Origin of the sequence: Rhodococcus sp. PSBB066 (assembly GCF_017068255.1) — a bacterium.
Lineage (GTDB): Bacteria > Actinomycetota > Actinomycetes > Mycobacteriales > Mycobacteriaceae > Rhodococcus > Rhodococcus aetherivorans.
In genome coordinates this window covers 2,509,910-2,566,676 of record NZ_CP070859.1, presented here as the reverse complement: position 1 = coordinate 2,566,676, position 56,767 = coordinate 2,509,910, and the positions used below count along the sequence as shown (strand labels likewise).

General features: G+C 72.0%; 56 protein-coding genes and 2 riboswitches (1 of these 58 only partly in view). Of the genes, 28 read left to right on the top strand and 28 right to left on the bottom strand.

All coding sequences use genetic code 11. The features are described 5' to 3' along the window. The 4 genes in view from hutU to JYA75_RS11800 are tightly spaced (at most 37 nt apart) and all read left to right on the top strand, a layout consistent with a single transcriptional unit that may run on beyond the window. Nucleotides 1–1,256: the 3' portion of a urocanate hydratase gene (gene hutU, locus JYA75_RS11815; protein ID WP_161995925.1), read on the top strand. 427 nt of this gene lie to the left of the window's left edge; 1,256 of the gene's 1,683 nt are visible here — the last part of the coding sequence; the start codon falls outside the window, past its left edge; the stop codon is at nt 1,254–1,256. Nucleotides 1,257–1,260: 4 nt separating this feature from the next. After that, on the top strand, nt 1,261–2,445 hold the full coding sequence (gene hutI / locus JYA75_RS11810) for an imidazolonepropionase (RefSeq protein ID WP_006932408.1): 1,185 nt from the start codon (nt 1,261–1,263) through the stop codon (nt 2,443–2,445). Beyond that, nucleotides 2,442–3,437, top strand: coding sequence for a formimidoylglutamase (hutG, locus tag JYA75_RS11805; protein WP_161995923.1), 996 nt, complete (start codon nt 2,442–2,444; stop codon nt 3,435–3,437). Before hutI ends, hutG begins: the two co-directional genes overlap by 4 nt. Nucleotides 3,438–3,474: 37 nt before the next feature. Next, on the top strand, nt 3,475–4,713 hold the full coding sequence (locus tag JYA75_RS11800) for an FAD-dependent oxidoreductase (RefSeq protein WP_203330066.1): 1,239 nt from the start codon (nt 3,475–3,477) through the stop codon (nt 4,711–4,713). Between the two features lie 3 nt (nt 4,714–4,716). On the opposite strand, the gene hutH is transcribed toward JYA75_RS11800, so the two are convergent. Further along, nucleotides 4,717–6,264, bottom strand: a complete 1,548-nt coding sequence (gene hutH / locus JYA75_RS11795; protein ID WP_029545310.1) for a histidine ammonia-lyase — start codon at nt 6,262–6,264, stop codon at nt 4,717–4,719. A 165-nt stretch (nt 6,265–6,429) separates the two neighbouring features. Then, complete coding sequence (locus tag JYA75_RS11790) at nt 6,430–7,002, bottom strand: PadR family transcriptional regulator (RefSeq protein ID WP_006932412.1); 573 nt, start codon at nt 7,000–7,002, stop codon at nt 6,430–6,432. A 111-nt stretch (nt 7,003–7,113) separates the two neighbouring features. Here JYA75_RS11790 and JYA75_RS11785 point away from each other — a divergent pair, with 111 nt between their 5' ends. The 6 genes from JYA75_RS11785 to JYA75_RS11760 all read left to right on the top strand — a co-directional run bounded on the left by JYA75_RS11785 (nt 7,114) and on the right by JYA75_RS11760 (nt 13,222). Further along, nucleotides 7,114–7,626, top strand: coding sequence for a DUF1707 domain-containing protein (locus JYA75_RS11785; protein WP_029545317.1), 513 nt, complete (start codon nt 7,114–7,116; stop codon nt 7,624–7,626). Nucleotides 7,627–7,678: 52 nt separating this feature from the next. Beyond that, nucleotides 7,679–8,146, top strand: a complete 468-nt coding sequence (locus JYA75_RS11780; RefSeq protein ID WP_006932414.1) for an SRPBCC family protein — start codon at nt 7,679–7,681, stop codon at nt 8,144–8,146. 74 nt (nt 8,147–8,220) lie between these two features. Beyond that, on the top strand, nt 8,221–8,934 hold the full coding sequence (locus JYA75_RS11775; RefSeq protein ID WP_006932415.1) for a phosphatidylserine decarboxylase: 714 nt from the start codon (nt 8,221–8,223) through the stop codon (nt 8,932–8,934). Nucleotides 8,935–8,993: 59 nt separating this feature from the next. Further along, the gene (locus JYA75_RS11770) at nt 8,994–9,845 is read left to right on the top strand and encodes a phosphatidylcholine/phosphatidylserine synthase (RefSeq protein ID WP_080688673.1); all 852 of its coding nucleotides are present in this window, start codon (nt 8,994–8,996) and stop codon (nt 9,843–9,845) included. Between the two features lie 21 nt (nt 9,846–9,866). Next, the gene (locus JYA75_RS11765) at nt 9,867–12,047 is read left to right on the top strand and encodes an AAA family ATPase (protein ID WP_006932419.1); all 2,181 of its coding nucleotides are present in this window, start codon (nt 9,867–9,869) and stop codon (nt 12,045–12,047) included. Between the two features lie 2 nt (nt 12,048–12,049). Then, nucleotides 12,050–13,222 carry a hypothetical protein gene (locus tag JYA75_RS11760; RefSeq protein WP_203330065.1) on the top strand — a complete coding sequence of 391 codons (1,173 nt, stop codon included), beginning with the start codon at nt 12,050–12,052 and terminating at the stop codon, nt 13,220–13,222. Between the two features lie 11 nt (nt 13,223–13,233). Here the strand turns inward: JYA75_RS11760 and JYA75_RS11755 are convergent, their stop codons facing one another. Then, the gene (locus JYA75_RS11755; protein ID WP_006932425.1) at nt 13,234–13,656 is read right to left on the bottom strand and encodes an NUDIX domain-containing protein; all 423 of its coding nucleotides are present in this window, start codon (nt 13,654–13,656) and stop codon (nt 13,234–13,236) included. Between the two features lie 229 nt (nt 13,657–13,885). Between JYA75_RS11755 and JYA75_RS11750 the strand changes: the two genes are divergently transcribed. Genes JYA75_RS11750 through mnhG form a run of 6 tightly spaced genes read left to right on the top strand, consistent with a single transcriptional unit; the run spans nt 13,886 to nt 20,045 of the window. Beyond that, a complete protein-coding gene (locus JYA75_RS11750) occupies nt 13,886–16,723 on the top strand; it encodes a Na+/H+ antiporter subunit A (RefSeq protein ID WP_203330064.1) in 2,838 nt (945 codons plus the stop codon). Continuing rightward, nucleotides 16,720–17,328 (top strand): Na(+)/H(+) antiporter subunit C, encoded by a 609-nt coding sequence (locus JYA75_RS11745; RefSeq protein WP_006932433.1) that lies wholly within the window; start codon nt 16,720–16,722, stop codon nt 17,326–17,328. The genes JYA75_RS11750 and JYA75_RS11745 overlap by 4 nt, the downstream gene beginning before the upstream one ends. Then, on the top strand, nt 17,325–18,911 hold the full coding sequence (locus JYA75_RS11740; protein WP_006932434.1) for a Na+/H+ antiporter subunit D: 1,587 nt from the start codon (nt 17,325–17,327) through the stop codon (nt 18,909–18,911). The genes JYA75_RS11745 and JYA75_RS11740 overlap by 4 nt, the downstream gene beginning before the upstream one ends. A gap of 41 nt (nt 18,912–18,952) precedes the next feature. Next, nucleotides 18,953–19,453, top strand: coding sequence for a Na+/H+ antiporter subunit E (locus tag JYA75_RS11735; protein WP_044475672.1), 501 nt, complete (start codon nt 18,953–18,955; stop codon nt 19,451–19,453). Further along, nucleotides 19,453–19,713 carry a monovalent cation/H+ antiporter complex subunit F gene (locus JYA75_RS11730; RefSeq protein WP_006932436.1) on the top strand — a complete coding sequence of 87 codons (261 nt, stop codon included), beginning with the start codon at nt 19,453–19,455 and terminating at the stop codon, nt 19,711–19,713. The genes JYA75_RS11735 and JYA75_RS11730 overlap by 1 nt, the downstream gene beginning before the upstream one ends. Beyond that, nucleotides 19,710–20,045: a monovalent cation/H(+) antiporter subunit G gene (gene mnhG, locus JYA75_RS11725; RefSeq protein ID WP_006932437.1), complete on the top strand. Its 336-nt coding sequence runs from the start codon at nt 19,710–19,712 to the stop codon at nt 20,043–20,045. Before JYA75_RS11730 ends, mnhG begins: the two co-directional genes overlap by 4 nt. Here the strand turns inward: mnhG and JYA75_RS11720 are convergent. The 5 genes from JYA75_RS11720 to JYA75_RS11700 form a co-directional block, all read right to left on the bottom strand. After that, a complete protein-coding gene (locus JYA75_RS11720; protein ID WP_221776378.1) occupies nt 20,011–21,288 on the bottom strand; it encodes a phosphatase PAP2 family protein in 1,278 nt (425 codons plus the stop codon). The genes mnhG and JYA75_RS11720 overlap by 35 nt on opposite strands. A gap of 103 nt (nt 21,289–21,391) precedes the next feature. Then, nucleotides 21,392–22,513, bottom strand: coding sequence for a glutamate--cysteine ligase (locus tag JYA75_RS11715; protein WP_102799057.1), 1,122 nt, complete (start codon nt 22,511–22,513; stop codon nt 21,392–21,394). Nucleotides 22,514–22,591: 78 nt separating this feature from the next. Next, nucleotides 22,592–23,239, bottom strand: coding sequence for a superoxide dismutase family protein (locus tag JYA75_RS11710; RefSeq protein ID WP_029545328.1), 648 nt, complete (start codon nt 23,237–23,239; stop codon nt 22,592–22,594). A 59-nt stretch (nt 23,240–23,298) separates the two neighbouring features. Beyond that, a complete protein-coding gene (locus JYA75_RS11705; protein WP_006938242.1) occupies nt 23,299–23,847 on the bottom strand; it encodes a LytR C-terminal domain-containing protein in 549 nt (182 codons plus the stop codon). A gap of 48 nt (nt 23,848–23,895) precedes the next feature. Then, nucleotides 23,896–24,276, bottom strand: coding sequence for a DUF3263 domain-containing protein (locus JYA75_RS11700; RefSeq protein WP_006938240.1), 381 nt, complete (start codon nt 24,274–24,276; stop codon nt 23,896–23,898). Nucleotides 24,277–24,410: 134 nt separating this feature from the next. Here JYA75_RS11700 and JYA75_RS11695 point away from each other — a divergent pair, with 134 nt between their 5' ends. The 3 genes from JYA75_RS11695 to JYA75_RS11685 are packed head-to-tail and all read left to right on the top strand — an operon-like array spanning nt 24,411 to nt 26,796. Further along, nucleotides 24,411–25,007, top strand: a complete 597-nt coding sequence (locus JYA75_RS11695) for a peptide deformylase (protein ID WP_050035669.1) — start codon at nt 24,411–24,413, stop codon at nt 25,005–25,007. 7 nt (nt 25,008–25,014) lie between these two features. Continuing rightward, nucleotides 25,015–25,983, top strand: coding sequence for a GNAT family N-acetyltransferase (locus JYA75_RS11690; RefSeq protein WP_029545334.1), 969 nt, complete (start codon nt 25,015–25,017; stop codon nt 25,981–25,983). Nucleotides 25,984–25,992: 9 nt separating this feature from the next. Then, the gene (locus JYA75_RS11685; protein ID WP_029545336.1) at nt 25,993–26,796 is read left to right on the top strand and encodes an exodeoxyribonuclease III; all 804 of its coding nucleotides are present in this window, start codon (nt 25,993–25,995) and stop codon (nt 26,794–26,796) included. Between the two features lie 34 nt (nt 26,797–26,830). Here JYA75_RS11685 and JYA75_RS11680 read toward each other — a convergent pair whose 3' ends face one another. Further along, the gene (locus JYA75_RS11680) at nt 26,831–27,181 is read right to left on the bottom strand and encodes a GNAT family N-acetyltransferase (RefSeq protein ID WP_029545338.1); all 351 of its coding nucleotides are present in this window, start codon (nt 27,179–27,181) and stop codon (nt 26,831–26,833) included. Nucleotides 27,182–27,362: 181 nt separating this feature from the next. After that, a riboswitch (TPP riboswitch) is annotated at nt 27,363–27,472 on the top strand. Here JYA75_RS11680 and thiC point away from each other — a divergent pair. Together thiC and thiD are read left to right on the top strand one after the other, a co-directional pair. Then, entirely contained in the window at nt 27,464–29,080 is a 1,617-nt protein-coding gene (gene thiC, locus JYA75_RS11675; protein WP_006938227.1) for a phosphomethylpyrimidine synthase ThiC, read from the top strand. (Overlaps the previous riboswitch by 9 nt.) After that, a complete protein-coding gene (gene thiD, locus JYA75_RS11670; protein WP_006938226.1) occupies nt 29,077–29,919 on the top strand; it encodes a bifunctional hydroxymethylpyrimidine kinase/phosphomethylpyrimidine kinase in 843 nt (280 codons plus the stop codon). The genes thiC and thiD overlap by 4 nt, the downstream gene beginning before the upstream one ends. Here thiD and JYA75_RS11665 read toward each other — a convergent pair. From JYA75_RS11665 to JYA75_RS11645, 5 genes are all read right to left on the bottom strand, one after another. Continuing rightward, nucleotides 29,891–30,721, bottom strand: a complete 831-nt coding sequence (locus JYA75_RS11665) for an adenylate/guanylate cyclase domain-containing protein (protein WP_168579940.1) — start codon at nt 30,719–30,721, stop codon at nt 29,891–29,893. The genes thiD and JYA75_RS11665 overlap by 29 nt on opposite strands. Continuing rightward, complete coding sequence (locus JYA75_RS11660; RefSeq protein WP_203330063.1) at nt 30,714–32,174, bottom strand: M28 family peptidase; 1,461 nt, start codon at nt 32,172–32,174, stop codon at nt 30,714–30,716. The genes JYA75_RS11665 and JYA75_RS11660 overlap by 8 nt, the downstream gene beginning before the upstream one ends. A gap of 13 nt (nt 32,175–32,187) precedes the next feature. Next, complete coding sequence (locus JYA75_RS11655) at nt 32,188–32,997, bottom strand: ABC transporter permease (protein WP_050035671.1); 810 nt, start codon at nt 32,995–32,997, stop codon at nt 32,188–32,190. After that, nucleotides 32,994–33,938 carry an ABC transporter ATP-binding protein gene (locus tag JYA75_RS11650; RefSeq protein ID WP_006938220.1) on the bottom strand — a complete coding sequence of 315 codons (945 nt, stop codon included), beginning with the start codon at nt 33,936–33,938 and terminating at the stop codon, nt 32,994–32,996. The genes JYA75_RS11655 and JYA75_RS11650 overlap by 4 nt, the downstream gene beginning before the upstream one ends. Before the next feature lie 71 nt (nt 33,939–34,009). Further along, entirely contained in the window at nt 34,010–34,531 is a 522-nt protein-coding gene (locus JYA75_RS11645; protein WP_203330062.1) for an XRE family transcriptional regulator, read from the bottom strand. Nucleotides 34,532–34,679: 148 nt separating this feature from the next. Here JYA75_RS11645 and JYA75_RS11640 point away from each other — a divergent pair, with 148 nt between their 5' ends. Together JYA75_RS11640 and JYA75_RS11635 are read left to right on the top strand one after the other, a co-directional pair. Next, entirely contained in the window at nt 34,680–35,465 is a 786-nt protein-coding gene (locus JYA75_RS11640) for an aldolase (RefSeq protein WP_006938218.1), read from the top strand. Between the two features lie 79 nt (nt 35,466–35,544). After that, complete coding sequence (locus JYA75_RS11635) at nt 35,545–36,426, top strand: dihydrodipicolinate synthase family protein (RefSeq protein WP_006938217.1); 882 nt, start codon at nt 35,545–35,547, stop codon at nt 36,424–36,426. A gap of 79 nt (nt 36,427–36,505) precedes the next feature. Here JYA75_RS11635 and JYA75_RS11630 read toward each other — a convergent pair whose 3' ends face one another. From JYA75_RS11630 to thiO, 3 genes are all read right to left on the bottom strand, one after another. Further along, nucleotides 36,506–37,300, bottom strand: a complete 795-nt coding sequence (locus JYA75_RS11630; RefSeq protein WP_006938216.1) for a thiazole synthase — start codon at nt 37,298–37,300, stop codon at nt 36,506–36,508. Further along, nucleotides 37,293–37,508: a sulfur carrier protein ThiS gene (thiS, locus tag JYA75_RS11625; protein ID WP_029545344.1), complete on the bottom strand. Its 216-nt coding sequence runs from the start codon at nt 37,506–37,508 to the stop codon at nt 37,293–37,295. Before thiS ends, JYA75_RS11630 begins: the two co-directional genes overlap by 8 nt. After that, nucleotides 37,505–38,569, bottom strand: a complete 1,065-nt coding sequence (thiO, locus tag JYA75_RS11620; RefSeq protein WP_006938214.1) for a glycine oxidase ThiO — start codon at nt 38,567–38,569, stop codon at nt 37,505–37,507. The genes thiS and thiO overlap by 4 nt, the downstream gene beginning before the upstream one ends. Then, nucleotides 38,569–38,681: riboswitch (TPP riboswitch) on the bottom strand. Its footprint overlaps the gene before it by 1 nt. 26 nt (nt 38,682–38,707) lie before the next feature. Here thiO and thiE point away from each other — a divergent pair. Beyond that, on the top strand, nt 38,708–39,397 hold the full coding sequence (thiE, locus tag JYA75_RS11615) for a thiamine phosphate synthase (protein WP_006938213.1): 690 nt from the start codon (nt 38,708–38,710) through the stop codon (nt 39,395–39,397). A 65-nt stretch (nt 39,398–39,462) separates the two neighbouring features. On the opposite strand, the gene JYA75_RS11610 is transcribed toward thiE, so the two are convergent. Next, a complete protein-coding gene (locus tag JYA75_RS11610; RefSeq protein ID WP_006938212.1) occupies nt 39,463–40,314 on the bottom strand; it encodes an NUDIX hydrolase in 852 nt (283 codons plus the stop codon). 128 nt (nt 40,315–40,442) lie between these two features. Between JYA75_RS11610 and JYA75_RS11605 the strand changes: the two genes are divergently transcribed. Genes JYA75_RS11605 through JYA75_RS11595 form a run of 3 tightly spaced genes read left to right on the top strand, consistent with a single transcriptional unit; the run spans nt 40,443 to nt 45,102 of the window. Further along, entirely contained in the window at nt 40,443–41,804 is a 1,362-nt protein-coding gene (locus JYA75_RS11605; RefSeq protein WP_006938198.1) for a hypothetical protein, read from the top strand. Beyond that, on the top strand, nt 41,801–42,766 hold the full coding sequence (locus JYA75_RS11600) for a glutamate ABC transporter substrate-binding protein (RefSeq protein ID WP_029545345.1): 966 nt from the start codon (nt 41,801–41,803) through the stop codon (nt 42,764–42,766). The genes JYA75_RS11605 and JYA75_RS11600 overlap by 4 nt, the downstream gene beginning before the upstream one ends. 8 nt (nt 42,767–42,774) lie before the next feature. Further along, entirely contained in the window at nt 42,775–45,102 is a 2,328-nt protein-coding gene (locus tag JYA75_RS11595; protein ID WP_029545346.1) for a serine/threonine-protein kinase, read from the top strand. A gap of 81 nt (nt 45,103–45,183) precedes the next feature. Here the strand turns inward: JYA75_RS11595 and JYA75_RS11590 are convergent, their stop codons facing one another. The 6 genes from JYA75_RS11590 to JYA75_RS11565 form a co-directional block, all read right to left on the bottom strand. Continuing rightward, the gene (locus JYA75_RS11590) at nt 45,184–46,053 is read right to left on the bottom strand and encodes a DUF559 domain-containing protein (protein ID WP_043803359.1); all 870 of its coding nucleotides are present in this window, start codon (nt 46,051–46,053) and stop codon (nt 45,184–45,186) included. Between the two features lie 146 nt (nt 46,054–46,199). Continuing rightward, nucleotides 46,200–47,399, bottom strand: coding sequence for an acetate kinase (locus JYA75_RS11585; RefSeq protein WP_006938194.1), 1,200 nt, complete (start codon nt 47,397–47,399; stop codon nt 46,200–46,202). Continuing rightward, entirely contained in the window at nt 47,396–49,480 is a 2,085-nt protein-coding gene (gene pta, locus JYA75_RS11580) for a phosphate acetyltransferase (protein ID WP_203330061.1), read from the bottom strand. Before pta ends, JYA75_RS11585 begins: the two co-directional genes overlap by 4 nt. Before the next feature lie 80 nt (nt 49,481–49,560). After that, a complete protein-coding gene (gene catA / locus JYA75_RS11575) occupies nt 49,561–50,409 on the bottom strand; it encodes a catechol 1,2-dioxygenase (protein ID WP_203330060.1) in 849 nt (282 codons plus the stop codon). 19 nt (nt 50,410–50,428) lie between these two features. Next, nucleotides 50,429–52,048, bottom strand: a complete 1,620-nt coding sequence (locus JYA75_RS11570; RefSeq protein WP_029545350.1) for a 4-hydroxyphenylacetate 3-hydroxylase N-terminal domain-containing protein — start codon at nt 52,046–52,048, stop codon at nt 50,429–50,431. A gap of 31 nt (nt 52,049–52,079) precedes the next feature. Then, a complete protein-coding gene (locus tag JYA75_RS11565; protein WP_043802378.1) occupies nt 52,080–52,652 on the bottom strand; it encodes a flavin reductase family protein in 573 nt (190 codons plus the stop codon). A 237-nt stretch (nt 52,653–52,889) separates the two neighbouring features. Between JYA75_RS11565 and JYA75_RS11560 the strand changes: the two genes are divergently transcribed. Then, nucleotides 52,890–53,834, top strand: a complete 945-nt coding sequence (locus JYA75_RS11560) for an AraC family transcriptional regulator (RefSeq protein WP_043802313.1) — start codon at nt 52,890–52,892, stop codon at nt 53,832–53,834. A 78-nt stretch (nt 53,835–53,912) separates the two neighbouring features. On the opposite strand, the gene fgd is transcribed toward JYA75_RS11560, so the two are convergent. The 4 genes from fgd to JYA75_RS11540 all read right to left on the bottom strand — a co-directional run bounded on the left by fgd (nt 53,913) and on the right by JYA75_RS11540 (nt 56,756). Continuing rightward, a complete protein-coding gene (gene fgd, locus JYA75_RS11555) occupies nt 53,913–54,926 on the bottom strand; it encodes a glucose-6-phosphate dehydrogenase (coenzyme-F420) (protein ID WP_203330059.1) in 1,014 nt (337 codons plus the stop codon). A 70-nt stretch (nt 54,927–54,996) separates the two neighbouring features. Beyond that, a complete protein-coding gene (locus tag JYA75_RS11550) occupies nt 54,997–55,464 on the bottom strand; it encodes an RDD family protein (protein WP_168579945.1) in 468 nt (155 codons plus the stop codon). Further along, nucleotides 55,461–56,198: a hypothetical protein gene (locus JYA75_RS11545; protein WP_029545357.1), complete on the bottom strand. Its 738-nt coding sequence runs from the start codon at nt 56,196–56,198 to the stop codon at nt 55,461–55,463. Before JYA75_RS11545 ends, JYA75_RS11550 begins: the two co-directional genes overlap by 4 nt. A 75-nt stretch (nt 56,199–56,273) precedes the next feature. After that, entirely contained in the window at nt 56,274–56,756 is a 483-nt protein-coding gene (locus JYA75_RS11540; protein ID WP_185712941.1) for a hypothetical protein, read from the bottom strand. Between the last annotated feature and the right edge of the window lie 11 nt (nt 56,757–56,767).

Below are 56,767 nucleotides of genomic sequence, written 5' to 3'. Positions count from 1 at the left end.
ACATCGGCTCGCAGGGCATCCTGCAGGGCACCTACGAGACGTTCGGGGCCGTCGCCCGCAAGCGGTTCGGCGGCAGCCTCGCCGGCACCGTCACCCTGACCGCGGGCCTCGGCGGCATGGGCGGGGCGCAGCCCCTGGCGATCACGATGAACGAGGGCGTCGCAATCTGCGTCGAGGTCGACGAGGCCCGGGTCGACCGCCGGCTCGCGCAGGGTTTCCTCGACGCCAAGGCCGACAGCGTCGAGGCGGCGCTGGCCTCGGCGCTCGCGGCACGGGATGCGCGCGAGCCCCGCTCGATCGGGGTGGTCGGCAACGCCGCCGACGTCGTGCCGGCGCTGCTCGCGCTGCAGGCCCCCATCGACATCGTCACCGACCAGACCTCCGCCCACGACCCGCTGTCCTACCTGCCGCTCGGGGTGACGGTCGAGGAGTGGCACACCCTCGCGGCGAAGGACCCCGTGTGGTTCACCGAGCAGGCCCGCCGGTCGATGGCCCGGCACGTGGAGGCCATGGTCGGGTTCCTCGATCGCGGCGCCGAGGTGTTCGACTACGGCAACTCCATCCGCGACGAGGCCCGCAAGGGCGGCTTCGACCGGGCGTTCGCGTTCCCCGGCTTCGTACCCGCCTACATCCGTCCGCTGTTCGAGGAGGGCCGCGGGCCGTTCCGCTGGGTCGCGCTGTCGGGAGATCCCGCGGACATCGCGGCCACCGACCGTGCCGTCCTCGAGCTGTTCCCCGAGAACGAGCATCTCGCCCGATGGCTCACCCTGGCCGGGCGCGCGGTGCCGTTCCAGGGGCTGCCGGCCCGCATCTGCTGGCTCGGCTACGGCGAACGGGACCGGGCCGGGCTGAGGTTCAACGAGATGGTCGCCGCCGGAGAGGTCGCCGCTCCGATCGCCATCGGCCGCGACCACCTCGACGCCGGGTCGGTGGCCTCGCCGTACCGCGAGACCGAGGCGATGGCCGACGGTTCGGACGCGATCGCCGACTGGCCGCTGCTCAACGCCCTGGTCAACACGGCGTCCGGCGCGTCGTGGGTGTCGATCCACCACGGTGGCGGGGTCGGCATCGGCCGGTCGCTGCACGCCGGGCAGGTGTGCATCGCCGACGGCACCGACCTCGCCGCGCGCAAGCTCGAGCGGGTGCTGACGAACGACCCCGGCACCGGCGTCCTCCGGCACGTCGACGCCGGCTACCCCCGTGCCGCCGAGGTCGCCGCGCGCCGCGGACTGCGCATCCCGATGCGGGAGGGCTGACGCCGTGTCGCCCGGGCGGAACTGGACACTGCTCGACAACATCGGCTGCCTCGTCACGAACGACCCGGAACTCGACCGGGGCCCGCTGGGGGTGCTCGTGGACGCCGCGGTGGTCGTCGGCGAGGGTCTGATCCGGTGGGTGGGGCCGCGCGACCGGGTCCCCGAGGGGGCCGCCGCGGACCGGCACGACCTGCAGGGCCGCGCCGTGCTGCCCGGATTCGTCGACAGTCATACGCATCTCGTGTTCGCCGGGGAGCGCGCCGAGGAATTCGCCGCCCGCATGGCCGGTGCCCCCTACACCGCCGGCGGCATCGCCACGACGATCGCGGCGACCCGCGCGGCGACCGATCGCGCGCTGGGGGCGACGGTGTCGCGGCTCGTCGCCGAGGGGTGGCAGTCCGGGACGACCACGGTCGAGTGCAAGTCCGGGTACGGCCAGTCCGTCGCCGACGAGCTGCGTTGCCTGCGGGTGGCCGAGGTGTTCACGCCGGAGACGACGCTGCTCGCCGCGCACGCCGTGCCGCCGGAGTTCGCGGACCGCCCCGACGACTACGTCCGGCTGGTGTGCGAGGAGATGGTCCCCGTGTGCGCGCCGCACGCGAAGTGGATCGACGTGTTCTGTGAGCGGGGCGCGTTCGACGCCGACCAGTGCCGGGCCGTGCTGCAGGCAGGGATGGCGCACGGCCTCACCCCGCGGGTGCACGGCAATCAGCTCGGTCCCGGGCCGGGCGTGCAGCTGGCGGTGGAGGTCGGTGCGGCATCGGTGGACCACGTCACCTACACGACGGCGGCGGACGTGGCGGCGCTCGCCGGCTCGGGCACGGTGGCGACGCTGCTGCCGGGCGCCGACTTCTGCACGCGCAACCGGTATCCGGACGCGCGGGCACTGCTGGACGCGGATGTCACCGTCGCGCTGGCCACCGACTGCAACCCCGGCACCTCTTACACCACGAGCATGCCGTTCTGCATCGCGCTGGCGGTGCGCGAGATGCACATGAGCCCGGAGGAGGCGGTCCACGCGGCGACCGCCGGGGGCGCCGCGGCGTTGCGCCGGGACGACGTCGGCGTCGTCCGGGAGGGCGCACGGGCAGATCTGATCGCGTTGGACGCGCCGTCGTACCTGCACCTGGCGTACCGGCCGGGAGTGCAGCTGGTCCGGGAGGTCTGGCAGGAAGGACTGCGGATGTGAGGATTCCGGTCGACGTGCCGCCGGCGCCGTGGACAGGCCGCGACGACGGCCCCGGTCCCGAGCACCTGCGCTGGCACGACGTGGTGGCGCCGCTGCCCGCGGACGCCGCGCGGGCGCAGGTCCTGATCGGATTCCGCAGCGACGAGGGCGTGCGCCGCAACCAGGGGCGGCCCGGCGCGGCGGACGGGCCGGTCGCGTTGCGGCGCGCCCTGGCGTCGCTGGCGCTGCCGGCGCCGGCGACGATCCACGACGCGGGCGACGTCGCGGTGCGCGGCGGCGCCCTCGAGGACGGGCAGCGCCGCCTCGGCGCGGCGGTTACCGCGCTGCTCGACGCGGGGCATGCGGTGGTGGTGCTCGGCGGCGGGCACGAGGTGGCCTTCGGCAGCTACCTGGGCTGGGCCGGGTCCGCGGCCGCGCGGGCCGGGACCCGCTGGGGCGTGCTGAACCTGGACGCGCACTTCGACCTGCGGGCGGCGCCCGTCGCCACGTCGGGCACCCCGTTCCGGCAGATGGCCGAACGCGAACGCGAACAGGGCAGGTCGCTGCGCTACGCGGTGCTGGGCATCGCGCAGCCGAGCAACACGGCCGCGCTGTTCGCTGCCGCGGACGAGTTCGGGGTGCGGTACCTGCTGGACGACGAGTGCCGCGCGACGAACCTGCCCGTCGTGGAGACGTTCGTCGAGGAGTTCGTCCGCGCGGTGGACGCGGTGCACCTGACGATCGACCTCGATGTGCTGCCCGGCTGGGTGGCGCCCGGGGTGAGCGCCCCGGCGGCCTGCGGGGTCGCGTTCGAGGTGGTGCAGCACGTGTGCGACGTCGTGGCGCGCAGCGGCAGGCTCGCGCTCGTCGACGTCGCCGAGCTGGCGCCGGCCGTCGACGACGACGGGCGCACGGCCCGGGCGGCGGCCCGGCTGATCCACCGGATCGTCACGGGGCGGCCGGCGGGCGACCACCCCCGGTTCGCGGGCACCGAGCCCGGCGACGGTCCATGATGGAGGTGATGGGGTACCTCGAGATCGGGAGTGCGTCATGGCGATTCGTCGGGTGGTCGTCGTCGGGGCGGGCTTCGTCGGGTTGTCGGCGGCCTGGTTCCTGCAGGAGCGCGGCGTCGAGGTCACGGTGCTCGACCGCACCGGGGTGGCCGCCGATGCGTCGTGGGGCAATGCGGGCTGGCTGGCCCCCGCGCTGACCCTGCCACTGCCGGAACCGGCGGTGCTGCGGTACGGGATCCGTTCGATGCTCACGCCGTCGTCCCCGGTGTACGTGCCGCCCGCGGTCGACCTGCGGTTGTGGCGGTTCCTGGCGGGATTCGCGCGGCACTGCACCGCCCGCCGGTGGCGCGCGGCGATGGCGGTGTTCGCCGAGGTGAACCGGATGGCGCTGGGCGCCTACGACGATCTGGCCCGCGGCGGTGTCGTCGAACAGACCCGCCCGGCGGATCCGTTCCTGGCAGCGTTCGCGTCCGAGGACGACCGTCGCGTGCTCGTCGAGGAGTTCCGGCAGGTGGTCGCGGCGGGCGGCGAGGTGGATTTCGACCTGCTCGACGGCGACACGATCCGCACCCTGGAGCCGCTGCTCGGCGACGGGGTGCGGGCCGGGATCCGGCTGCGGGGGCAGCGGTTCGCCGACCCGCCGCGGTTCGTCGCCGCGCTGGCGGAGTCGGTGCGCGACCGTGGCGGTGAGGTCGTCACCGGGTTCGAGGTGCAGGCGGTCCGGGACGGCCCGCGGGACGTGCGCGTGGTGGGCACCGGCGGCGGGGACCGGGCGGCGGATGCGGTGGTGCTGGCCACCGGGGCCCGGCTGAACGACCTGGCCCGGCCGTTCGGGGTCCGGATGCCGGTGCAGGCCGGTCGCGGCTACAGCTTCAGCGTGCGCCCGGCGCACCTGCCGAAGAACCCGATCTACTTCCCGGCCCAGCGGGTCGCGTGCACGCCGCTGCACGATCGGTTCCGCATCGCCGGGATGATGGAGTTCCGCCGGCCCGACGCCCCGCTCGACCCGCGGCGGATCCAGGCCATCGTCGACGCGGCGCGGCCGCTGCTGACCGGCGTCGACTGGGCCGCCCGGGCGGAGGAGTGGGTGGGCTCGCGTCCCTGCACCCCGGACGGTCTGCCGCTGGTCGGCGGCACCCGCTCCGCGCGCGTGTTCGTCGCCGGCGGTCACGGCATGTGGGGCGTGGCGCTGGGCCCGCTGACCGGCCGCCTGCTGGCCGGCGCGATGACCGGTGCGCGGGCGGCGGTGCCGCGGCAGTTCGACCCGCTCCGCTGACGATCAGTCCAGGGCCCCGATCGCGGATTCCGCCGCGGCGACGAGTTCTCCGCTCGCGGCGAGCCGGGCCGCGGCGTCGATCTCCGGGGCGAGATGCCGGTCCGGGCCGGGCCCGGCCACGTGCCGGCGGAGCGCGGCGACCACCGCGCCGGTGCCGGGGGCCGGGGTGAGCGGGGCGCGCAGGTCCAGTGCGCGTGCCGCGGTGAGTGCCTCGATGGCCAGGACACGGGTCAGCGCGGCGAGGCCGCGGCGCAGCTTGCGGGCGGCGGACCAGCCCATCGAGACGTGGTCCTCCTGCATGGCCGACGACGGGATCGAGTCGACGGCGGCGGGCACGGCGAGGCGCTTGAGGTCGGCGACGAGCGCGGCCTGGGTGTACTGGGCGATCATGTGCCCGCTGTCGACGCCGGGATCGTGGGCGAGGAACGGCGGCAGGCCGTGGCTGCGGGCCACGTCGAGCAGCCGGTCGGTGCGGCGCTCGCTGATGTTCGCGACGTCGGCGACGACGACGGCGAGGAAGTCGAGGACGTACGCCAGCGGGGCGCCGTGGAAGTTGCCGTTCGACTCGATCCGGCCGTCGCGGGTGACGACCGGGTTGTCGATCGCGGCCGCGAGTTCGCGTCCGGCGACCTGCTCGGCGTGGGTCAGGGTGTCGCGCGCGGCGCCCGCGACCTGCGGGGCACACCGCAGCGAGTAGGCATCCTGCACCACCGGGCAGTCCGGGGTCCGGTGGCTGGCCACGACGGCGGAGCCGGCAAGGAGCCGGGTCATGTTGGCGGCGGCCACGGCCTGGCCGGGGTGCGGCCGCAGGGCGTGCAGGTCGGCGGCGAAGACCCGGTCGGTGCCGAGCAGGGCCTCGACGCTCATCGCGGCCGTGACGTCGGCGAGCCGCAGCAGGGCGCGCAGGTCGTGGCAGGCAAGGACCAGCATGCCCAGCATCCCGTCGGTGCCGTTGATGAGGGCGAGCCCTTCCTTCTCGGCGAGCACGACGGGCGCGAGGCCCGCCGCGGCGAGGGCCTGCGCGGCCGGCACGAGCGTGCCGGCGGCGTCGCGGGCCTCGCCCTCGCCGGTGAGGACGAGGGCCACGTGGGCGAGCGGCGCGAGGTCCCCGGAACAGCCGAGGCTGCCGTGCTCGGGCACCACCGGCGTGATTCCCGCGCTCAGCATCGCGGCGTAGGCCGTGGCGGTCCCGGGGCGGACCCCGGTGTGCCCGGTGGCGAAGGTGGACAGGCGCAGCAGCATCATCGCGCGGACCACCTCCCGTTCCACCTCGGGACCGGTCCCGGCGGCGTGAGAGCGGATCACGCTGCGCTGCAGATCGATTCGCGATTCCGGGGGAATGTGGCGGGTGGCGAGCGCCCCGAACCCGGTGGTGATGCCGTACGCGGGCCGGGGGTCGCGGGCGAGCGCGTCGACCACGGCACGGGCCGCGCCGATGAGGGCGAGCGCGTCCGCGGAGAGCCGGACCGGCGCGCCGGACCGCGCCACGCGCAGGACCTCGTCCGTCGAGACGGGACCGACCCCGACGACGACCTCCTCGGCCACGGCCACCTCCCGATCGATACGCGCTATCCGGATTGTGTCCCCGGCACCGGCCGGCGCGCCGCCGAATCGGGGTCGAGAAGGCCGGCTTCGCGCCGGATCGTGGTGACCGCATCGTCGGGACCGGCCACAGCCGTGTCGATCGTCAGGTGGGCACGGTCCCACGCCTCCGGTTCACGAGGCCGGCCCCAGCGTGTCCGCCACCCGGCCGAACCACTCGAGCACGGCCCGTTCGTAGACGATGCCGAAGTCCAGGGTCGCCGACGAGTACGGGTCCGCGCAGTGCTCGGCGGCGGCGCGCTCGTAGTCGGCGAGCCGGCGTTCGTGGGCGGCGCGGTGGACGGCGAGCATCTCGGCCAGCCTGCCGGGCGGCAGGTGCCTGCCGAACGCGACGGTGAGCAGCAGCGGGTAGCGGATGTTCTCCGGTCCGGGTTCGCGTTCGATCCACTCGGCGAATGCGGCGCGGCCGGAGGCGGTGAGCGCGAAGGGCTTGCGGTCGCGCGGGCCCACCTCGCCCGCCTCGACGAGACCGGCCCGTTCCATGGCGGCGAGTTCGCGATACACCTGACTGGTCGTGATCGACCAGAATTTCCCGATCCGCTCCTGCGCGGTCACCACCAGATCCCACCCGGTCTTCGGACCCTCGTGCAGGAATCCCAGCAGCGACGCCGCGGTGGCGTTGAGCGGACGAGCCGCGGGGGCATCGAGCGGACGAGCCGCGGGGGCATCGAGCGGACGGTCGACCATGGCGGACACCTTTCCCCGGGGCTTGACATTCCACTGTGGCATATCCACCATGGTGGTATCGACATTCCACTGTGGAACCTCAGTGGTCTCGACCCTCCGCAGGAGGCAGCGATGGAATACGTCAACGGTGTCCGGATCTCCGACCCCGAACGCGAGCGGCTCGTCGACGAGCTGGGCCGGCATCTCACCGCCGGCCGGCTCACGATCGGCGAGTTCGACCAGCGGGTCGGCGAGGTGTACCGGTCCGTCACCACCGACGAGGCGCACCGGGTACTGAGCGACCTTCCGGCGGCACCCCCGGCCTCACCCGCACCCCCGCCCGCCCCGGCCCGCACCGCGGACCGCCGGCTCCCCCTGCATCAGCGGATCGAGTGGGGAGCCTGGGCCGCAGCCGGGACGATCAACCTCGTGATCTGGGCGATCGTGTCGATCGCCGTCGGCGCGGCCGTGTACCCATGGCCGGTCTGGGTGATCGGGCCGTGGGGCCTGGTACTGCTCGGCCGGACCCTCGCCGGACGGGAAGGCGCCGGCCACCGGGCACACCCCGGCCGCGGCTCGTCGCGGGCCCTCCCCGCCGGCGGGTGGTGCACATCCGGGTGGCGGGCGTCACAGACTCGGCTATGATCGACGGGCAGTATTTGTAACTCACGGTTACGCGAAGAATCAGGGAGGCCCCGTGTCGAAGACCCTCGAAGCCACCGTCGAGATCGCCGCATCGCCACAGCAGGTGTGGCATGTGATCTCCGACCTGAAGCGGATGGGCGAGTGGAGCCCGCAGTGCCGGAAGATGGCCGTGCTGGGCGGACCCGTCGGAGTCGGGACCAAGACGATCAATGTCAACCGCAAGGGCCTGCTCGTGTGGCCCACCACCGCCAAGGTGCTCGCCTTCGAGCCGGGGCGCCTGCTCCGCTTCCGGGTCAACGAGAACCGCACCGTCTGGTCGTTCACCCTCGAGCCCACCGACACCGGCACCCGGGTGATCCAGCGACGGGAGGCGCCCACCGGGACCAGCAAGGTCTCGCAGTTCCTCATCGACAAGGTCCTCGGTGGCGCGACCGCCTTCGACGACGACATGGTGGTCGGCATGAACGCCACCCTCGCGCGCATCAGGAACGAGGCCGAGGGCGCGGCCCTCGCACGGTGACCCTCCTCGCGTAGGCTGTGTTAGCCCGCGGGCCGCACGCCCGCGGGTCACACCGCGCGACACTAAGAGGAGCCGTGGCCCGAAAGCCCACACCCCCCGGAACCCCACCGCCCACCAGCGTCGAGCACGTTCTCGAACTGGTCCGCAAGACGATTCCACCGCTCCACCCGGCAGGCATCCCCTTTGTCGCCGCCCCACTCGCCGTCGCGGCGCTCGGCCGCAACCGCAAGTGGGTCCGTCGCGCCGGCCTCGTCTCGGCCGCCGCCACCGCAGGATTCTTCCGCCACCCCCACCGGGTGCCGCCCAACCGGGTCGGCGTCGTCGTGGCCCCGGCGGACGGCGAGGTGGCCCTCGTCGACACCGCGGTGCCGCCCGCCGAACTCGAGATGGGCACCGAGCCGCGGCCGCGGGTGAGCATCTTCCTGTCCGTGCTCGACGTGCACGTCCAGCGCAGCCCCGTCGGCGGCACCGTCACCAAGGTCGTGCACCGCCCCGGGCAGTTCCTCTCGGCCGACCTCGCCGATGCCAGCGAGGTCAACGAACGCAACAGCATGCTCCTCGAGACCCGCGACGGGGCCGACGTGGCCGTCGTCCAGATCGCCGGGCTGCTCGCCCGCCGCATCGTGTGCGACGCGAAGGCGGGCGACACGCTGCCGATCGGCGACACCTACGGCCTGATCCGCTTCGGTTCCCGTGTCGACACCTACCTGCCCCCGGGCAGCACCCTCCTCGTCGAACGCGGGCAGAAGACGATCGGCGCCGAGACCGTCATCGCCCAGCTGCCGTGAGCCCGTCCGCCGCCTCCCCGGCAGCCCCGGAACGCAAACGCCGCGGTCGCCCGCAGGCCGTGCGGCTGCTGCCGAGTGTCATCACGATCCTCGCGCTCTCCGCCGGCCTGTCCGCGGTGAAATTCGCCCTCGACGGCCAGCTGGGCACCGCCCTCGGCATGATCGGCGCGGCAGCGGTGCTGGACTCCCTCGACGGGCGCATCGCCCGCCTGCTGGACGCCACGACCAAGATCGGCGCCGAGCTGGACTCGCTGTCCGACGCGGTGGCGTTCGGCGTGGCCCCGGCCCTCGTGCTGTACGTGACGCTGCTGGACGGCAGCCCGTTCGGCTGGATCATCTCCCTGCTGTACGCGGTCAGCATCGTCCTGCGCCTCGCCCGGTTCAACACCCTGCTCGAGGACGACACGGTGCCCGCGTACGCCCGCGAGTACTTCGTCGGCGTGCCGTCCCCCGCCGGCGCCCTCGTCGCCCTGGCGCCGGTCGCCGCGCACATCCAGTGGGGTGAGGGCTGGTGGGACTCCTACCCCGTCGTGGCCGCCTGGACGCTGCTCACCGCCGCCCTCGTCGTCAGTCAGATACCGACCCTGGCGATGAAGTCGGTGTCCGTGCCGCCCCGCTACGCGGTGATCCTCCTGGTACTCGTGGCGGTCGCGGCGGCCGCGCTGGTCACCTACCCGTACGTGCTCATGCTCGTCCTCATCGGCCTGTACCTGGCGCACATCCCGTTCGCGATCCGCTCCAAGCGCTGGGTGGCGGCGCGGCCGGAGACATGGAACATCAAGCCGTCCGAGCGGCGCGCCCTGCGCGCCGAGCACCGCGCCCTCAGGCCACGGCGGGTCGCGATCCGGCGCGCCCCGCAACCCCGGCAGTCCGCCGCGCGACTCGGTCTGCGCCGCCCCCGCGGACGCTGACGACGCTCTAGGCTCGGCGGGGTGAGCAGCCCCGAACTCGCGTTGACCGTCCGCCTCAACACCTCCGCGGCCGATGCGCGCCGCGGCGTCGTCCGCGTGCACCCGGAGGTGCTCACCGCGTTGGGCCTGCGCGAATGGGACGCGATCGCGCTGATCGGGGGGCGCCGCACCGCGGCCGTCGCCGGCCTCGCCCCCGCTGGCACGCCGACCGGCACGATCCTGCTCGACGACGTGACGCTCTCCAACGTGGGGCTGCGCGAGGACGCCACCGTCCTCGTCGGCCCGGTCGTCGTCCACGGCGCCCGCACGGTCGCGGTCACCGGATCGGCACTCGCCACCCACACGATCGACGACGTCACCCTGCGCCAGGCACTGCTGGGCAAGGTCCTCACCGTCGGCGACGCGGTGTCGCTGCTGCCCCGCGATCTCGGACCGGGCACGAGCACCGCCCCCACCACGCGCACCCTGTCCCGCACGTTCGGGATCGCCTGGACCACGGAACTGCTCACCGTCACCGCCGTCGACCCCGCCGCACCGGTGAGCGTGCAACCGAACACCGCGGTGAGCTGGGGCACCACCCCGGCCGGGCGGGCCGTCGCCGGCCCCCGCCCGGCCGCCGCCCCGTCGGCCCGGCCCGCGATCCCCGCACCGCCGCCGCCACCGGTGGAGGACCTGGTCGGCGTGCAGACCCAGGCCGGCAGGCTCACCGAGTGGCTGAAGCTGGCCCTCGACGAGCCCGAACTGCTGCGCACCCTCGGCGCCTCCCCCCACCTCGGAGTGCTGATCACCGGGCCCGCCGGCGTCGGCAAGGCCACCCTCGCCCGCGCAGTCCTCGCCGGCCGTCGCGTCGTCGAGCTCGACGGGCCGAGCGTGGGCGCCACTGCCGCCGACGATCGGCTGCGCCGCGTGACCACCGCCGTCGCCGACCTGGCCCCCGGCGGGGTCCTGCTCGTCACCGACATCGACGCCCTGCTGCCCGCCGACCCCGAACCGGTGTCGGCGCTGATCCTCGACCAGCTGCGCCGCGCCGTCGACACCGTCGGGGTCGCGCTCGTCGCGACCACGGCGCACCCCACCGAGGTGGACTCGCGGGTCCGCTCCCCCGAGATCTGCGACCGGGAACTGGCCCTGCCCCTGCCCGACGGCGCCACCCGTCGCGCCCTGCTCGACGTGCTGCTGCGCCGGGTGCCCACCGACACCCTCTCGCTCGACGCCGTCGCCGCCCGCGCGCCCGGCTTCGTCGTCGCCGACCTGGCCGCCCTGTGCCGGGAGGCGGCGCTGCGGGCGGCGGCGCGGGCGAGCCGCGACGACACCGAGCCGAGGCTCACTCAGGATGACCTGCTCGGTGCGCTCGAGGTGATCCGCCCGCTGTCGCGATCGGGCACCGAGGAGCTGGCCATCGGCAGCGTCACCCTCGACGACGTCGGCGACATGGTCGACACCAAACAGTCGCTCACGGAGGCGGTGCTGTGGCCGTTGCACCACCCCGACTCGTTCGCCCGCCTCGGCGTCGAGCCGCCGCGCGGTGTACTGCTCTACGGGCCACCGGGTTGCGGCAAGACCTTCCTGGTGCGCGCGCTGGCCAGCTCGGGGCAGCTGAGCGTGCACGCCGTCAAGGGCGCCGAGCTGATGGACAAATGGGTGGGCGCCTCGGAGAAGGCTGTGCGGGAGCTGTTCCAGCGGGCCCGCAACTCCGCACCGGCGCTGGTGTTCCTCGACGAGATCGACGCGCTCGCCCCGCGCCGCGGGCAGAGCTCCGACTCCGGCGTCACCGACCGGGTGGTGGCCGCCCTGCTCACCGAACTCGACGGGGTCGAACCGCTGCGCGACGTCGTGGTGCTCGGCGCCACCAACCGGCCCGACCTGATCGATCCGGCCCTGCTGCGCCCCGGCCGGCTCGAGCGGCTGGTGTTCGTGCCGCCGCCGGACGCCGAGGCGCGCGCCGCGATCCTGCGCACCGCGGGCAAGTCGGTGCCGCTGGCCGACGACGTGGACCTCGGCGCCCTCGCCGCGGACCTCGACGGCTACTCCGCGGCGGACTGCTCGGCGCTCCTGCGGGAGGCCGCGCTCGCGGCGATGCGCCGCAGCGTCGACGCCGCGGCCGTCACCGCCGACGACGTCGCGGCGGCGCGGAAGGCGGTGCGCCCGTCGCTGGAGGCCGCGCAGGTCGAACACCTGCGGGCCTACGCCGAGGGGCGCTGACGATGCCGGCGGCGACGGTGCGGTTGGACGAGCCGGTCGCGGGTCTCGCGGCGTTGTGCGCGGGCGCCCTCGCCGGCTTCGCCGTAGCGGTGGACGGGGTGGCGCTCCCCGCCGCGGCGGGCAGCGCCACCGGGCCGATCGTGTTCGCGGTGGCGGCGGTGCTGGCGGTCGCGGGCCTGCAACGCTCGGGGTCGCGCCGTACGGCGTGGTTGCTGGCGGCCGGCTGCACGGTGGTGCTGGGGACGGTGCGGTTCGCGGTACCTGCCGCCGACCCCGACACCCTCACCGTGCTGCCCCTGATCACTGCGGGAGCCGCCGGGATCCTGCTCGGGGCGGCGGTCGCCGCGGCGTGGGGCGAACCGATCGGGCAGTGGGCGGTGGTCGTCGGGGCTTGGGCGGTGTTCCTGCTCGCCGGCCCGATGGGGACGTCCCTGCAGTCGTCGGCGCTGCCGTCGCCGCTGCAGTGGCCGCTCGCCGTCGCAGCCGGGGCCGTGGTGCTCGCCGCATTCGTCGCGGGGGCCGGGGCCCGGGTGCAGCGGCCGGAGGCGCGGCTGCCGATCGTCGCGGTCGGGGCGACGGCGGCGCTGACCGTCGGCATGCACGTGCTCGCCGGCTGGGCGGGCGAGCAGGCCACCTCGGCTGCGGCGTGGATGTGGCTGGCCGCCGCGGCCGTGCTCGCCGCGACGGTGCTCGGTGCGGAGGCCGTCGGCCGTTTCCTGCCCTTCGCAGACGGCCGGTTCCCCGTCGCCGCGATCGGGGCGACGGCCGCGGCGTACCCGCTGGTCGACGACCTGGCCGGGAGGGAGGTGTCCGCGTGGGTTCCCGCGGCCGGGGTGCTGGCGGTCGCGGCGGGAGCCGCGCTCGCGTGGCGGGTCCCGCGGGTCGAGCTGGGCCTGGGGGTGGCCCTGGTCGTCACGCTGACCGCGGCGCTGTGGCCCGACTTCGCGGCGGACGGCCCGCAGTTGCTGGTGCGCGTGGCGCTGGTCGCCGCGGGCACCGGCCTGGCGCTGGGGGCGGCGCTGCCGGGTGCGGCACCGGTCGCCGCGATGGGCCTGGTGCTGCCGGTCGCGGCCGCCACGGTGGCCGCGGTCTGGGCGCTACCCGCCGACCCGCGGCTGCTCACCGGTGCGCTGGCGGCGACGGGCGCGGTATGCGCGTGGCGCTGCCGGAGCTGACGTGGCCGGTCTCACTCGGCCCGGACGAGACCGAGGGCGTGCAGGTGCTCGAACACCAGCATCGAACCCGGCGCGACCTCGGGCAGGGCAGCGTACTCGGCGACGGTGAACCAGCCGAGTTCGGCGATCTCCGCCGCCGGGCGCGGTTCCCCGGCCAGCTCGGCCGTGAAGCAGGTCATGTGCAGGCGAGTGCCGACCGGATGGCCGAAGGCCTCGGCCTCGAAGATCCCGACCTCGGCGACGGTGCCGTCGACGAGGCCGACGCCGAGTTCCTCGCGGATCTCCCGGTGCAGGGCCTGCTCGGGGGTCTCGCCGGGATCGATCTTGCCGCCCGCCATGTAGAAGGCGGTCTTGCCGGCGGAACGGGTCTGCAACAGGCGTCCGTCGCGGACGTACGCGAGCGCGGCGGTACGGATCGGTCCGGTCTCGGGCATGGGGGCACTCTACGATGGGAATCGGACATCGGAGCGTCGGCGGCCGATTCGCAACCGTGCGAATGCTGCCGGTAAGCTGACACCGAATCCGATTTGTCCATTTGCAGAGCAGCACGTGCATCGGGATTTCCCGGGTCCGCGCGGCTCGGGCATCGCCCCCTGTGGGTGCTGCACAACACTTGCAAGCCTGTTACACCCCGCCGCCAGGCCCGACCCCGACGGAGTGCCTTTGCTCGCCGTACTCATCGCCCACGCGGTCGCCGCTCTCGTTGCGCCGCCTCTGGTCAGAGTCATGGGGAGAAATGCGTTCCTACCGCTGGCGCTCGTGCCACTGGCGAGCCTCGGCTGGGTGATCGGCAACTGGGGCACGGAACGCACGCTGCACATCGCGTGGGCGCCGGGCCTGTCGATGAACATCGACATGCGCTTCGACTCCCTCGCGGCGATCATGTCGGCGCTGGTGCTGGGCATCGGCGCGCTCATCCTGCTCTACTGCGCCCGGTACTTCACCGACGACGAGCCCCGCCTGGGGATCTTCGCCGCCGAGATGGTCGCCTTCGCCGGCGCCATGTTCGGCCTGGTGACCAGCGACAACATGCTGGTCCTCTACACGTTCTGGGAACTGACCACCGTGCTGTCGTTCCTGCTGGTCGGCCACTACGCGGAGCGGGCGTCGAGCCGCCGCGCCGCCACCCAGGCCCTGCTCGTCACCACCGCGGGTGGCCTCGCGATGCTCGTCGGCATCATCGTGCTCGGGCAGCTGGTGGGCAGCTACAACCTCTCCGACGTGATCGCGGCCGCCCCGAGCGGCTGGCTGGCCGGGGTGGGCGTCGCCCTGGTGCTGGTCGGCGCCCTGTCGAAGTCCGCGGTGGTGCCGCTGCACTTCTGGCTGCCCGGCGCGATGGCAGCCCCGACCCCCGTCTCCGCGTACCTGCACGCCGCCGCGATGGTGAAGGCGGGCATCTATCTGGTGGCGCGGCTGGCTCCGGCGTTCGCCGATGCGGCGCCGTGGCGGCCCATCGTCGTCACCCTCGGCCTGGCGTCGATGCTGCTCGCCGGCTGGCGCGCGTTCCGGGCCTTCGACCTGAAGCTGATCCTGGCGTTCGGCACCGTCAGCCAGCTCGGTTTCCTCATCGCCCTGGTGGGGATCGGCAGCCGGGAGGCGGCGCTGGCCGGCATGGCCATGGTCGTGGCCCATGCGATGTTCAAGGCCTGCCTGTTCATGGTGGTCGGCATCGTCGACCACGGCGCCGGCACCCGCGACATCCGCAAGCTCGCGCACCTCGGGAAGCGGGCGCCGTTCCTCGCGGCCGTCGCGGCCGTCGCCGCGATGAGCATGGGCGGCCTGCCCGTGTTCATCGGGTTCGTCGGCAAGGAGGCCGCCCTCGAGGCCGTGCAGGTGACGACCCTGCTGAGCCCGTGGGCCCGGATCGCGGTACTCACCGCGATCGTCGCCGGGTCGATCCTCACGCTGGCGTACAGCATCCGGTTCGTGTGGGGCGCCTTCGGACGCAAGCAGCTCAAGCGCCCGAGTCCGGCCGTGCAGAACTTCCACGCCGCCGGCCCGCTGCTGCTGTTCTCCCCGACCGTCCTGGCCTTCGGCGGGTTGGCCGCCGGACTCGCGGCGCCGTGGCTCGACACGCTGCTGTCCCCCTACGCGGACACGCTGCCCAGCACCCTGGACAAGCCCTACCACCTCGCGCTGTGGCACGGCGTCGGCCTCCCCCTCGTGCTGACCGCCGTCGTCGTGGCCGGTGGCACCGCGCTGTACTTCGCCCACCGCGCGATCTCCCGCGTGAAGTTCGAGCGTCAGCTGTTCGGCAACGCCGACCGCATGTACGACGCGACGCTGCGCTTCATGGACACCGTGTCGATACGGCTGACCGGTTCCACCCAGCGGGGCTCGCTGCCGCTGACCCAGGGCATCATCCTGGTCACCCTGGTGGTGCTGCCCACCACGCTGCTGCTGGTGTTCGGCCCCGAGCGGGACATGGCGGTGCGGTGGTGGGACTCGTCCGTCCAGTTCGCGGCGGCGGCCATCATCATGTGCGGCGCCCTGGCCGCGACGGTGATGCGCAACCGCCTCGCCGGCGTGCTGCTCGTGGGCCTGACCGGCTACGGGTGCGGATTCCTGTTCGCCCTGCAGGGCGCCCCGGACCTCGCGCTCACGCAGTTCCTCGTCGAAACGCTGACCCTCGTCATCTTCGTGCTGGTGCTGCGCAAGCTCCCCGCCGAGTCCCGTCCCGAACACGTGGTGGGCCGGAAGCTGCCGCGCGCCCTGCTCGGCATCGCCGTCGGCGTCGCGGTCACGACGATCGGGGTGTTCGCCACGAACGCCCGCACCGCCGACCCGATCGCGCTGCTGCTGCCGGAGGCGGCCTACGAACTCGGCAACGGCAAGAACGTGGTCAACGTGCTGCTCGTCGACATCCGGGCGTGGGACACCCTCGGGGAGATCTCCGTGCTGCTCGTCGCGGCGACGGGTGTGGCGAGCCTGGTGTTCCGCACCCGCCGCTTCGGTTCGGCGCCGCGCGTCTCGGACGCCCCCGCGGCGCAGCTCGACGCGATGTCGTCGAGCACCGAGACGACGTGGCTGCGCGGCGGGGACCTCATCGACCCGCGGCACCGCTCGCTGGTCCTCGAGGTCACGACCCGCCTGGTGTTCCCGACGATGATGGTGCTGTCGGTCTACTTCTTCTTCGCCGGGCACAACGCGCCCGGCGGCGGCTTCGCCGGCGGCCTGATCGCGGGGCTTGCGCTGGTGCTGCGGTATCTGGCCGGTGGCCGTTACGAGCTCGGCGAGGCGGTGCCCATCGACGCGGGCAAGATCCTCGGCCTGGGTCTGACGTTCTCGGCGGGCACCGCCCTGGCCTCCCTGTTCCTCGGTGCGCCGCCGCTGTCGTCGGCGACCGTCGAGATGACTCTGCCGCTGCTCGGCGACATCAAGCTCGTCACCGCACTGTTCTTCGACCTGGGGGTGTATCTGATCGTCGTCGGCTTGGTACTCGACGTGCTCCGCAGTCTCGGCGCGCGTCTCGATGCGGAGATCGTGGGTGAGAAGCGATGAGCGCGAATCTGACCATGCTCGCTCTGGTCGGGGTGCTGGTCGCCTCCGGGGTGTACCTGCTGCTCGAGCGCAGCATCATCAAGATGCTGCTGGGGTTGCTGCTGATCGGCAACGGCATCAACCTGCTGATCCTCACCCTCGCCGGGCCGGCCGGCGGCCCGCCCGTGGTCGGTGCCCGCAATGACCTGCACGAGAACATGGCCGACCCGCTGGCACAGGCGATGATCCTCACGGCGATCGTCATCACCATGGGCGTGGCCGGCTTCGTGCTGGCGCTCACGTACCGGTCGTTCACGCTCAGTGCCCGCGACGAGGTCGAGAACGACCCCGAGGACACCAAGGTGTCGCAGCGGCGCTCGCCCGCCGAGGCCCCCGACCGCGACCGTTCGGACGATCCGCTCACCGGCCTGCCGAGCCGCAGCGGCGACGCGTTCGACGCGGCCGGCAACCCGATCCCCCTGGAGGAACTCGTCAACCTGGAGGACCTCGAATCCTACGAGGACCTGCACGACGGCGACTTCGACGACGAGACGGATTCGGCCTACAGCGACGGTGAGACGGCCCGCGGGGACGACGCACCGTCCCGGGGAGGAAGGACCCGATGATCCTGTCCGCGACGGCGCTGACCCCGCTGCCCGTCCTCATCCCGATGCTGGCGGCGGCCGCGACGCTGATCCTCGGGCGCCGGCCCCGCGCTCAGCGGGCCGTGACCCTCGTTGCGCTCGTCGCCGTGCTGGTGGTCTCGGGCCTGCTGCTGTACCTCGCCGACCGGGACGGCATCGCGGTCGTGCAGGTCGGCGGATGGGATTCCCCCATCGGGATCTCCCTGGTGGTCGACCGGCTCGCGGCGCTGATGCTGGTGGTGTCGGCGATCGTGCTGCTCGCCGTCATGCTGTACGCGGTCGGACAGGGCATCCACGACGGCAACGACCAGCAGCCCGTGTCGATCTTCCTGCCGACGTACCTGGCACTGACCGCGGGCGTGTGCAACGCATTCCTCGCCGGCGACCTGTTCAACCTCTTCGTCGGGTTCGAGGTGCTGCTCGCGGCGTCGTTCGTGCTGCTCACCCTGGGGGCGAGCGCGGACCGGGTCCGCGCCGGCGTCTCCTACGTGATGGTCTCGATGGTCTCGTCGCTGATCTTCCTGGCCGGCATGGGATTCGCGTACGCCGCCACCGGCACCCTGAACCTGGCGCAGATGGCGGTGCGGATGGACGACGTGCCGGAGGGCACCCGCGCCGCGATCTTCGGCGTGCTCCTCGTCGCGTTCGGCATCAAGGCGGCGGTGTTCCCGCTGTCGACGTGGCTGCCGGACTCGTACCCCACCGCCCCGGCGCCGGTCACCGCCGTGTTCGCCGGCCTGCTCACGAAGGTCGGCGTCTATGCCATCATCCGGGCGCACACGCTGCTGTTCCCGGGCGGCGAGCTCGACAACGTGCTCCTGGTGGCCGGCCTGCTGACGATGGTGATCGGCATCCTCGGCGCCATCGCCCAGAACGACATCAAGCGCCTGCTGTCGTTCACCCTCGTCAGCCACATCGGCTACATGGTGTTCGGGATCGCCCTCTCGACGCAGGCGGGGTTGTCCGGCGCCGTGTACTACGTCGCCCATCACATCCTGGTCCAGACGACGCTGTTCCTCGTGGTCGGCCTGATCGAGCGGCAGGCCGGCTCGGCGTCGCTGCGGCGGCTCGGCGGACTCGCCCTCGCCAGCCCGGTCCTCGCGATCGCGTTCCTCGTCCCGGCGCTGAACCTCGGGGGCATCCCCCCGTTCTCCGGGTTCATCGGGAAGGTGGCCCTGCTGCAGGCCGGCGCCGCCGACGGATCCGTCCTGGCGTGGGTGCTGGTTGCGGGCGGCACCGTCACGAGCCTCCTCACCCTGTACGTCGTCGCCCGGGTGTGGACCAAGGCCTTCTGGCGCGCCCGCGCCGACGCCCCCGAGGGCGGCCTCGCCGACGCCGCCCCGTCCGCGCTGATCGACGAATCCGGGATGGAGGTCGCCTTCTCGGACCGGGCCGACGTCGGGCGCATGCCCCCGGCGATGCTGGTTCCGACGATCGGTCTCGTCGTCGTCGGCCTGGCCCTGACCGTGTTCGCCGGCCCGCTCGTCGACATCAGCGACCGTGCCGCCGAGAACCTGCGGGATCGGTCCGTCTACATCGAAGCCGTGCTGGGAGGTCAGCCGTGACGAGCCGGTCGAATCTGCTCCGCCTGTTCGTCCTGGGCTGGATGACGCTGGTGTGGGTGCTGTTGTGGGGCACCTTCAGCGCCGCGAACCTGCTCGGCGGGATCGCCGTCGCGGTGATCGTCACAGTGATGCTGCCGCTGCCGCGGGTGCCCGTCGAGGGCCGCCTGCACGTGCTGTCCGCCGTGCGCCTGGCCGCCGTGATCTTCGTGGATACGATGAAGTCCACGGTCTCGGTCGGGTGGCTCGCGATCCGGCCGGCGCCGCCGCCGGTGACCGGTGTGCTGCGGTGCCGGCTCACCATCAAGTCCGACCTGGTGCTCACCCTGTGGGCGGACATCATGAACAACATCCCCGGCACGATGGTCCTCGAGATCGACCAGGCCCGCCGGATCGTCCACGTCCACGTCCTGGACGTGGGCACCGACCGGAAGGTCGCGGACTTCTACCGCTCCGCGCGGCGCATCGAACGCCTGCTGATCTCGACGTTCGAACGCAACAACGAATGGCAGCCCAGCCCCTGGGTCGTCCGGGAGGAGGCGTGATGACGGTGATACTGGCGCTCTCGGGCGCTCTGCTGGTGGTCGCGGCCGCGCTCATCACCTACCGGGTGCTGGCCGGCCCCACCTCGCTGGACCGGCTGATCGCCCTCGACGCACTGCTGGCCATCGCGATGTGCGGGCTCGCCGCGTGGGCGGTGCACAGCCGGGATACGACGATCGTGCCGGCCGTCGTCGCTCTGGCCCTCGTCGGATTCATCGGCTCGGTGTCGGTGGCACGATTCCGGGTGCGTGACGACCAGTGACCACCGTGCTGGAACTCGTCGGCCACGTCCTCATCCTGATCGGCTCGGTCATCTCCCTCACCGCAGCGGTCGGCATCGTGCGCTTCCGCGACACCCTCTCGCGCATGCATCCGGCAACGAAACCGCAGGTGGTCGGCCTGCTGTTCGTGCTCGGCGGCGCGATGCTCATCCTGCGGGGCAACGTCGACATCTGGATGCTGGCGCTGGCGGGCATGTTCATGGTGCTGACCGCTCCCGTCATCGCCCACCGGGTGGGCCGGCTCGCCTACCGGGAGCAGCTCGGCCGCGACGGTCTGCTCAGCGGCGACGAGCAGTCGCCGGACGGGAGCTGACCGCATCCGGCCGGCGATCGCCGTCGGCCGCATGGAACGTGACGTGGAAGGCCACCGCCACCACCACCAGCGAACCGAGCAGGAGGGGCCCGGCGAGCGGAGCGTGCTCCGCCATGAGACCCGGCAGGTACCGGTAGGCCGCCAGCTGCGCGGCCAGCACCGCCGTGCCGCCCGCGACGAGGCGGATGCGGAACCAGCCCCAGCCGCGGTCCGGGTCGCGCAGCGCGGCCTCGAGCGTCAGGCACAGCACCGCGCCGGAGACGAGGTCCACGCCGTAGTGGTAGCCGAAGCCCAGCGTGGCGGCGAGGGTGCAGCCGAGCCACCCGGTGCCGAGCAGCCGCAGCCAACCGGGGCCGCCCCGGGTGTGCAGGAACAGCGCCAGCGCCCACGCGGTGTGCAGGCTCGGCATGCAGTTGCGCGGGGTGACCGCGTCGAACGGGATCGGCTGCGGGTCGGGATTCCACGGCACCGCAGCCGGCCAGAAGGTCCCCACCTGCCAGCCCGCGCCGTGGTCGCCGAACGCGAAGATCGGGCCCACCACCGGGAACAGCATGTAGACCAGCGGCCCCACCAGGCCGATGAGCAGGAAGGTGCGCACCAGGTGGTGTGCGGGCCAGGGGCGGCCGCCGCCGGCGTTGCGGAGCTGGTACACGGCGACGACGATCGCCGCGACGGGCAGCTCGATGTACACCCAGTGCAGCACCGCGTACACGCCGGGCCCGAGCCATTCGAGAGCCCGGCCCGCCAGCCACGACGGATTGCCCAGGGCGTGGTCGGCGAGCTGGACGTACTCGTCGAGCACGTCCGGCCGGGTCCGTGCGGTCAGTTCGAGCCACGTGTCGCCGATCTTGACCGAGAGCACCAGCAGAACCCCGAGCGCGATGCCGCGCAGCGCACCGCGGCGCGGGCCGCCCTGCAACGCGACCGCGGCGTATCCGGCCAGCAGCACGAGCACGATCGTCGGCCCGTTCCCCACCGTCAGGGGCCCGCCGGTGAGGTACCGCTCGGCCGCGAACGCCCCGTCGAGCAGCACCGCGGCACCGACCGCCACGTACCGCAGGCGCGCGGTCAGGCCCACCATCGCCAGCGCGAGACCGGCCCACGGCACGGACGCCGACTTCGGGATCGCGACGACGTCGCCGACGAGTCCGGGGAGCGGCCCGGGGAACCCGCTGTACCGCGCGACCGCCTCGGCCACGAGGACACCGAGGATCGCGCCGGTCAGAGCGAGGGGAACGAACAATTGCGGCACATGCGCCGGCTGCGCCTTCGGGCGCTCCACCCCTCGGATCGACACCGGTACATGGTAAACAGCGTGTGAACTGTGCGGGAACGCGGCCGATCGTTCAGGCGCGCAGTTCCTCTACCAGCGAGTCCACCACCGCGACGAGGTCGCCGCCGGTCTGCTCCGCGATCCGGCGCTGCCGCTGGTAGGAGGCTCCCCGCACGGGGATCTGCGCCACCTGGGCGAGTTCGTCCGCACAGCCGAGCCGCGCCGCCGTGGGAGTGAGCTGCTCGAGCAGGTCGTTCAGGTCGTCGGTGACGAGGCGCTCGTGGCACACCGGGTCGAGGATCACCTCGGCCTCGAGGCCGTAGCGGGCGGCGCGCCACTTGTTCTCCTTGACGTGCCACGGCTGCAGGGTGGGCAGCTGCTCGCCCCGCTCGAGCCGCTCGTCGTAGTACACGACGAGCGAGTGCACGAGGGCGACGAGGGCGGCCAGCTCGGCCTTGTTGGTGATGCCGTCGAAGACCCGGACCTCGATGGTGCCCCACCGCGGCGACGGGCGGATGTCCCAGTGCATGCCGCCCGGCTTCGTGATGACCCCGGACTTGAGCTGGTCCTCGATGAAGCTCTCGTACTGGGCCCAGCTCTCGAAGTGGTACGGCAGTCCGGCCGTCGGCAGCTGCTGGAACATCAGGGCACGGTTGCTCGCGTAGCCGGTGTCCACGCCCGCCCAGATCGGTGAGGAGGCCGACAGCGCCAGCATGTGCGGGTACTTCACCAGCAACGCGTTGAGGATCGGGATGACCTTCTCCGCGGACGAGACACCGACGTGGACGTGCACGCCCCAGATGAGCATCTGCCGGCCCCACCAGCGGGTGCGCTCGATCATCTCGTCGTAGTCCGGGGACCGGGTGACGACCTGGTCGGTCCACTGCCCGAACGGATGGGTGCCGGCGCAGATCAGATCCACCCCCGCGGGATCGGCGGCGGTGCGCAGCAGGTCGAGGGATTCGGCCAGGTCGCCGACGGCCTCGGCGACGGTGTCGTGCACGTCGGTGACGAGTTCGACGGTGTTGCGGAGGAACTCCTTGGTGAGCCGCGGGGTCTGCCCGGCGCGCTGCTCGACCGCGTCGAAGACGACTGCGGCGGTGTTCGACAGGTCGCGCGTCTTCTTGTCCACCAGCGCGATCTCCCACTCGACGCCGAGAGTCGGGCGGGGTGAACCGGGAAACGGTACAGGCACGAATCGATCCAACCACAGGGCCCCGGCGACCGTCGCCGGTCGCCGGGGCCCTGCAAGTAGAGTTTCGGGAGGTGGCCGTCAGGAGACGACGCCGCAGGCGAGACGCTCGCCGCCGGCGGTTTCCTGGTGGACGACGACGGACGTGCCGTCCCCGCCCTGCAGGTCGTCGAGGGTGAACGCCTCGGTGGTGACGGTCAGCGATCCGGAGCCGCCCTCGCGCACCACGACCGCACCGAGGTCACCGCTCTCGGGGATGCTGGTGTTGCCGCCGGCCTGCAGGTGCCCGCCCGCGGACAGGAAGTTGCCGGGCTCGCCGCCGGTCGGGGCGGTGGAGTTGGTCTCGCACTTGCCGACCTCGTGGACGTGGACGCCGCGGTAGCCGACCGGCATGCCCTCGAGCTCGACGGTCGCCTCGACGCCTCCGTCGACCTCGGTGAAGGTGACCGTGCCGGCGGCCGCACCGGCCGGGGTCCGCAGCTCGGCGGAGTGCTCCGCGCCGCCGGTGCCGCCCGCCGCGCCCGTCGTGGCCTCCCCCGGGACAGCGCTGCCGCCGTGGGCCTCGTCGGCGCCCTCCGGCGCCGCGGAACCCGTCCACACCGGCGGGGTGGTGCCGGGGGTGTCGCTCGGCTCCTCGCTGTTCGAGCACGCGCTCAGGCCCACCGCAGCGATCGCGACGATCGGGGCCAGGGCACGCCAGGACATGCGACGGGTGGAACTCGAGGCCATCAAACCGCTCCTTCGAAGTGGCGAAAAGTCACCTGATCATAGCCGGGGGGCGGAAGCCCTCACGGCGAGGTGACGATGACGATGACGCCCGGCGACGAGTCCCGGATCCCGGCGAAGCGCGGCTGGGCCGTCACCCCCAGCGCCTCGGCCACCGCCTCCGCGGTCTGCCGCTCCCCCGGGCCCGTGCCGTAGTACACGGACGTGGTTTCGATCACGCCGTCGCTGTAGTTGCCCGTCTCCGCGACGGTGAATCCCTCGTCCTCGAGCAGGCCGGCCGTCTGGGCGGCCAGGCCCGAGACGTTGCTGTTGTTGAGCACCCGCACGGGGGCGGCGGCCCCCGCCGACGTGGTGGCGGAGACCGTCGTCGTGGCCGACGGAGCCGCACCGGGGGCGGTCGTCCTCGCCGACGTCGCGGCGAGCGGCGCCGACGTCGCGGACGTGGTCGCCGGCGCGGCCGCGGGCTCGGTCGTCGGCTCGGGAGCCGGGCTCTCGGAATCGGAGCCTCCGAGCGAGGCGAGACCGAGGCCGGCGAACAGGATGGCGAGAGAGATCAGCACCATCGCGAGCGCTCGCAGCGGCGGACCCGACGATTCCGAGGTTGTGCTCACGCTCTCGACCTTAGTTGCCGCGCCCGCCGGATCACCGTCGTACTCGTACTACTTGGTGATCTCGAAGCCGAGCCGGCGCGCGGCGCGGGCCTTCTGCCGGCTGGCCCGCAGCCGGCGCAACCGCTTGACGAGCATGGGGTCGGCCGCCAGCGCCTCCGGCCGGTCCACCAGCGCGTTGAGGACCTGGTAGTAGCGGGTCGCGGACAGACCGAAGAGTTCCTTGATCGCCTCTTCCTTGGCACCGGCGTACTTCCACCACTGCCGCTCGAAGGCGAGGATGTCGCGCTCCCGGCGAGAGAGACCGTCCGTGCCGGCCTCGTCCGGGCCGGCCGCGGGGTGGTTGTTCTCGGCGTGGTTGTTCTCGGCGTGGTTGCTCCGGTCGGAAACCTGCTCGGATTCGTTACCGATTTGCGCTGCTGCGCCGTCCATCTCACTCCTCGACTGCCTCGAATCACGCCGAGGTCCGATCGGACCCGGGTGTTTCCGAGGGCAATTCAACCACGGTGGTACGACAGGTACCGGCTCAACGGACAGGCGAGTCCTGCCCACTATCCTCTTGCACCATGGCAATACTTCCGATCCGGATCGTCGGTGACCCCGTCCTGCATCACCCGACGAAACCGGTCACCCAGTCGCCGGCCGAACTGGCCCAGCTGATCGCCGACATGTACGAGACGATGGATGCGGCGAACGGCGTCGGTCTCGCCGCCAACCAGGTCGGTGTCGACCTGCGGCTGTTCGTCTACGACTGCCCCGACCTGGACGAGGCCGGCAACGTGGTCCGCCGCCGCGGCGAGGTGATCAACCCGGTGCTCGAGACGTCGGAGATCCCGGAGACGATGCCCGACCCCGACGACGACGTCGAGGGGTGCCTGTCGGTCCCCGGCGAGCAGTTCCCCACCGGGCGCGCCGAGTGGGCGAAGGTCACCGGCACCGACGCCGAGGGCAACCCGATCGAGATCGAGGGCCACGGCTTCTTCGCCCGGATGCTGCAGCACGAGGTCGGCCACCTCGACGGCTACCTGTACGTCGACAAGCTCATCGGACGCAACGCCCGCGCCGCCAAGAAGACGATCAAGCGGGCGGGGTGGGGCGTGCCCGGCCTCAGCTGGGTGCCCGGGACGGTCGAGGACCCGTTCGGCCACGACGACGAGGACTGACGCACCGGTGACGACCGAGCAGTCCGTACCCGTCGGCACCCGGGTGGTGCTGCGCTACCGGCTGCCCGCCGGCTACAGCCACCCGATGACCGACGTGATCGGCGAGCTGGTCTCCCTCGAACCGGCCGTGGTGGTGCGCACCGCCGGCGGCCGCCTCGTGCAGGTCGCGCCCGAGGCCGTGGTCGCGCTCAAGGCCCTCGGTGCCCGGCCGATCCGCACCGGTGAGATCCGCGCCCTCGAGAACGCCGCGGCCGCCGCCTGGCCCGGGCTGGAACAGGGCTGGATCGACGGCTGGCTCCTGCGGGCCGGCGCCGGCTTCACCGGCCGCGCGAATTCCGCCACCCCGCTCGGCGACCCGGGCACGGTCGCCGACCCCCTCGATCCGGACGTGCACGCCCGGATGCGCGAGTGGTTCGCGGTCCGCGGCCTGCCGCTGCGGCTCCTGCTGCCGGACCGGCTCGCCCGGCTCCCGCACGGGTGGGCACCGAGCGACGAGGTGCAGGTGCTGGCCGCCGACCTCGACAACGTGCCGCTGCCCGGCGTCGCCACCCCCGTGACCGTGAGCGCCGGCCCGGACCCCGGGTGGCTGTCGCTGTACCGCTACCGTGGCGCGCCGATGCCTGCCGAAGGCCGGGCGGTCGTCGAGTCCGTCCTGGGCGGCGTCCTGGGCTTCGGCCGCATCGGCGGCGACACGGAGACCCTGGCGATCGCCCGGGCCGCGGTCACCGACGCCCCCGACGGCCGCCGCTGGGTGGGCCTGACCGCCGTCGAGGTGGCCGCCGCGCACCGCCGGAACGGCCTCGGCACGCTCGTGTGCGGGGCCCTGCTGCAGTGGGGTCGCGACCACGGCGCCACCCACGCATACCTGCAGGTCGCGGCGGGGAACACCGCCGCCCGGGGCCTGTACCGGGCGCTCGGATTCGTCGAGCACCACCGCTACCGGTACGCCACGGAACCTGTCGGTCCGCTCGCCTAGAGTGGGGACGTGCGTCTTGCTACCTGGAACGTGAACTCCGTCCGTGCCCGTACCGACCGGATCCTCGACTGGCTGCAGCGGACGGGCACCGATGTGCTCGCCATGCAGGAGACCAAGTGCAAGGACGAGCAGTTCCCGTACGAGCGGTTCGAAGAACTCGGCTACCGGGTGGCGCACGTGGGGCTCTCCCAGTGGAACGGCGTCGCCATCGCCTCCCGCATCGGTCTCGACGACGTGCAGGTCGGGTTCGAGGACCAGCCCGGGTTCACCAAGGACCCGGACGCCGACCCGGCTCAGGAGGCCCGGGCGATCGGCGCGACGTGCGGCGGCGTGCGGGTGTGGAGCCTGTACGTGCCCAACGGCCGTGAGCTGGCCGATCCCCACTACGTCTACAAGCTCGAGTGGCTGGCGAAGCTGCGGGCCGACGCACAGGCCTGGCTCGCCGCCGACCCGCAGAAGCAGATCGCGCTCGTCGGTGACTGGAACATCGCTCCCACCGACGAGGACGTGTGGGATCCGGCGTTCTTCGAGGGTCGGACGCACACGTCGGAGCCGGAGCGGGAGGCGTTCCGCGCCTTCCTCGACGGCGGCTTCACCGACGTGGTGCGCCCGCACGCCCCGGGCCCGGGTGTGTACACCTACTGGGACTACACCCAGCTGCGCTTCCCGAAGCGCCAGGGCATGCGCATCGACTTCGTCCTCGGCTCCCCCGCGCTCGCGGCGCGGGTCTCCGGCGCGGAGATCGACCGCAACGAGCGCAAGGGCAAGGGCGCGAGCGACCACGCGCCCGTCGTCGTCGACCTCGCCGACTGAGGCGACCCGGTCACGGCGGGGCGGAATCCGCGCGTCAGCGACGGCCGGCGGTCGGCTCGAGCGGCAGGACGACGTCCCGGTACTCGGGGTGGGCGGTGAGGAACCGTTGCACGTAGGTGCACACGGGCCGGACCCGCCAGCCACGCTGACGCGCGAGATCCAGGGAGTGGCCCACGAGCACCCCCGCGAGCCCACGGTGCCCGAAGTCCTCGACGATGACGGTGTGCAGGAAATCGACGACGGGATGGTTGCGCCCGGGCACGCCCGAGGGACGATCCGTGTCGAAATACCCGAGGATCCCGACAAGATCCCCGTTGAGGCGTAGCTCGAAGCGGTTCTGATCCTTGTTGTCGGTCACCTCGGTACGCGGCGAGTTGACGAGCATGATCCCCTCCGTGGTGCCGTAACCGAACTGTGACCTACGCCACTATAGAGCATGCAGGGTGTATCCGCCGAGACGTAGGCGGCAAATATCTGTCCTGCCCCCGACACGGTGCTGCCCTGCCACCCCCCGCGCGGTGCCGTCCTGCCCCCGGCACGGTGCTGCGCTATGGTGGCACCGCACATCGCAACCACACGGGAGCTCGCACCAGCGGGCTGAGAGGACGGCTCGGGGCCGTCGACCGTAGAACCTGACCGGGTAATTCCGGCGTAGGGAGATCATCTCGTGAGCACAGCTGTATCCGGCTCGTCCGCGTCCGGCGCGGGCGCCGTCACCACCGGCCCCATCGAGGGCAGCACCAAGCACTACGTCGCCGTGCCCGGGGAACCGGGGATGTCGGTCCCGGTACGCCGGGTCCACCTGACCACCGGCGAGCACCACGACCTGTACGACACGTCCGGGCCGTACACCGAGTCCGACGTCGTGGTCGACCTGGCCGCGGGCCTGCCGGCACTGCGGGCCGGGTGGCCGCGGCACCCGGGCACGCAGCTCGCCGCCGCCCGCGCGGGCGTCGTCACCCCGGAGATGCGCTATTGCGCCGCCCGCGAGGGCGTACCCGCCGAGACGGTCCGCGCCGAGGTCGCCGCCGGCCGGGCCGTGATCCCGGCGAACCACCGCCACCCCGAGCTCGAGCCGATGGTCATCGGCAAGGCCTTCGGGGTGAAGGTCAACGCGAACATCGGCAACAGCGCGGTGACCTCCTCGATCGCCGAGGAGGTCGACAAGATGGTGTGGGCGACCCGGTGGGGGGCCGACACCGTCATGGACCTGTCCACCGGCCCGCGCATCCACGAGACCCGCGAGTGGATCCTGCGCAACTCGCCGGTGCCCGTCGGCACGGTGCCGATCTACCAGGCCGTCGAGCAGGCCGGTGGCGATCCGGCCGCGCTGACCTGGGAGATGTACCGCGACACCGTGATCGAACAGTGCGAGCAGGGCGTCGACTACATGACCGTCCACGCCGGGGTGCTGCTGCGGCACATCCCGCTCACCGCGCACCGGGTGACCGGCATCGTCTCGCGCGGCGGCGCCATCATGGCCGCATGGTGCCTGGCGCACCATCGGGAGTCGTTCCTGTACACACACTTCGCCGAGCTGTGCGAGATCCTGCAGCGCTACGACGTGACGATCTCCCTCGGCGACGGCCTGCGTCCCGGCTCCGTCGCCGACGCCAACGACGCCGCCCAGTTCGCCGAGCTGCGCACGCTCGGGGAACTCACCCGCGTCGCGAAGTCGCACGGCGTCCAGGTGCTGATCGAGGGTCCCGGACACGTGCCGATGCACCTGATCGAGGAGAACGTGCGGCTTGAGGAGGAGCTGTGCGAGGAGGCCCCCTTCTACACCCTCGGGCCGCTCACCACCGACATCGCTCCCGCCTACGACCACATCACTTCGGCGATCGGCGCCGCGATGATCGCCCGGGCCGGCACCGCGATGCTCTGCTACGTCACGCCGAAGGAGCACCTGGGCCTGCCCGATCGGGACGACGTCAAGACCGGGGTGATCGCGTACAGGATCGCCGCCCACGCGGCGGATCTCGCCAAGGGCCACCCGCGCGCCCGGGAACGCGACGACGCGCTCTCCCGCGCCCGGTTCGAGTTCCGGTGGCACGACCAGTTCGCGTTGTCCCTCGACCCGGACACCGCCCGCGCGTTCCACGACGAGACGCTGCCGGCGGAGCCGGCCAAGAAGGCCCACTTCTGCTCGATGTGCGGCCCGAAGTTCTGCTCGATGCGGATCTCCGCGGACGTGCGGGCCGGGCTGGCCGGCAAGGCCGCCGAATTCGCCGGCGCGGGTGGCCAGGTCTACGTCCCGATCGAATCGGTAGGGTCGCAGCCGTGAAGCTGCTGCCCCTGGCCCCGAAGGGCCGAACCCCGGTCCGTGCCCTCACCATCGCCGGAACCGACTCGGGTGGCGGGGCCGGCATCCAGGCCGACTCGCGCACCATGGCGATGTGCGGCGTGCACGCCTGCGTCGCCGTCGCGGCCGTGACCGTGCAGAACTCCGTGGGCGTCAGCGGCTTTCACGAGATCCCGCCCGAGACGGTGGCCGCGCAGGTGCGGTGCGTGGTGGAGGACATCGGGGTCTCGGGCGCCAAGACCGGCATGCTCGCCTCCACCGGGATCATCGAGGCGGTCGCCGCGGTGTGCGCGGAGGTCGGCATCGGCCGCGATCGGCCGGTGCCGCTCGTGGTCGACCCGGTGTGCGCGTCGATGCACGGCGATCCCCTGCTGCACGCGGAGGCTCTCGACGCGGTGCGGCACACCCTGATACCGCAGGCCACGGTGGTCACGCCGAACCTCGACGAGGTGCGGCTGATCACCGGCATCGAGGTGGTCGACGACGCCTCCGCGCGACGCGCCGCCGAGGCGCTGCACGGCCTCGGCGCGCAGTGGGCGATCGTCAAGGGCGGGCACCTGCGCACCTCCGACGTCAGCACCGACCTGCTGTTCGACGGGGACCGGTTCCTCGAGTTCACCAGCCCCCGCATCGACACCGGCAACGATCACGGCGGCGGCGACACGCTCGCCGCGGCGATCGCGTCGGCCCTCGCCCACGGGTGGTCGGTGCCCGAGGCCGTGGAGTTCGGCAAGGAGTGGGTCACCCGGTGCCTGGAGTGGTCGTACGACCTCGGCGCCGGGCACGGCCCGGTCAACCCCCTGTGGCGACTGCAGTCCTGATCCGCCAGATCCCGAGTTCGGGCGGTACACCCTTGGGGGCCGACGCGAACAGCCCGCGCCGGTGCGGGCGCACCTCGAGGCCGAGCGTGTCGACGGCACCGGCCGGCAGTGCGTCGAGCGTCGCGGAGGACACCACCACGTGCCCGTTCCCGGCGAGCTCCATCATGCGGGCCGCGACGGTGACGTCGACACCCAGCCAGTCGCTGCCGATCCGCCGGGGCCGACCGGTGTGCGCGCCGACCCGGATCCGCGGCCGGTAGCCGTCCGCGGTCACCGCCGTCAGGGCGGCGCGGGCCGCGAAGATCGCGTCCAGCGCCCGTTCCGGCCGGTCGAACACCACCATCAGACCGTCGCCGAGCCGCTTGACGACGGTGCCGCCGCGGTCCGTGAACGCCGGCTCCAGCGCCCGGGCGACGCGCCGCAGCAGGTCGAGGGTGGCGACGTCGCCCGCGGCGAGGGACCACGTCGAGAACCCCACGAGGTCGGTGAAGACCACGGTGACCTCCCGGTCGCCGCGGCCGGCGCCGGCGCGTTCGAGCAGCGCCTGCCAGGCCTGCAGCGCGCCGAATCCGAGTTCGTGCACCGCGCTCGGTTGGTCGACGTCGCGCCACCGTCCGGCCAGCCGGGCGACGGCCTGCGGCCCGCTGGTCCCGGCGGTGGACAGCGGATCGCCGAACCCGGGATCGCCGGGGAGCGCGCGTCGCAGCCGCCGGGCCAGCCGGACCAGCTCGGGCCGCCGGTCCACGGCCGAGAACCGGTCCGCGAGGCGACGACCGAAGCCCGGGGCCGGCGTCTCATCCATCGGAGCGGACCTCGGCGCGCTGCGGCCCGACGGGAACCCCGTCCGGTCCCGCGACGGTCCGCGCATACGTGCCCACCCCGTACCCGACGGCCGACGCGGCGACGGCGAGCGCGGCCCGGTCGATGTTGGCGAGCGTGTCCTGCGGGCTGTGGTAGTTCGGGTCGAACGGCGCGTCGCCGGTGCCGCCCCACTTGCCCGCCTGCTCCGGGGTCTTGCGGTCGTCGGCACCGGAGAACACGCCCCCGGAGGGGATGCCCGCGTCGACGAACGGCCCGTAGTCGGAGCGGCCGTCGAAGTCGGTGCCGTCCGCGGCGACGCCCCGCGACGTCAGGTAGCCCAGGAAAGTGCGCTCGATGCCGGCCGAGCCTTCCGGTCCCGGTCCGGCGCCCACCGCGTCGGAGTCGTCGCCGTCGTAGACGAGGTAGCCCGGATTCGGCGACCCGAGCATGTCGAAGTTCAGGTACAGGGCGATGTCCTCGCGGGCGGCGTCGTCCAGGGAGGCCACATAGTCGGTGGAGCCGACCAGCCCGACCTCCTCGGCACCCCAGAACGCGAACCGCACCGCGTTGGTGACACCCGGGTCGCTGCCGAGCTGCAGGGCCGTCTCGAGCACCGCGGCGACGCCGGTGCCGTTGTCGTTGATGCCCGGTCCCTCCGGGACGCTGTCGAGGTGGGCGCCGACGACGACCACGTCGTCGGTCGAGCCCGTGGCGGTCTGCGCGAGCACGTTGCGCGAGCGCACGCTGTCCACGCGGGTGTCGAGGACGAGGGTCACCGTGGTGGGTGCGGCGGCGAGCGCGCGGCCGTCGGCGCCGCTGATCCCCGCGGCGGGCACGAGGTCGTTGCCCTCCTCGCCGAGGGTGGCGCCGGCGAGCGCACCGTCCTCGTTGTTGGCGACGAGGAGCGCCGCCGCACCGCGTTCGGCCGCGACCTGCTGCTTGACGAAGAACGGGCACACCCCGCGCGTGACGAGCACGACGGCGCCGGAGACGTCGAGCCCGTCGTAGTCGGAGGCCTCGCACCCGGGCGTGTCGTCGGCGGGCACCGGCACGAGCCGGGCGGTGAGTCCGTCCGGGCCGGTGGACGGCGAGAACTCGAGGGCCCGGACCGGCACCGGCGCGCCGGCGACGGTCAGGGTCTCGGTCTCGACGTCGAAACTGCGGACGTCGAACTCCGGGGTCTGCACGTCGAATCCCGCGTCGCGCAACCGGCCGGCGACGTAGTCGACGCTCGCGTCGTAGCCGGCGGTGCCCACGGCGCGGTTGCCGTCGTGCTCGGTGGCGATGCGTTCGAGTTCCGTGAGGTGGCCGACCACCGCGTCGATTCCCACGGCCCCCGCCAGCGCGGCCGGGTCCACCGGCGGCGGCGCCGGCGGCTCCTCCGAGCATGCCGCCACCAGCAGCACGATCGCCGCGACGGCGCCCCCGGCCCGTACCCGCGCTCCCCGGTTCATCCGCCGAGAATACTCACGCGTCGCGCCGGTTCACCACGACCAGCGCGGCCGCGAACACCACGGCGACGAACACCGCGAAGTACACCAGCGAACCCCACGGCCCCCAGTGGAAGTCGATGCCCTGCTCGCTGCCGAGGAAGTGGTTGGCATTGGCGAACGGCAGGAAGGGCTGCACCTGCCGGCCGAACGAACCGAACAGCGCGAACAGCGACTCGATCAGCAGCGGCCACAGCAGCAGCAGCGCGATGGTGCCGGCGGACTGGCGCAACAGCGCCCCCACCGCGACGGCGAGCACCGCGCACAGCAGCGCGTAGATCGCGACGCCGTAGATCGACCGCCACGCGTCGTCGCCCTCGAGCACCAGGTCCCGCCCGGCCTCCGGGCCGGCGAGGGCCTTGGCGAGATAGAACGAGGCGAGGGCCAGCACGCCGGTCAGTACCGCGCCGAACACCCCGATCAGCAGCGCCTTGACGACGAGGACGGCGCTGCGGTTCGGCATGGCCTGGAACGTGGTACGGATGACCCCGAACCGGTACTCGCTGGTCACCGACAGCGCCGCGAGGATCATCAGCACGAGCACGCCGAAGCCGGCGACGCCGCTGACCGCGACGTCGACGGTCGGGTAGAACCGGCCGACCTCCTCGTCGACGGACATGCTCGCCTTGGACGCGGCGCCGAGGATCGCCGCGAGGCCGAGGCCCAGCGCGACGATCACGACGGTGCACCACCACGGCGACTGGGTGGAGGTCAGTTTGATCCGTTCCGCCTTGACGGTGTCCACGACCACGCTCGTCGTGCCGGCGTTGTCCACGGCCACGCTCATCGCAGCTCCCCCTTCATCGGCTGCACAGCCGGGCCCCCGGCCACGGCTCCCTGGTACTGCACGTCGTCTCCGGTCAGTTTCATGAACGCCTCCTCGAGCGACGCGTTCTGGCCCGCCAGCTCGTGCAGCACCACCGAGTGCGCAGCTGCGACCTCACCCACCTGCGCGGTGGTGACGCCGCTGACGATCAGCGCGCCCTCGTCGTCCCGGACGGTGTGGCCCTGCCCGGTCAGTGCCGTCCGCAGCGTGTCGAGCTGTGGGCTGCGCACCCGCACCGTCGCCTCCGACGCCCGCTCGACGAACTCCGCGACGGACGTGTCCGCGATGAGCCGGCCCCGGCCGATCACCAGCAGGTGGTCGGCGGTCTGCGCCATCTCCGACAGCAGGTGGCTCGACACGAGCACGGTGCGGCCCTCCGTCGCGAGGGCCTGCATGAACCGCCGGATCCACACGATGCCCTCGGGGTCGAGGCCGTTGACGGGCTCGTCGAACAGCAGCACCTTCGGGTCGCCGAGCAGGGCACCGGCCAGTCCGAGCCGCTGCGACATGCCGAGCGAGAAACCGCCCGCGCGCTTGTCGGCCACCTCGGTCAGGCCGACGAGCGCGAGCACCTCCTCGACCCGCGAGTTCGGCAGGCCGTTGGACGCGGCGAGCCAGCGCAGGTGTGCCCGCGCCGACCGGTTCGGGTGTACCCAGCGCGCGTCGAGCAGCGCACCGACGGTCCGCAGCGGCCGCTTCAGCTGCCGGTAGGGGACGCCGTCGATCAGCGCGGTCCCGGCGGTGGGCCGGTCGAGGCCGAGGATCATCCGCATCGTCGTGGATTTCCCGGCGCCGTTGGGGCCGAGGAATCCGGTGACGATCCCCGGCCGGACCGTGAACGTCACATCGTCGACGGCGACGGTGGAACCGAAGGTCTTCGTCAGTCCGGTCACTTCGATCATGACCCACAGCCTGCCCGATTCGGGCGGATCGCGCCGCGCGGGGTCGCCCTACGGTCCTGCAGGCGTCTCGATCAGTGGTGGTCGTTGCATGCGACGACGAGGACCTCGGCGTCCACCGGGCCGGTGCTGCGGAGCCGATGATCGAGGGAGGCGTCGAAGTAGGCGCAGTCGCCGGCGTCCAGGGTGACGATCGTCCCCCCGTGGTCGAGTTCGATCGATCCGGAGACGACGAACACGAACTCCTGGCCGCTGTGCTCGGGGTGCGGGTCGTCGGCGAAGTCGCGTCCGGGCCGGACGACGAACGGGGACATCGCTTTCCCCAGCATTCCCGCGGCGACGGGGTGGTAGCGGTCCGCCCCGGCCCGGGCGGGGGCGCGCTCGATCGTCATCCGCGAACGCGACGCGTCGTCCGCGAACAGCTGCCCGACGTCGACGTCGAGGGCGCGGGCGATCCTCATCGCCACCGCGATCGACGGTGTGCTGCGCTCGCGCTCGATCTTGGACAGGTAGCTCTTGGTCAACCCGGTCTGCGCCGCGAGGGCCTCGAGCGTGAGCCCCCGCTCCTTGCGTAACGCTCGCACCAGCGCGGTCACGGCCCCGTCCTTCCGTCGTCACCCCTCACACGGCGAGTCTACAAAGTGTCCTGTCGAGGGCTCTCCCGACGAAAGTAGCTGTACATGACACAAAGTGTCCTATAGTCTCCCTCGTGTCCACCACAGTCGAGATCGAGGAGGCCGATCGATGTCCGGGACGTTCACCGCTACGAAAGCGGAGTTGATGCACCAGGCCCAGGCCCGCATGCGGACCCACCTTGCGGAGTCCGGCTGGACGACGCGCCAGAAGCTCGCCCTGACCTGCCGAATCCTGTTCGACGCCGGGCACGACTCCGGCCTGGCGGGCCAGATCACCGCCCGCGCCGAAGAACCGGGGACCTACTACACCCAGCAGCTGGGCCTCGGGTTCGACGAGATCACCGAGGACAACCTGCTGTTGGTCGACGAGGATCTCCAGGTTCTCGACGGCTCCGGGATGGCCAATCCCGCCAACCGGTTCCACAGCTGGATCTACCGCGCGCGCCCCGACGTGCAGTGCATCGTCCACACCCATCCGTTCCATGTCGCCGCACTGTCCATGCTCGAAGTCCCGCTCGTGGTGTCCCAGATGGACATCGCGCCGCTCTACGACGACTGTGCCTTCCTCCCCGCCTGGCCCGGCGTGCCGGTCGGCAACGAGGAAGGCGAGATCATCACGGCCGCGCTCGGCTCGAAGAAGGCGATCCTCCTGGCCCACCACGGCCACGTCGTCGCCGGGGCCGGCATCGAGGAGGCGTGCTCGCTCGCCGTGCTGATCGAACGCGGCGCCGAGCTGCAACTCGCCGCCATGGCGGCCGGCACGATCGCCGAACTTCCGGACCGGCTCGCGCGGGAGGCGCACGACTGGACCCTCACCCCGAAACGCAGCCAGGCCAACTTCGCCTACTACGCGCGTCGCGCCCTGGCCCGGCACCCGGACGCGATCGCCGGCTGAGCGCCCACCGGCCCCCGGCCCCCGGCCCCCGGCGAGGTTGCTCGCCCCCGCTTTCACGAGACGAAAAGGATTCTCTGCCTTGACCACACTGGAAGGCATCATCGCCTACCCGATCACCCCGTTCACCTCCGGCGCCGATGCGACGGTCGACACCGGCGCGCTCACCGCGCTCGTCGACCGTCTCGTCGGGGACGGTGTGCACGCCGTCGCCCCACTCGGCAGTACCGGCGAGAGCGCCTATCTCACCGAGAAGGAGTTCGACACCGTTCTCGACACCACGATCGCCGCCGTCGCCGGCCGCGTCCCCGTCGTCGTCGGAGTGTCCGACCTGACGACGGCGAACACCGTCCGCCGGGCCCGTCGCGCGCAGACGGCGGGCGCCTCGGCCGTCATGGTGCTCCCCGTGTCGTACTGGAAGCTCACCGATCGCGAGATCGCCTGCCACTACGCCGCCGTCGGTGCGGCGATCGACATTCCCGTCATGGCGTACAACAACCCCGCCACCAGCGGCATCGACATGAGCCCGGAACTGCTGGTGTCGATGTTCGACACCATCGACAACCTCACCATGGTCAAGGAGTCCACCGGCGATCTGTCCCGGATGCAGCGCATCGCCGAGCTCAGCGAGGGCCGCCTGCCGTTCTACAACGGCAGCAACCCGCTCGTGCTCGAGGCGCTGAGGGCCGGGGCGTCCGGCTGGTGCACCGCCGCGCCGTGCCTGCGGCCCGAGCCGTGTCTCGCGCTGTACACGGCCGTCGAGGACGGCGACCTCGCCCGCGCTCAGGCCCTGTACGCCGAACTGCGGCCCCTGCTCGAGTTCATCGTCGCCGGCGGCCTCCCCACCACGATCAAGGCGGGCCTCGGCATCCTCGGCTCGGACGTCGGGGATCCCCGAGCGCCGCTGCTGCCCCTCGAACCCGAGGGAAGAGCCACCCTCGCACGGCTGCTCTCCGCCGCCTGACGGCGCGTGTGGTGCCGCGGCCCGTGCGGCACCACACGCACGTCGAGCGACCACCCGGTCACCGTTCCCTCGGGTCGCCCTACGGTTCGAGCGGCGAGGAGGCCTGCGCCCAGAACCGCTTCGGGATGCGGCCCGCGTGCCGGGCCCGGAAGCCCGCCTCGACGGCGTGCCGCATCGCCGACGCCATGAGCGCCGGGTCCTTCGCCCGCGTCACCGCGGTCGCCAGCAGCACCGCGTCGCACCCGAGTTCCATCGCGAGCGCGGCGTCCGAGGCGGTGCCGATGCCGGCGTCGAGGATCACCGGCACCCCGGCGGCCTCGACGATCATCTCGATGTGGTGCGGGTTGGCGATGCCCAGTCCGGTCCCGATCGGCGAGCCGAGCGGCATCACGGCGGCGCAGCCGACGTCCTCGAGCCGTCGCGCCAGCACCGGATCGTCCGTGGTGTAGGGCAGCACGACGAACCCGTCGTCGACGAGCTGCTCGGCGGCGGAGACGAGTTCGATCGCGTCGGGCAGCAGGGTGCGTTCGTCGGCGATGACCTCGAGCTTGACCCAGTCCGTCCCGAGGGCCTCGCGCCCGAGTCGGGCGGTGAGCACCGCCTCGGCGGCGCCGCGGCAGCCGGCGGTGTTGGGCAGCGGCGCGATGCCGAGGCGGCGCAGCAGATCGAGCACGCCGGTCCCGGACGCCGCGTCCACGCGGCGCATCGCCACGGTGGTCAGCTCGGTGCCGGAGGCGACGAGCGCCTCCTCGAGCACCGCGAGGTTGGCGGCCCCACCGGTGCCGGTGATGAGCCGCGACGAGAAGGTCCGCCCGGCGATCGTCAGCGGCGGCAGGTCGTGGCCGGGGTCGCGGCCGGTGTTGTGCTCAGCCACCCTGCACCGCCGTGAGAACCTCGATCTGCCAGCCCTTTTCGACGCGTTCGGACCAGCGCCCCCGCGGGAACACGGCACCGTCCACGGCGACGGCGACGCCCTTGTCGGGCAGACCGAGTTCACTGAGCAGTTCGGCCATCGTCGGCGCCTGCGCGAACCAGCGCTCCTCCCCGTTGACCGTGACACCCACCGTCGGCGCACCGTTCATGACCTTTTCCCCTTCGAGAATCGTTGTGGATCAGCATGTTTCGAGACAGCGAGGGGTTCGTCCGCGAGCTCCGCGACCACCGCGTCCGCGGTGACCGGGGTCAGCAGCACCCCGTTGCGGCCATGCCCGGTCGCGGCGATCACCCGTTCGGACAGCCGGCCGATGAGCGGCAGATTGTCCGGGCTCATGGGCCGCAGCCCGGCGCTCGCCTCGTGCAGTTCGTACTCGCCGATCGCCGGGAACAGCGCCTCGGCGTCGGCGATCAGGTCCCGCACCCCCGCGACGGTGACCTGCGTGTCGTCGGCCTCGTACTGGGTCGCGCCCACGACGAGGCCGTCCGCGCGCGGCACCAGGTATGCCGGCCGGCCGTGCACACTGCCGCGGACCGTCCGGTGCGGGGCGGGCGCCGCACCCGGGCGGGTCCGCAACCGCAGGATCTCCCCCTTGACCGGCCGCACCGGCAAGCCCGGCCACAGGCGGGCCGACGCCGCGCCCGCCGCGAGCACCACCCGGTCGGCGTCCAGGTCCGCGACGTCGCGCACCGGCACATCGACGAAGGCCACACCGGCCTCGGCGACGGCCCGCCGCAGCGCATCGACGAGGATCCGGTTGTCCACGGCCAGCTCGTCCGGGGCCAGCAGGCCCAGGCGGATGCGCGGCCCCAGCGACGGCTCGAGCTCGCGCACCTCGGCGCGACCGAGCACGCGCATCTCGTGCCCCTGAGCCGAGACCCACTCGGCGATCGTGCGCAGATCGGCCGCGTCGGCCGCGTCCAGCGCGACGGTCAGCGACGCGTCGGCGGTGAACAGGTCCAGTCCGGTCTCCCGCAACAGCTCGGCGCCGAACTCCGGCCAGCGGGCCAGCGACGCCGCGCCCAGTTCGAGGACGTGTTCCTCCCCCGGCCAGCCCTCCGACAACGGTGCCAGCATCCCGCCGGCCACCCACGACGCCCCCGCCCCCGGGGACGGGTCGTGCACGGTCACGGTCCAGCCGGCACGGGCCGCGCGCCACGCGATCGACAGCCCGATCACGCCTCCGCCGACGACGGATACGGTTCCCACAGTTCGTCCACCTCACTCCCTGCGCCGGCATGATCCGGTTCAGGTGCTGACGGTCGGGGCCGGCAGGCCCCCTCTCAGCCCCGCGATCCCCGGGACTCCCGTGTCGATTCGTTCAGTGCAGAGACTACCGTCTTCGCCGTGACTACCTACCGCGGCAACCATCCCGCCCCCCGGGAACGCCTCGCGCAGGCCCGGCTCTACCTGTGCACCGACGCCCGTCGCGACACCGGAGACCTGGCCCGATTCGCGGAGGAGGCCCTCGCGGGCGGAGTCGACATCGTCCAGCTCCGCGACAAGGGTTCGGCGGGCGAGAAGAAGTTCGGCCCGCTCGAGGCCCGCGAGGAACTCGCGGCACTCGAGGTGCTGGCGGCGGCGTGCCGCCGGCACGGTGCGCTGCTGGCCGTCAACGACCGTGCCGACATCGCGCTCGCCGCGGGCGCCGACATCCTGCACCTGGGTCAGGGCGACCTGCCGGTGCGGTACGCCCGGCAGATCCTCGGCGAGGAGATCGTGATCGGCCGGTCCACCGGCAGCCGCGCGCAGGCGAGCCTGTCCGACATCGAGGAGGGCGTCGACTACTTCGCCCACGGGCCGGTGTGGTCCACCCCCACCAAGCCGGGGCGCACCCCGGCGGGACTCGAGGTACTGCGGGAGGTGGCCCGGTCGCAGCCGCAGCGGCCGTGGTTCGCGATCGGCGGCATCGACGCCGAGCGGCTGCCCGAGGTGCTCGCCGCCGGCGCCACCCGCATCGCGGTGGTCCGGGCCATCACCGCGGCACCGAATCCGCGGGCCGCGGCGGCGGCGCTGAAAGCCGCGCTGCCCGGCTGACCGTCCGCTGGAGCCGGCCAGCCGTCCGGCAGTCCGCTGGAGCCGGCCCGCCGGCCGGCAGTCCGCTAGAGCCAGCCCAGGACCGTCGACGGCGACAGGGTCGGCACGTCCCCGGGCAGCCGGGCGCGCAGTCCCCGGTCGGCCGTCACCACCACGGTGAGCACCTGGTCCAGCACGGCCGACGTGCCCGTCGCCAGGGAGGCCAGCTCGTCGTCCCCGCTGCCGACGGCGGTGTGCACCGGGGTCCGGTCGTCGTGGATCACCGCCGCGCGGGCCTGCCCCTCGAGGACCGCCTCGATGCGGCTCACCCAGCCGAAACACCCGTCGGGCAGCTCGACGGTGCGGGGCAACGCCTCCGCCAGCTCCGCGAGCAGTCGTGCGGTGGCGCCCGGGCGGTCACGCCACCAGCCTGTCGGCCGCGACCCGAGGACGTTGGCGGTGTCGAGCAGCATCCGCACCGCACGGGTCCGCAGGTCCGGCCAGGCCGCCGCGAACCCGGTGTGCAGCGGCATGGTCTCGACGTCGGCCTCCGGCACCCAGCGCAGTTCGGTGCTCTCCCCGTTGAGGGTCGTCTCCATCGGGCTCGGGGTGTCCGCGACGACCGTCGTGTACGTCCACCCCCCGGCCACCCCGGAGGTGACCCGCTCGGTGCGCACGCTCAGCGCCGCCGGGTCGATCCCGGTCTCCTCGTTCGCTTCCCGCACGGCCGCGGCGACGGGACTCTCGTCGCTGTCGCGGGCGCCGCCGGGTAGCGCCCACGTGCCGCCCTGATGGCTCCACGCCGCGCGGTGCTGCAGCAACACGGCCGGCGTGCCGTCGGGCAGCGGCGCGCGCAGCAGCAGTCCGGCCGCGCCGAATCTGCCCCACCGGCGATCACCGTCGGGTCCCACGGCCCAGCCGTCCCCGTCACCTCGCATCGCGTCCGCCTCCCTGCCGCCCGACCGCCGACCGCGAGCCGGGCGTCCACCGTCCTCGGACGGCAACAACATCCCGTTACTGCTTATATGCTCGCCACACACAGTGCCACATCGGAAGGGGTGCTCTCGTGGACGTGCGCGTGACCCCCACGCTCGGTGCGGTGGGGAGTCGCCTCCAGCGTAACGACGTGCCGGCCGCCGCGACCGCCCACGCCGGCCCCTCCGACGAGGTGCGCGACCTGCTGCGCTCCACCCCCGCCAAGCTCGTCACCCTCGGTGTGCTGCTCGCCGTGCTCCTCCTCGTCTCCGGGGTCGCGGCGGGCCAGACGGTCACCGGCCGCAAGGCCACCCACGATCGGTTGCTCGCCACCACCGAACCGCTCGCCGATGCCGCACAGAACCTCTACAGCGCACTGTCGGTCGCGGACGCGGCGGCCGCCACCGGCTTCATCTCCGGCGGCATCGAGCCGAAGGAGGTCCGCGACCGCTACGCCCAGGCCGTCGGCGAGGCGTCCGCCCAGCTCGTCGCCGCCGCCGGCGGGATTCCCACCGGCGACCGTGCGGGCACCCGGCTGCTGTCCGGCATCGCCGAACGCCTCACCGTGTACACGGGCCTGGTCGAGACGGCGCGGGCGAACAACCGCGTCGGCAACCCGGTGGGTGCCGCCTATCTCGGCGAGGCGTCAAACCTGATGCAGTCGGCGCTGCTGCCGATGGCGCAGGAGCTGTACACGCAGAGCGTCTCGGCGGTCTCGTCGACGCAGCGCGCGTCGGTGCAGCCACCGTGGACGTCGATCGGTCTGCTGCTGGTGACGGTCGTCGCGCTCACCGCGGTGCACGTCATCATCTCCCGGATCAGCCGTCGCACCCTCAATCCCGGTCTGCTGCTGTCGATCGCGGCGACGGGAATCCTGCTGTGCTGGTTGCTCGTGGCCGGACTGATCTCGTCGAGCGCGACCGAGCGGGCGATCGTGCACGGGGCCGAGCCGCTCGGGGTGTTCACCGACAGCCGCATCCTCGCGCAGCAGGCACGCACCGCGGAGACCCTGCAGCTCGTGCGCCGCGACGCCACCGGCGAGTACGACGCGACGTTCGACCAGAGCATGTCCCGGCTCGGCGAGCTGCTCGCCGGGTATGCGTCCGGCGAGGAGGTGGAGATCGTCACCGATCCCGCCGTGCGTGCCGCCGAGGCACGCACCGCATGGCTGGCGTCGCACAATCGCATGCAGGCCGCGCTCGACCGCGGGGACTTCCCGGCCGCCGCGATCCTCGCGACCGGTCCCGGTCCCGACGAGGCCGTCGCCCAGTTCGCCACCCTCGACCGCGCCCTCGAACGCGGCATCGACCTCGCCCGCGCCGAACTGCGCGGCAACGAGGACCGCGCCGCGCAGACCCTGTCCGCGCTCGCCCCCGCCACGACGGCGTTGACGGGGCTGGCGCTGCTCGGCATCGTCGTCGGGCTGTGGCCGCGCCTGCGGGAGTACCGGTGAACGTGCGTCGTCTCGTCGCCGCGACGGTCGTCGCCGTCGCCGCATTCACGGGCGGCTGCGCGACCTCACCGCCGGAGATCCTCGCCGACCCGGACCCGTCCTACACAGAGCCGCCCCTGCCGGAACGCGCCACCGTCGCGCCCAGTGCGGCGCCCGTCCCCCCGGAACCGGACTGCGGCGACCCCACCGCCGGTCTGCGTCCCGACGGCGCGACGACCGGACCGACCCTCGACGCGATCCGGGCGCGCGGCCGGCTCGTCGTCGGGCTCGACACCGGCAGCAACCTGATGAGCTTCCGGGATCCGGCGACCGGCCGGATCACCGGATTCGACGTGGACGTCGCGCGGGAGATCGCGCGGGACCTGCTCGGCAGCCCGGACCTGCTCGACTTCCGGATCCTCAGTTCCGCGGACCGCGAGCAGGCGCTGCAGGACTCCACCGTCGACATCGTCGCCAAGACGATGACGATCACGTGTGCCCGCCGCGAACGGGTCGACTTCTCCACCGTCTACTTCCGGGCCCAGCAGCGCGTCCTGGTGGTCAAGGGGTCCGACGTCCGCGACGTCGCCGACCTGGCGGGCCGGCGGGTGTGTGTCGTGCAGGGAACCACGTCGCTCGACCGCCTCCGGCGGCTGCAGCCGTCCGCGGCGATCCTCACCGTCCCGACGTGGGCGGACTGCCTCGTGGTGCTGCAGCAGCGTCAGGTGGACGCGGTGAGCACCGACGACACGATCCTCGCCGGCCTCGCCTCGCAGGATCCGTACCTCGAGCTGGTCGGGACGTCGATCGGCAGCGAGCCGTACGGCATCGGCATCGCCAAGGGCCGCGAGGACCTGGTGCGGTTCGTCAACGGCACCCTCGAGCGGATCCGTCGCGACGGGACGTGGACGCAGCTCTACAACCGCTGGCTCCTCGTCCTCGGACCCGCCCCGGCGCCGCCGACCCCGACGTACGTGGACTGAGAGGCCGCATGTCCGACACCGAACACGACCCGGGCGCGGCGACGCAGCGCAGTGCCCCGCCGGACGGCGGGCCCGCCACCGAGCGCAGCGCCGCGCCGGAGACGGGACCCGCGACGCAGCGCAGCGCCCCGCCGGAAACCGCACCCGCCGCCCAGCGCAGCGCCCCCTCCCGGGGCAGCGTCCCGTCGCAGCGGTCGTCGCGGCGGTCCCGGCCGCGCGTGCCCTCGCGGCGGCGCCTCGCCGGGCTCGTGGACATCCCGGTCCCCGCACCCGTCGACCCGGCCTCCGTGGTGCTCCCGGATCCGCACGTGGCCGAGGGCAAGCGGTTCTGCTGGAAGTGCGGCAAGCCGGTCGGCCGCAGCACGCCGAACGGACCGGGCCCCACCTCCGGGCGCTGCCCCTCGTGCGGCACCCCGTTCGAGTTCGTCCCGATGCTGCCGCCCGGCGCCATCGTCGGCGGGCAGTACGAGGTGCAGGGCTGCCTCGCGCACGGCGGGCTGGGCTGGATCTACCTCGCCGTCGACCGGAACGTCAGCGACCGGTGGGTCGTGCTCAAGGGCCTGCTGCACTCGGGCGACGCCGAGGCGCAGGCCGTCGCCGTCGCCGAGAAGCAGTTCCTCGCCGAGGTGACGCACCCGAGCATCGTGAAGATCTTCAACTTCATCGAGCACCCGCGCCCGGACGGCACCCCGATGGGCTACATCGTCATGGAATACGTGGGCGGGCATTCGCTGCGCGAGGTGCTCGACAGCTGTCCCGAGCCGGCCCGGATGCCCGTCGAACAGGCCATCGCGTACGTCCTCGAGATCATGCCGGCGCTGAGCTACCTGCACTCGATCGGACTCGTCTACAACGACCTCAAGCCCGAGAACATCATGGTCACCGAGGAGCAGCTCAAGCTCATCGACCTCGGGGCCGTCACCGGCGTCGAGGACTACGGCTACCTGTACGGCACGCCCGGCTACCAGGCGCCGGAGATCGTGCGCACGGGCCCGACCGTCGCCACCGACATCTACACCGTCGGCCGGACCCTGGCCGTGCTCACCCTCGACATGCCGTGGCAGCAGGGCCGCCTGGCCGACGGCCTGCCCACCCCCGAGAAGGCACCGCTGCTGGCGGAGTACGAGTCGTACCACCGGCTGCTGCTGCGGGCGACCGACGCCGATCCGCAGCAGCGGTTCCGGTCGGCCGACGAGATGGCGAGCCAGCTGACGGGGGTCCTGCGGGAGATCCTGTCGCAGCAGACCGGCGAGGAGCATCCCGGCCTGTCGTCGGTCTTCAGCCGCCAGCGGACGACGTTCGGGACGGACGAGGCCGTCGGACGCACGGATTCGATCGTCGACGGCGTCGCGCGGGACGAGAACCTCTCGGCCCGCGACGTGGCGGCGGCGCTACCGGTGCCGCTGCTCGACCCCAACGATCCGAGCGCCGCGCTGCTCGCCGCCGCGGTGCACAGCGAGCCCCAGCAGACCCTCGACTCGCTGCGGCACGCGCGCGACAACGGGCTCGAACGCGTCGTCGGCACCGCGGACGTCTCGTTCTCCCGCGAGATCACCCTCGCGGAGGTGCGCGCCCATCTCGACCTGGGCCACGGCACCCGCGCCGCGGAGATCCTGCGCAAGCTCGAACGCGACCTCGGCGCGGACTGGCGCATCGACTGGTACGCCGGGCTGGCCGAACTCGTCAACGGCGAATTCGAGTCCTCCTTCGGCAGATTCGAGAAGGTACTCGCGGCAATGCCCGGCGAGACCGCACCCAAGCTGGCGCTCGCCGCAACCGCGGAACTCATTCTGCAGCACTGGGAGAGCGACGATCCCGAGGCCTGGCGCCGATTCTGCGAGAGCTACTACCGCACCGTGTGGCGCACCGACCACAACGTGGTCAGCGCGGCGTTCGGCCTCGCCCGGCAGCTCACCCGCCGCGGCGACCGGGCCGGTGCGATCGCGGCGCTCGACCAGGTGCCTGCGAGTTCCCGGCACCACGCCGTCGCCCGCATGACCACGGTGCTGATCCTGTTGCACGACAGGCCGATCGACGAACTCGAGGAAGCCGACCTGCGCGAGGCCGCGCGCCGGGTGGGGACGTTGTCGCCCGACGAGAGCCGGTTCCTGCAGATGCGCACCCTGGTGCTGTCGACGGCACTCGACTGGGTGCGCGCCGGCCACTCCGCCCGCCGCGAACTCGACCCGATCCTCGACGTCCCCTTCACCGAGAAGGGACTTCGCGCCGGCACCGAGTCCGGCCTGCGCGCCCTCGCCCGCAACGCCCCCGCCCGCACGCACCGCTACACCCTCGTCGACCTGGCCAACGCCATCCGCCCCCGCAGCATCCTGTAGCCCGTCTCCGCGCCGAACGTTGAAGGGGTCGTTATGAAGACATCGGGCGAGTAGCACTCCCGACAACCGCCCCCTCGCGCGTCACCAACGGGCACCAGCCGCGTCCAAAGCTCGGCGGACACGTTCGACAACGATGTGCGGCCGTTCCCTGAGGAGCACGGCGCCCACCCGCACAACTCTCCAACCGTTCTCCTCGAGGACCGCATATCGATCGATGTCCCGCGCTCGCTGCCGCCGGTCGGTCCAGTGGTGCTCGCCGTCGTATTCGACGATCACCTTCCACCGTCCCCATCCCATGTCCGCTCTCGCCAGGAATCGTCCGGAGCCGTCTCGGATGATCAGCTGCGTTTCGGGCGCAGGCAGCCCGTGTCGAACGAGCAGGAGGCGAGTTCGCGTTTCGGGTGGAGACTCGGCTCCACCGTCGACGACGGCCAGCACGCGCCGGAGCTGTGCCACGCCCCTGGCGGCTCCGCGACTTGCCGCCACGTCGAATACGTCCGTCACCGGCAACCCCGTGGCGTTGCACAGGGCGTCCAGGGTTTCCACGGCGTGGTCGAAGACGAGCGCGCGACCGAGATCGAACGCGGTGCGTGCCGGGGTCGTGACAATCAAGCCGCCGATCGTGCACACCTCGTGTGCGGCCAGGTCGGCCTTCCGCACGAGGATTGCCTTGGGCGCCCGCACGTGAGCACCGAACGCCAACTCTGGGGGCACTTCGTCGTCGATCCATCTGGTGCCGTGCACCGCCGCGGCCGACATGCCGGCAAGTACGCCTTTCCGTCCCGACCACAGCCACGACGCGTGCGCACGGCCGACCGCGTCGAGCACGGTGCCCTTCGATACGTACACATTGCGATGGATGCGATCGAACCGGCAGCGCAGATCGTGAGCAGTGACCCGGCCCGAAGCCACAGCTTCCGTGCCGAGGAAGGGTCGACCGGAGAAAGTCATGCGCGCAGCATGCTGGTCGCGCCGCGGCCGGGAAAGCCCGCTCACGCCACTCTGTGGACAACTCGGAGCTGTCCACAGGTACCACCTCGAGGGGGCGGCCTTCGGGAGTGGCACCTGTACGATGTCGCGCCCTCGCCCCCTTCGGCCTACACCAGCGCCGCGGCCGCGCGCGCGATGGCGAGCTCCTCGTTGGTCGGGATCACGAGGATCTCCACCTGCGACGTGTCCGCCGAGATGCGCCGCTCGCCGCGTGCGGAGGCGGCGTTGCGGGTCTCGTCGACGGCGATGCCGAGACGCTCGAGGCCGGCGAGGGCGTCCCGGCGGACGTCGACGTTGTTCTCTCCCACCCCGCCGGTGAACACGACGACGTCGACGCCGCCCAGTTCGACGAGATACGCGCCGAGGTACTTGCGCAGGCGGTGCACGTAGACGTCGTAGGCGAGCTTCGCGTCCTCGGAGCCCTCGGCGACGAGCCGCAGCAGGGCGCGGAAGTCGTTGACCCCTGAGAGGCCCTTGAGCCCGGAGCGCCGGTTGAGCAGATCGTCGATGGAATCGACGTCCATCCCGGCGCTGCGGTTGAGGTGCAGCAGCACGCCGGGATCGATGTCGCCGCACCGGGTTCCCATGACGAGTCCTTCGAGCGGGGTCAACCCCATGGACGTGTCGACGGGCCGGCCGCCGGCGATCGCGGAGGCCGACGCACCGTTGCCGAGGTGCAGCACGATCTGGTTCAGTTCCGACAGTTCACGTCCGAGGAACCGGGCGGCGCGCTCGGACACGTACTGGTGCGACGTCCCGTGGAAGCCGTACCGCCGGATGCCGTGCGCCCGGGCGACGTCCCGGTCGATCGCGTAGGTGGCGGCCGCGGCGGGCAGGGCGTGGAAGAACGCGGTGTCGAACACCCCGACGTGCGGAATGCCGGGCAGCTCCTCCCGCGCGACCTCCATGCCGATGACGTTCGCCGGATTGTGCAGCGGCGCAAGAACGGCCAGTTCCTTCACGGTGCGCACCACGTCGTCGTCGACGAGGGTCGGCTCGTGGAACACCTCGCCGCCGTGTACGAGGCGATGGCCGACGGCGATGATGCCGGCCTCGCGCAGGGGGCGGCCCAGCGCCTCCACCCAGTCGAGGACGATCCGCAGTCCGGCGCGGTGGTTCTCGATGGGACCGACGTGTTCCTCGGTGCCGGTGGTGTGGTGGAACACGACCCTGCCCTCGGGCTCACCGATCCGCTCGATGAGCCCGTGCGCCACCGAGTCTCCGGTCTCGGGGTGGACGAGCTGGAACTTGATCGACGACGAGCCGGAGTTGAGCACCAGCACGGTGCCGTCCGTCTGGGAGCTCATTCGCCGGCCTCCTGCGCCTGGATGGCGGTGATCGCCACCGTGTTCACGATGTCCTGGATCAGCGCCCCACGCGACAGGTCGTTGACGGGCTTGCGCAGGCCCTGCAGGACCGGACCGACGGCCACGGCTCCGGCGCTGCGCTGCACGGCCTTGTAGGTGTTGTTGCCGGTGTTGAGGTCCGGGAAGATGAACACGGTCGCCCGGCCGGCGACCTCCGAGTCGGGAAGCTTGGCGCTGGCCACCGACGGTTCGATCGCGGCGTCGTACTGGATCGGTCCCTCCACCGGCAGGTCCGGCCGGCGCTCGCGCACCAGGGCGGTGGCGGCGCGGACCTTGTCGACGTCGACGCCCGAACCGGACTCGCCGGTCGAGTAGGACAGCATCGCGACGCGCGGTTCGATGCCGAAGCGGGCGGCGGTGGCGGCGGAGGAGATCGCGATGTCGGCGAGCTGATCGCTGGTGGGATCGGGCACCACTGCGCAGTCACCGTAGGCGAGCACCCGATCCGACAGGCACATGAGGAAGATGCTCGACACCGTGGACACGCCGGGTTCGGTCTTGATGATCTCGAAGGACGGCCGGATGGTGTGCGCGGTGGTGTGCGCGGCACCGGAGACCATGCCGTCGGCGACGCCGAGGTGCACCATCATCGTGCCGAAGTACGAAATGTCGCTCATGATCTCGCGGGCGCGTTCGATCGTCATCCCCTTGTGGGCACGCAGCCGGGCATACTCCTCGGCGAACGGCTCGGCGTGTTCGGACGACCTGGGATCCAGCACGGTCGCCGCACTCAGGTCCACCCCGAGTTCGGCCGCCCGGCGCCGCACCTGCGTCTCGTCGCCGAGGATCGTCAGGTCGGCGATCTTGCGTTGCAGGACGCGGCCCGCCGCGCGCAGGATCCGGTCGTCGTCGCCTTCGGGCAGCACGATGTGCCGGCGCTGACGGCGGGCCCAGTCGATGAGCTGGTACTCGAACATCTGCGGGGTCGTGACGGACGGCCGGGGCACGTCGAGGCGGCTCAGCAACCGATCCGTGTCCACGTGCTGTTCCATCAGCGCGACGGCGGTGTCGATCTTGCGGTGCGCGCCGAGCGCCATGCGGCCGCGCGTCCGGTCGGCGGCCGACGCGGTGTCGAACGTCCCCAGGGTGGTCGTCAGGATCGGCAGGCTGGGCCTGAGTCCGGCGACGAGTTGCGCCATCGCCGGGTGCGGCAGGAGCCCACCGTTCATGATGATGCCGGCCAGCGACGGAAATCCTTCGGCGGCATTGGCATTCACAAGGGCGAGGAGCACGTCGGAGCGGTCGGCGGGGGCGATCACCACGACCCCCTCGGTGATGCGTTCGAGGATGTGTTCGGCGGTCATGCCGCCGACCATGACGCGCAGCGCCTCGCGGTGCAGCAGCTCGGGATCGCCGCTGTAGAGTTCGCCGTCGATCGCGGTCAGCAGTTCGCCCATGGTCGGCGCGACGAGGATCGGCACCTCCGGCAGCGTCCACAGCGGCACACCCCGGTCCCCGACGGCCGCGGCGATCTCGTCGAGCCGGTCGGAGGGACAGCGGTTGACGACGATTCCGGTCAGGTGGGCGTGCTGGGCGGCGAGTTCGGCCGTGCACACGCTGGTCAGTTGCGCCACCTCGTCGGGGGTGCGCCGGGAGCCGCGCAACACGAGCAGAACGGGCGCGTCGAGATTCGCGGCGATGCGCGCGTTGTAGCCGAGCTCGCTGGGGTTGGCGATCTCGGTGTAGTCGCTGCCGACGATGACGACGGCGTCGCACCGGTCCGCGACGGCGTGGTACTTGACGACGATCTCGCTGAGGGCGGCCTCGGGATCGGCATGCACGTCGTCGTAGGTGGCGCCGACGCACTCGTCGTAGTCGAGGTCGACGGTGATGCGTTCGAGGAGCAGTTCGAGGATGTAGTCGGTGTCGCCGTCGGAGCGGGCGATGGGGCGGAAGACGCCGACCCGGGCGGCGGAGGCACACAGCGCCTGGAGCAGGCCGAGCGCGACGGTGGACTTGCCGGTGTCGCCCTCCGGCGCAGCGATGTAGAGACTCGACACGGACTCGGCGGCGGCGCTCATGGCTCACACCCTAACGCTGCGCCGGTGCGTCCTTTGGGCGGTGGGAGCAACCCAAAAGACGCACCGGCGGCGCAGCCGCGTCAGTCCGCGAGCGGGTCGAGCGCGAAGTCGTACGTGGCCACCTTGCGGCCGGCGTCGTCGACCTGTGGTTCGAGGACAAGTTCCGGTTTCGTCGCGGTCGCGACGTCGTCGTCGAGCCACTCACCACCGGCGAAGTACAGCTGGGTGATGATCGGCTGCCTGCCGGGTGCGGTCACCCGCAGGTGCAGGTGCGCCGGGCGCCACGGGTGCCATCCGGCTGCCTCGATGAACTGTCCGGTGGGCCCGTCGGTGGGGATCTGATACGGAGCCGGCTCGATGGTGGTGATGTCGTAGCGGCCCTCGGCGTCGGCGACGACGGTGCCGCGCAGATTCCATTGCGGAAGGTGCGGGGCGAACTGGGAGTAGTAGCCTTCGTCGTCGGCGTGCCAGATCTCGATCCGGGCCCCGCCGAGGCCCCGGCCGTCGAGGTCGGCGACCTGTCCGCGCAGGACCAGCGGGGGGTGGACGCGATCCTCGTCGCGCATCGGGAGTGTGCACTGCGCCGGTAGTTCCGGTGCGCCCGGAACGTAGTACGGCCCCTCGATGCTGCCCTTGGTGCCGCGGAAACTCCGGGAGTTGACGTCCTCGATCTCGTGCTCGACGAACACGTCCAGCAGCAGCGGCCACTCGCCGCCCTCGCCCACGTCGATGAGCCACTGCTTGAGCACGCGGTACTCGTCGTAGGTGACGGCATGTTTCCGGATGAGCGCGCCGAATCCCGCGAGGGCTTCGGTCGCGATGGCGGACAGACGCTCCGGTGAGGTGTCGGCGGTGCAGCGTTCGCCCTTGAACTTGTCGGTGGCGGCGGTGCCGGATGCGGCAGCGGTGGGGTTTTCGGTGATGGTCATGGTGTCTCCCGGGAAGTGGTCAGGCACGGCGGAAATGGGACACGTCGTCGTTGCCGACGAGGTCGGGCACGGTCCAGCCGTCGAGGTCGTACTCGCTCATGAACTGCTCGGCCAGGCCCTTCATGGCGGACACGTCCCCACGGCCTTCTGCGGCGAACAGCAGCTCGGCCTTGACGTTCTCGTGGTTGCCGGCGTAGTTCCGCTCGTACAGTTCGTGGCGGCCACCGAACTCGGAGCCGATCGAGTCCCACAGGGCCTTCATGACCTTGACCCGGTCCACGGCGGTGATGCCGTCGGAGCCGCGGACGTACTTGTCCAGGTAGGGGCGCACCTCGGGATTCTTGAAGTCCGCCGCCGACGAGGGCAGGTAGATCAGGCCGGACGCGACGTCCTGCTCGATGATCTCCTTGATGCGCGGGTAGCCCTGCATCGCGAACATCCGGTAGGTCAGGCCGTACTCGAGCTTCGGGATGACGGTGTCGCCGATCCACGGCTCCGGGTTGTTGACCATCGCGTCGGTGAGCGACCAGAACAGGTTGCGCCAGCCGATGACCTCCCCGACGCGGGTCTGCACGCCGCGGAAACCGCCGGCGCCGGTCGCGTCGAGGGCCTTCATCAGCAGGCCCGCGATGAAGTCGAGCTTGACCGCAAGGCGCGTGCAACCCTGCAGCGTGAAGCGCTGGAGGAAGCCCGAGCCGCCGAGGAAGTTGTTGATCTTCTCCACGTCCCCGTACATGAACACGTTCTCCCACGGCACGAGCACCTTGTCGAAGATGAAGATCGCGTCGTTCTCGTCCATGCGCGAGGACAGCGGGTAGTCGAACGGGGATCCGACGACGTTGGCGTTCTGCGAGTAGGAGGCCCGCGAGATCAGCTTGATGCCGGGCGCGTCCATCGGCACCGTGCAGATCAGGGCGAATTCCTTCTTCTTGATCGGCAGGCCATAGTGGGCGATGAAATTGTAGTTGGTGATCGCCGAGCCGGTGGCGACGACCTTGGCGCCGGAGACGATCAGGCCCGCGTCGGTCTCCTTCTCCACCTTCATGAACACGTCGCCCACCTCGTCCGGCGGCAGCGACCGGTCCACCGGCGGGTTGATGATCGCGTGGTTCCAGTACAGGACCTTCTCCTGCGACTCGCGGTACCAGCGCTTGGCGTTGTCCTGGAACGGCGAGTAGAACTCGTCGTTGGCGCCGAGGGTGCCGAGGAAGGAGGCCTTGTAGTCGGGGGACCGGCCCATCCAGCCGTAGGTCATCCGCGCCCAGGTGGCGATGGCGTCGCGGTCGGCTCGCAGGTCGTCGGCGGACTTCGGGGTGCGGAAGAACGGCATGGTCACCCCGCCGTTGCCGGTGTCGGTCGGGGCGGTGAGGGTGCCGACGTGCTCGCCGGTGTGCAGCGCGTCGTAGAGGCGCGCCGTCATGCGGATGGAGTTGCGGAACGCCGGATGGTTGGTGAAGTCCTTGACGCGCTCGCCGTGCAGGTAGATTTCGCGACCGTCGTCGATCGACGCGATGTACTCGTCGCCGGTCATCGGCCGCGAAGCGAAGGTCTGCTGCTGATTGGCCGGGTGGTCCGCGGCGACGTTCACCTTCGACCGGTCGACGGTGCCGGTAGCGGGGGCTGCTTCGGTGGTGGTCATGGTCTTCCCTTCGAAAGAGGTGGGAGCGGGGTCAGGAGGCAGTGCGGGCGAGCTGCGAGGGCAGTGGGGTGAATGTGGTGGTGGCGTCGAACCATCCGCTGTGCGGATCGTCGAGGCACCCGTTCCACGCGGTCGAGCCGGACCGGTCCCCGAGGTCGTGGAAGGTGCTGCGGAAGAACAGGAGCGGGTCCTTCTCGGCGTCGACGGAGGCGTCGACGATCTCGCCGACGAAGATGACGTGGTCGCCGCCGTCGTATTCGGCCCACGGGCGGCAGATCAGGGTGGCCGCGTTGCCGAGGAGGGCGGGTGCGATTCCGGTGTCGTCCCATGTCGGCGCGACGGCCTGCGGTCTGCCGGCGAAATGCAGTGCGGTGGAGAGCTGGTCGGCCGCCAGGATGTTCACGGCGAACGGCGCGTCGTCGAGGTAGCCGCACGCCTTCGACGTCCGCGTCAGCGTCACCTGGCACAACCTCGGCTCCAGCGAGATGGCGGTGAAGGCCGTGACCGTGGCCCCGTGCGGAGCGCCCTCGGCGTTGGCGCACGTGACCACAGTGACCCCGCTGGCGAACTGACCGAAGATGTTGCGAAGTGCTCGCTGGTCCATGAGGAGACCGCCTTTCTGCACGATGTGCGATCGCAGGTCGATCCGGAACGAGAACCAACGTATGACCCGGATCACACCCCGTCGATCCGCATTGCGAAGGTGCGATCCGCATTGCGAAGCGGGCTCGGAACGCACCGGATCATCCGGGCGGCACGTGACTGTCGTCACAGTACGGTGCTAGCGTGGGGAGCTGCCCACATACCGGCACGGCACCAGTTGGGAGGGTTGGAAGGGCGAATGCGAGCACCGGAAAGCCGCGGCTTCACGGACTGGGACGAAGTGCACGACGTGGTGTCCCAGGCGTACTTCCCGCACCAGCTGACGCTCCTCAGCCGCGGGCCCGCCGCCCGCACGTCGCTGGAATCGACCCAGCTCGGCGCCGCGCGGCTGGCGCGGATCGGCTTCGGCGTGGACGTGTCGATCCGTTCCGAGCATCCCGGCGCGTACGGCATCAACATCCCCCTGACCGGGCACCTGGTCACCGCCGTCGGCCGCGACGAGGTCGTGTCGGCTCCCGGGCTGGCGACGGTCTGCCCTCCCGACACCCCCACCGTCATCACCCGGTGGAGCAGTTCGTGCGAGATCATCGGGTTCAAGGTCGACCGCGACTACATGCAGCGCGAGATGGACCGCCTGCTCCCCCGTCCGGGTAGGCAGCTGCCCGCGCAGCTGGATCTGCGGGCGGGAGCGGGGGCCGACTGGCTGCGCCTCGTCCGAGCGGTCGCCGACGAGTCGCTGCGGGACAACGTCCTGCTGCGCAGCGTCCAGGTGGCCGAACAACTTTGCCGCGCCGTCACGACCGCGCTCGTGCTCGCCGCCGCACCGGACGACGGTGACGGCCCGACCGGGGTGCGGCCACGGATCGTCAAACGGGTGATGGACGCGGTCCAGCAGGATCCGGCGCGCCCGTGGACCGCCGCGGAGATGGCCGAGCTCGTCGGCGTCAGCGTCCGCCGCATCCAGCAGGGCTTCCGCGAGTGCGTCGGCATGACGCCGATGGAGTATCTCGCCGACGTCCGGCTCGAGCGGGTGCACACCGATCTGTCCCGAAGCGATTCCAGTGCAACGGTATCCGATGTCGCCCTCCGCTGGGGCATCATGCACACCGGGCGGTTCGCCGCCGCGTACCGGCGCAAGTTCGGCGCCAGCCCGTCCGAGACGCTGCGCGGCGGGACCGCCTGACCTACAGGCGACGTCGTCGCCGGTGTGTCCTTCGGGCGGCTGGAACAGCCCAAAGGACGCACCGGCGGCGCAGCCGCGTCAGGCCAGCGCGCGCAGGCGCGGCGCGAGGTCGCGCTCGAACAGGTCGAGGAAGCGCCGCTGATCGTGCCCCGGCGCGTGGAACACCAGATGGTTCAGCCCCGCGTCGACATACGCCGCGACCTTCTCCACCGCCTCGTCCGGATCCGACGCCACGATCCACCGCTTGGCCACCTGCTCGATCGGCAGCGCATCGGCCGCCGCCTCCATCTGCACCGGATCGTCGATGCTGTGCTTCTGCTCCGCCGTCAGCGACAACGGCGCCCAGAACCGGGTGTTCTCCAGCGCCCGCTCCGGATCGGTGTCGTAGGAGATCTTGATCTCGATCATCTTGTCGATCGCCCCGGCGTCCCGCCCGGCCTTGCCCGCACCCTCGGCCACCGCCGGCAACAACTTCCCGGTGTAGAGCTCCATCCCCTTACCCGAGGTGCAGATGAACCCGTCCCCCGCCCGGCCCGCATACCGCGCCACCACCGGACCCCCCGCCGCGATGTACACCGGGATCCCGCCGGCGGGCACGTCGTAGATCGACGCCCCCTTCGTGGTGTAGTACTCGCCCTCGAAATCCACCCGCTCCCCGGTCCACAACTCGCGCATCAGGGCCACCGACTCCCGCAACCGCGCGAACCGCTCCTTGAACTCCGGCCACACCCCCGCATACCCGGTGGCGATCTCGTTGAGCGCCTCCCCGGTGCCGACCCCGAGCATCACCCGCCCCGGATACAGGCACCCCATCGTCGCGAACGCCTGCGCGATCACCGCCGGGTTGTACCGGAACGTCGGGGTCAGCACCGAGGTCCCCAACTGCAACCGCGAGGTACGCTCACCCACCGCGGTCATCCACGCCAACGAGAACGGCGCATGCCCCCCGTTGTGCCGCCACGGCTGGAAATGATCCGACACCGTCGCCGAATCCATCCCGTGTTCCTCCGCCAGCACCGCCAGCTCCACCAGCTCCCGCGGCCCGAACTGCTCCGCCGACGCCTTGTACCCCAACTTCAGACCCTGCGACACCACGAACTCCTACCCGTCTACGAATCCGGCCGGGTTCGAGTATGCCCAGACACGTGTGACGGACGCGACGTCACCTCTCGGCCTCGGCAAGATGCAGGTCGGGTTTCCAGTCGTAGACGACGCTGGTGCGCAGCAGGATGTCCTGCAGGGACCGGCGGCGGCGATCCACCGCCACCCACAGCAGCCCGAACCCGAACATCACGCACAGCCCGGCGCGCAGCCCCGCCCGGACCCATCCGACGAGGTCGCCGTTGCGGCTCACCATCCGCAGCCCCATCACCACCGCGCCGACCGTGCGACCGGTGGTGGCCCAGGACACCGTCAGGTACAGCGACGCGACACCGACGAACACACCGACGGACAGCAGAACGTGTGCGTCGGGGAAGGAGAACTCCTGCGGCGAGAACAGCAACCGCACGAGTACCACGGCGAGATAGATCGCGCCCATCACGGTCAGGACCACGCCGAGGTCGATGGCTGCGGCGATGCCCCTCGTGACGATTCCGGCGGGTCGGTGGGATGGTTCCCGGTTGCTCATGCCGGTTCTTCCGGGATCTCGGCGCGCCCGAACAACCGGCCGACGAACCCGGATACCGCATCGTCGGCGTGCATACCCTGGCTGCGCACGCCGCGCATCGCCTCGGTGGACATGGACCCGGTCGACTCGCGGATGATGGTCGGCAGGTCGACGCCTTCGATCACCGCGTTCGCCAGGCCGATGAGGTCGACTCGCCCGATGATCGCATCCACGTCGATCGTCGCGGCGACGGCGTCCAGGTCGACCCGATCGATGATCGCGCCCACGTCGATCGTCGCCGCAACCGCATCCAGGTCCACCCGATCGATGATCGCGCCCACGTCCACCCGTTCCGCCACCGCGTCGATGTCCACGCGGTCCAGGATCGGTGCGATGTCGACGCGCGCCGCGATCGCGTCCAGGTCCACCCGACCGACGATCCGCTCGACGTCGACGCCCTCGGCGACGGCATCGAGGTCGACGTGGTCCCGCACGACGGCGGTGATGTCGACCTCGTCCAGCGCGGCGCTCACCACCCGGCGCACCACAGCGCGCAGCAACCGGTCCGCGATCTCGTCCCCGGCGCGCAGGGTCTCGGCGCCGCGCGCCTCGAGCGCGACGAGCGCGGGGTCCACACCCGGTAGACGACGTGCCGCGTCGACACCGAACAGGAGCATGCGACGAATCCCGTCGCCCACGGTCGCGGCGGCACCGACCGCCACGCGTACCGGGTCGGGGCCGGTCCTGCCGTTCATACCGACATCAAAGCCCTCCGGCGCCCGAAATGCACGTGGTTCGCGATCGGCCCGTCCGAGGGTCGATCGGACGGTTCACGCGGAGCGGTCCAGCTGCGGCGCAACCCGGAGCGACGCCGGGCCGAATTCGACGGTGACGGACACGGCACCGGAATGCACGAGGAGGGCATGCACCGCCCCGCTGTACCGGCTCCGATGGTCCGCGAGGCGCCGCACATTCGGTACCGGAACCGCGGGGGCCTCCGACACGGGCAACAGGATCTCCGCGTCGAGCCGGCTGCGGCTCCCCTCGATCAGCAGGCCCTCCGCGACCACCCAGCGAACCGGCACATCATGCCGCTGCTGCACGTCGCCCACCACCAGTGCCACGTGCTCTTCGTCGTCGTCCACGACGGTGAGCAGACGCCCTCTCCGGGTTCCGACCGTCAGCGGCACGTCCGATACGAGTTCGGGACCGCCCGAGTCGATCCCCGCCTGATCGAGGAACGGACATCCGTTGGTGCGCAGGATCATTCGCCTCGTGTTCCAGCTGAAGAACGGCTCGTCTGTGGTGTTCACGACTCTCGTTC

Coding starts and splice junctions, on each gene's coding strand:
- JYA75_RS11800 (WP_203330066.1), top strand. CDS start 3,475: ATGGCGATTCGTCGGGTGGTCGTCGTCGGGGCGGGCTTCGTCGGGTTG.
- JYA75_RS11790 (WP_006932412.1), bottom strand. CDS start 7,002: ATGGTCGACCGTCCGCTCGATGCCCCCGCGGCTCGTCCGCTCGATGCC.
- JYA75_RS11785 (WP_029545317.1), top strand. CDS start 7,114: ATGGAATACGTCAACGGTGTCCGGATCTCCGACCCCGAACGCGAGCGG.
- JYA75_RS11760 (WP_203330065.1), top strand. CDS start 12,050: ATGCCGGCGGCGACGGTGCGGTTGGACGAGCCGGTCGCGGGTCTCGCG.
- JYA75_RS11755 (WP_006932425.1), bottom strand. CDS start 13,656: ATGCCCGAGACCGGACCGATCCGTACCGCCGCGCTCGCGTACGTCCGC.
- JYA75_RS11745 (WP_006932433.1), top strand. CDS start 16,720: ATGAGCGCGAATCTGACCATGCTCGCTCTGGTCGGGGTGCTGGTCGCC.
- JYA75_RS11740 (WP_006932434.1), top strand. CDS start 17,325: ATGATCCTGTCCGCGACGGCGCTGACCCCGCTGCCCGTCCTCATCCCG.
- JYA75_RS11735 (WP_044475672.1), top strand. CDS start 18,953: ATGACGCTGGTGTGGGTGCTGTTGTGGGGCACCTTCAGCGCCGCGAAC.
- JYA75_RS11730 (WP_006932436.1), top strand. CDS start 19,453: ATGACGGTGATACTGGCGCTCTCGGGCGCTCTGCTGGTGGTCGCGGCC.
- JYA75_RS11710 (WP_029545328.1), bottom strand. CDS start 23,239: ATGGCCTCGAGTTCCACCCGTCGCATGTCCTGGCGTGCCCTGGCCCCG.
- JYA75_RS11700 (WP_006938240.1), bottom strand. CDS start 24,276: ATGGACGGCGCAGCAGCGCAAATCGGTAACGAATCCGAGCAGGTTTCC.
- JYA75_RS11695 (WP_050035669.1), top strand. CDS start 24,411: ATGGCAATACTTCCGATCCGGATCGTCGGTGACCCCGTCCTGCATCAC.
- JYA75_RS11680 (WP_029545338.1), bottom strand. CDS start 27,181: ATGCTCGTCAACTCGCCGCGTACCGAGGTGACCGACAACAAGGATCAG.
- JYA75_RS11665 (WP_168579940.1), bottom strand. CDS start 30,721: ATGGATGAGACGCCGGCCCCGGGCTTCGGTCGTCGCCTCGCGGACCGG.
- JYA75_RS11660 (WP_203330063.1), bottom strand. CDS start 32,174: ATGAACCGGGGAGCGCGGGTACGGGCCGGGGGCGCCGTCGCGGCGATC.
- JYA75_RS11655 (WP_050035671.1), bottom strand. CDS start 32,997: ATGAGCGTGGCCGTGGACAACGCCGGCACGACGAGCGTGGTCGTGGAC.
- JYA75_RS11650 (WP_006938220.1), bottom strand. CDS start 33,938: ATGATCGAAGTGACCGGACTGACGAAGACCTTCGGTTCCACCGTCGCC.
- JYA75_RS11640 (WP_006938218.1), top strand. CDS start 34,680: ATGTCCGGGACGTTCACCGCTACGAAAGCGGAGTTGATGCACCAGGCC.
- thiS (WP_029545344.1), bottom strand. CDS start 37,508: ATGAACGGTGCGCCGACGGTGGGTGTCACGGTCAACGGGGAGGAGCGC.
- JYA75_RS11610 (WP_006938212.1), bottom strand. CDS start 40,314: ATGCGAGGTGACGGGGACGGCTGGGCCGTGGGACCCGACGGTGATCGC.
- JYA75_RS11595 (WP_029545346.1), top strand. CDS start 42,775: ATGTCCGACACCGAACACGACCCGGGCGCGGCGACGCAGCGCAGTGCC.
- JYA75_RS11590 (WP_043803359.1), bottom strand. CDS start 46,053: ATGACTTTCTCCGGTCGACCCTTCCTCGGCACGGAAGCTGTGGCTTCG.
- JYA75_RS11585 (WP_006938194.1), bottom strand. CDS start 47,399: ATGAGCTCCCAGACGGACGGCACCGTGCTGGTGCTCAACTCCGGCTCG.
- pta (WP_203330061.1), bottom strand. CDS start 49,480: ATGAGCGCCGCCGCCGAGTCCGTGTCGAGTCTCTACATCGCTGCGCCG.
- catA (WP_203330060.1), bottom strand. CDS start 50,409: ATGACCATCACCGAAAACCCCACCGCTGCCGCATCCGGCACCGCCGCC.
- JYA75_RS11570 (WP_029545350.1), bottom strand. CDS start 52,048: ATGACCACCACCGAAGCAGCCCCCGCTACCGGCACCGTCGACCGGTCG.
- JYA75_RS11565 (WP_043802378.1), bottom strand. CDS start 52,652: ATGGACCAGCGAGCACTTCGCAACATCTTCGGTCAGTTCGCCAGCGGG.
- JYA75_RS11560 (WP_043802313.1), top strand. CDS start 52,890: ATGCGAGCACCGGAAAGCCGCGGCTTCACGGACTGGGACGAAGTGCAC.
- JYA75_RS11550 (WP_168579945.1), bottom strand. CDS start 55,464: ATGAGCAACCGGGAACCATCCCACCGACCCGCCGGAATCGTCACGAGG.
- JYA75_RS11545 (WP_029545357.1), bottom strand. CDS start 56,198: ATGAACGGCAGGACCGGCCCCGACCCGGTACGCGTGGCGGTCGGTGCC.